At 66.5% G+C, this 57234-nt stretch carries 60 protein-coding genes and 1 pseudogene (2 of these 61 only partly in view); 27 read left to right on the forward strand and 34 right to left on the reverse strand.

The window, feature by feature from the left end; genetic code table 11:
- Positions 1-58, forward strand: partial view of an NmrA family NAD(P)-binding protein gene (locus OG947_RS06870; RefSeq protein WP_222628089.1) — the 3' portion only. Its footprint begins 791 nt before the window's first position; only the last 58 of its 849 coding nucleotides appear in the window; its start codon lies beyond the left edge, outside the window; the stop codon is at positions 56-58.
- 151 nt (positions 59-209) lie between these two features.
- Complete coding sequence (locus tag OG947_RS06875) at positions 210-353, forward strand: hypothetical protein (RefSeq protein ID WP_155956917.1); 144 nt, start codon at positions 210-212, stop codon at positions 351-353.
- Between the two features lie 63 nt (positions 354-416).
- Here the strand turns inward: OG947_RS06875 and OG947_RS06880 are convergent, their stop codons facing one another.
- The gene (locus tag OG947_RS06880) at positions 417-1379 is read right to left on the reverse strand and encodes an AraC family transcriptional regulator (protein ID WP_328813434.1); all 963 of its coding nucleotides are present in this window, start codon (positions 1377-1379) and stop codon (positions 417-419) included.
- A gap of 40 nt (positions 1380-1419) precedes the next feature.
- Between OG947_RS06880 and OG947_RS06885 the strand changes: the two genes are divergently transcribed.
- Positions 1420-2283 (forward strand): NmrA family NAD(P)-binding protein, encoded by an 864-nt coding sequence (locus OG947_RS06885; protein WP_328813435.1) that lies wholly within the window; start codon positions 1420-1422, stop codon positions 2281-2283.
- Between the two features lie 34 nt (positions 2284-2317).
- Here the strand turns inward: OG947_RS06885 and OG947_RS06890 are convergent, their stop codons facing one another.
- Positions 2318-3121: an alpha/beta fold hydrolase gene (locus OG947_RS06890; protein ID WP_328813436.1), complete on the reverse strand. Its 804-nt coding sequence runs from the start codon at positions 3119-3121 to the stop codon at positions 2318-2320.
- 145 nt (positions 3122-3266) lie between these two features.
- On the reverse strand, positions 3267-4208 hold the full coding sequence (locus OG947_RS06895) for an alpha/beta hydrolase (protein WP_328813437.1): 942 nt from the start codon (positions 4206-4208) through the stop codon (positions 3267-3269).
- Positions 4209-4400: 192 nt separating this feature from the next.
- Between OG947_RS06895 and OG947_RS06900 the strand changes: the two genes are divergently transcribed.
- A complete protein-coding gene (locus OG947_RS06900) occupies positions 4401-5426 on the forward strand; it encodes a hypothetical protein (RefSeq protein ID WP_328813438.1) in 1026 nt (341 codons plus the stop codon).
- 18 nt (positions 5427-5444) lie between these two features.
- Here the strand turns inward: OG947_RS06900 and OG947_RS06905 are convergent, their stop codons facing one another.
- The 11 genes from OG947_RS06905 to OG947_RS06955 form a co-directional block, all read right to left on the reverse strand.
- A complete protein-coding gene (locus tag OG947_RS06905; protein WP_328813439.1) occupies positions 5445-5825 on the reverse strand; it encodes a GtrA family protein in 381 nt (126 codons plus the stop codon).
- Between the two features lie 23 nt (positions 5826-5848).
- Entirely contained in the window at positions 5849-6529 is a 681-nt protein-coding gene (locus tag OG947_RS06910) for a TIGR04282 family arsenosugar biosynthesis glycosyltransferase (RefSeq protein WP_328813440.1), read from the reverse strand.
- Positions 6526-7182, reverse strand: coding sequence for a glycosyltransferase family 2 protein (locus OG947_RS06915; protein WP_328813441.1), 657 nt, complete (start codon positions 7180-7182; stop codon positions 6526-6528). Before OG947_RS06915 ends, OG947_RS06910 begins: the two co-directional genes overlap by 4 nt.
- Positions 7183-7184: 2 nt before the next feature.
- Positions 7185-8246 carry an NAD-dependent epimerase/dehydratase family protein gene (locus tag OG947_RS06920; protein WP_285189248.1) on the reverse strand — a complete coding sequence of 354 codons (1062 nt, stop codon included), beginning with the start codon at positions 8244-8246 and terminating at the stop codon, positions 7185-7187.
- Positions 8247-8284: 38 nt separating this feature from the next.
- Positions 8285-9664 carry a hypothetical protein gene (locus tag OG947_RS06925; RefSeq protein ID WP_442973098.1) on the reverse strand — a complete coding sequence of 460 codons (1380 nt, stop codon included), beginning with the start codon at positions 9662-9664 and terminating at the stop codon, positions 8285-8287.
- Positions 9661-10362 (reverse strand): class I SAM-dependent methyltransferase, encoded by a 702-nt coding sequence (locus OG947_RS06930; RefSeq protein ID WP_328813442.1) that lies wholly within the window; start codon positions 10360-10362, stop codon positions 9661-9663. Before OG947_RS06930 ends, OG947_RS06925 begins: the two co-directional genes overlap by 4 nt.
- Before the next feature lie 189 nt (positions 10363-10551).
- Positions 10552-11244: a hypothetical protein gene (locus OG947_RS06935; protein ID WP_222628112.1), complete on the reverse strand. Its 693-nt coding sequence runs from the start codon at positions 11242-11244 to the stop codon at positions 10552-10554.
- 164 nt (positions 11245-11408) lie between these two features.
- On the reverse strand, positions 11409-11921 hold the full coding sequence (locus tag OG947_RS06940) for a hypothetical protein (RefSeq protein ID WP_222628114.1): 513 nt from the start codon (positions 11919-11921) through the stop codon (positions 11409-11411).
- Entirely contained in the window at positions 11918-13189 is a 1272-nt protein-coding gene (locus tag OG947_RS06945; protein ID WP_442973099.1) for a molybdopterin-dependent oxidoreductase, read from the reverse strand. Before OG947_RS06945 ends, OG947_RS06940 begins: the two co-directional genes overlap by 4 nt.
- A complete protein-coding gene (locus tag OG947_RS06950) occupies positions 13180-13323 on the reverse strand; it encodes a hypothetical protein (RefSeq protein ID WP_328813444.1) in 144 nt (47 codons plus the stop codon). The genes OG947_RS06945 and OG947_RS06950 overlap by 10 nt, the downstream gene beginning before the upstream one ends.
- A gap of 77 nt (positions 13324-13400) precedes the next feature.
- Positions 13401-14201, reverse strand: coding sequence for an enoyl-CoA hydratase-related protein (locus OG947_RS06955; RefSeq protein ID WP_328810423.1), 801 nt, complete (start codon positions 14199-14201; stop codon positions 13401-13403).
- Positions 14202-14481: 280 nt separating this feature from the next.
- Here OG947_RS06955 and OG947_RS06960 point away from each other — a divergent pair, with 280 nt between their 5' ends.
- The 5 genes from OG947_RS06960 to OG947_RS06980 all read left to right on the forward strand — a co-directional run bounded on the left by OG947_RS06960 (position 14482) and on the right by OG947_RS06980 (position 17423).
- Positions 14482-15339, forward strand: a complete 858-nt coding sequence (locus tag OG947_RS06960; RefSeq protein WP_328813445.1) for a GAF and ANTAR domain-containing protein — start codon at positions 14482-14484, stop codon at positions 15337-15339.
- Positions 15336-15719 carry an STAS domain-containing protein gene (locus OG947_RS06965; protein WP_328813446.1) on the forward strand — a complete coding sequence of 128 codons (384 nt, stop codon included), beginning with the start codon at positions 15336-15338 and terminating at the stop codon, positions 15717-15719. Before OG947_RS06960 ends, OG947_RS06965 begins: the two co-directional genes overlap by 4 nt.
- Before the next feature lie 17 nt (positions 15720-15736).
- A complete protein-coding gene (locus tag OG947_RS06970; protein ID WP_328813447.1) occupies positions 15737-16114 on the forward strand; it encodes an ATP-binding protein in 378 nt (125 codons plus the stop codon).
- A 195-nt stretch (positions 16115-16309) separates the two neighbouring features.
- Entirely contained in the window at positions 16310-16822 is a 513-nt protein-coding gene (locus OG947_RS06975; RefSeq protein WP_328813448.1) for a DinB family protein, read from the forward strand.
- 241 nt (positions 16823-17063) lie between these two features.
- Positions 17064-17423, forward strand: coding sequence for a hypothetical protein (locus OG947_RS06980; RefSeq protein WP_328813449.1), 360 nt, complete (start codon positions 17064-17066; stop codon positions 17421-17423).
- Positions 17424-17592: 169 nt separating this feature from the next.
- Here OG947_RS06980 and OG947_RS06985 read toward each other — a convergent pair whose 3' ends face one another.
- Positions 17593-18480 (reverse strand): sugar phosphate isomerase/epimerase family protein, encoded by an 888-nt coding sequence (locus OG947_RS06985; RefSeq protein WP_328813450.1) that lies wholly within the window; start codon positions 18478-18480, stop codon positions 17593-17595.
- Positions 18481-18896: 416 nt separating this feature from the next.
- Here OG947_RS06985 and OG947_RS06990 point away from each other — a divergent pair, with 416 nt between their 5' ends.
- The 9 genes and pseudogenes from OG947_RS06990 to OG947_RS07030 all read left to right on the forward strand — a co-directional run bounded on the left by OG947_RS06990 (position 18897) and on the right by OG947_RS07030 (position 29406).
- Positions 18897-19856 (forward strand): siderophore ABC transporter substrate-binding protein, encoded by a 960-nt coding sequence (locus OG947_RS06990; protein ID WP_328813451.1) that lies wholly within the window; start codon positions 18897-18899, stop codon positions 19854-19856.
- The gene (locus tag OG947_RS06995; protein ID WP_328813452.1) at positions 19846-20811 is read left to right on the forward strand and encodes an ABC transporter permease; all 966 of its coding nucleotides are present in this window, start codon (positions 19846-19848) and stop codon (positions 20809-20811) included. The genes OG947_RS06990 and OG947_RS06995 overlap by 11 nt, the downstream gene beginning before the upstream one ends.
- A gap of 10 nt (positions 20812-20821) precedes the next feature.
- Complete coding sequence (locus OG947_RS07000) at positions 20822-21799, forward strand: iron chelate uptake ABC transporter family permease subunit (protein ID WP_328813453.1); 978 nt, start codon at positions 20822-20824, stop codon at positions 21797-21799.
- The gene (locus OG947_RS07005; RefSeq protein WP_056449125.1) at positions 21796-22593 is read left to right on the forward strand and encodes an iron ABC transporter ATP-binding protein; all 798 of its coding nucleotides are present in this window, start codon (positions 21796-21798) and stop codon (positions 22591-22593) included. The genes OG947_RS07000 and OG947_RS07005 overlap by 4 nt, the downstream gene beginning before the upstream one ends.
- Positions 22594-22625: 32 nt before the next feature.
- Positions 22626-23639, forward strand: a complete 1014-nt coding sequence (locus OG947_RS07010; RefSeq protein ID WP_328813454.1) for an ABC transporter substrate-binding protein — start codon at positions 22626-22628, stop codon at positions 23637-23639.
- 42 nt (positions 23640-23681) lie between these two features.
- Positions 23682-25514: a siderophore-interacting protein gene (locus OG947_RS07015; protein ID WP_328813455.1), complete on the forward strand. Its 1833-nt coding sequence runs from the start codon at positions 23682-23684 to the stop codon at positions 25512-25514.
- A gap of 301 nt (positions 25515-25815) precedes the next feature.
- Positions 25816-26604: an alpha/beta fold hydrolase gene (locus OG947_RS07020; RefSeq protein WP_328813456.1), complete on the forward strand. Its 789-nt coding sequence runs from the start codon at positions 25816-25818 to the stop codon at positions 26602-26604.
- A gap of 761 nt (positions 26605-27365) precedes the next feature.
- The gene (locus OG947_RS07025) at positions 27366-28136 is read left to right on the forward strand and encodes an EAL domain-containing protein (RefSeq protein WP_328813457.1); all 771 of its coding nucleotides are present in this window, start codon (positions 27366-27368) and stop codon (positions 28134-28136) included.
- Positions 28137-28322: 186 nt separating this feature from the next.
- Positions 28323-29406, forward strand: a pseudogene (locus OG947_RS07030) (hypothetical protein).
- 368 nt (positions 29407-29774) lie between these two features.
- Here OG947_RS07030 and OG947_RS22630 read toward each other — a convergent pair.
- The 5 genes from OG947_RS22630 to OG947_RS07050 all read right to left on the reverse strand — a co-directional run bounded on the left by OG947_RS22630 (position 29775) and on the right by OG947_RS07050 (position 34053).
- The gene (locus tag OG947_RS22630; protein ID WP_442973120.1) at positions 29775-30227 is read right to left on the reverse strand and encodes a GNAT family N-acetyltransferase; all 453 of its coding nucleotides are present in this window, start codon (positions 30225-30227) and stop codon (positions 29775-29777) included.
- Between the two features lie 453 nt (positions 30228-30680).
- Entirely contained in the window at positions 30681-31589 is a 909-nt protein-coding gene (locus tag OG947_RS07035) for an SDR family oxidoreductase (RefSeq protein WP_328813458.1), read from the reverse strand.
- The gene (locus OG947_RS07040; protein ID WP_328813459.1) at positions 31586-32077 is read right to left on the reverse strand and encodes a MarR family winged helix-turn-helix transcriptional regulator; all 492 of its coding nucleotides are present in this window, start codon (positions 32075-32077) and stop codon (positions 31586-31588) included. The genes OG947_RS07035 and OG947_RS07040 overlap by 4 nt, the downstream gene beginning before the upstream one ends.
- A gap of 42 nt (positions 32078-32119) precedes the next feature.
- Positions 32120-33025 carry an NADP-dependent oxidoreductase gene (locus tag OG947_RS07045; protein ID WP_328813460.1) on the reverse strand — a complete coding sequence of 302 codons (906 nt, stop codon included), beginning with the start codon at positions 33023-33025 and terminating at the stop codon, positions 32120-32122.
- 53 nt (positions 33026-33078) lie between these two features.
- A complete protein-coding gene (locus OG947_RS07050) occupies positions 33079-34053 on the reverse strand; it encodes an alpha/beta hydrolase (protein WP_328813461.1) in 975 nt (324 codons plus the stop codon).
- Positions 34054-34373: 320 nt separating this feature from the next.
- Here OG947_RS07050 and OG947_RS07055 point away from each other — a divergent pair, with 320 nt between their 5' ends.
- Both OG947_RS07055 and OG947_RS07060 read left to right on the forward strand, forming a co-directional pair.
- Positions 34374-34730 carry an MmcQ/YjbR family DNA-binding protein gene (locus tag OG947_RS07055; RefSeq protein WP_328813462.1) on the forward strand — a complete coding sequence of 119 codons (357 nt, stop codon included), beginning with the start codon at positions 34374-34376 and terminating at the stop codon, positions 34728-34730.
- Complete coding sequence (locus OG947_RS07060; RefSeq protein ID WP_328813463.1) at positions 34727-36067, forward strand: replication-associated recombination protein A; 1341 nt, start codon at positions 34727-34729, stop codon at positions 36065-36067. The genes OG947_RS07055 and OG947_RS07060 overlap by 4 nt, the downstream gene beginning before the upstream one ends.
- A 21-nt stretch (positions 36068-36088) precedes the next feature.
- Here the strand turns inward: OG947_RS07060 and OG947_RS07065 are convergent, their stop codons facing one another.
- From OG947_RS07065 to OG947_RS07080, 4 genes are all read right to left on the reverse strand, one after another.
- The gene (locus OG947_RS07065; RefSeq protein WP_328813464.1) at positions 36089-36958 is read right to left on the reverse strand and encodes a sugar phosphate isomerase/epimerase family protein; all 870 of its coding nucleotides are present in this window, start codon (positions 36956-36958) and stop codon (positions 36089-36091) included.
- A 61-nt stretch (positions 36959-37019) separates the two neighbouring features.
- Positions 37020-37295: a GntR family transcriptional regulator gene (locus tag OG947_RS07070; RefSeq protein ID WP_328813465.1), complete on the reverse strand. Its 276-nt coding sequence runs from the start codon at positions 37293-37295 to the stop codon at positions 37020-37022.
- Positions 37296-37364: 69 nt separating this feature from the next.
- The gene (locus OG947_RS07075; protein WP_285189325.1) at positions 37365-38324 is read right to left on the reverse strand and encodes a substrate-binding domain-containing protein; all 960 of its coding nucleotides are present in this window, start codon (positions 38322-38324) and stop codon (positions 37365-37367) included.
- A 130-nt stretch (positions 38325-38454) separates the two neighbouring features.
- The gene (locus OG947_RS07080) at positions 38455-39435 is read right to left on the reverse strand and encodes a LacI family DNA-binding transcriptional regulator (protein WP_285189323.1); all 981 of its coding nucleotides are present in this window, start codon (positions 39433-39435) and stop codon (positions 38455-38457) included.
- Between the two features lie 180 nt (positions 39436-39615).
- Between OG947_RS07080 and OG947_RS07085 the strand changes: the two genes are divergently transcribed.
- Entirely contained in the window at positions 39616-40791 is a 1176-nt protein-coding gene (locus OG947_RS07085) for a Gfo/Idh/MocA family protein (RefSeq protein WP_328813466.1), read from the forward strand.
- Between the two features lie 31 nt (positions 40792-40822).
- Positions 40823-41821: a sugar phosphate isomerase/epimerase family protein gene (locus OG947_RS07090; RefSeq protein WP_328813467.1), complete on the forward strand. Its 999-nt coding sequence runs from the start codon at positions 40823-40825 to the stop codon at positions 41819-41821.
- 492 nt (positions 41822-42313) lie between these two features.
- Here OG947_RS07090 and OG947_RS07100 read toward each other — a convergent pair whose 3' ends face one another.
- Both OG947_RS07100 and OG947_RS07105 read right to left on the reverse strand, forming a co-directional pair.
- Complete coding sequence (locus OG947_RS07100) at positions 42314-43216, reverse strand: oxidoreductase (RefSeq protein ID WP_328813469.1); 903 nt, start codon at positions 43214-43216, stop codon at positions 42314-42316.
- On the reverse strand, positions 43213-43575 hold the full coding sequence (locus tag OG947_RS07105; RefSeq protein WP_328813470.1) for an SDR family NAD(P)-dependent oxidoreductase: 363 nt from the start codon (positions 43573-43575) through the stop codon (positions 43213-43215). The genes OG947_RS07100 and OG947_RS07105 overlap by 4 nt, the downstream gene beginning before the upstream one ends.
- A gap of 102 nt (positions 43576-43677) precedes the next feature.
- On the opposite strand from OG947_RS07105, the gene OG947_RS07110 reads away from it, so the two are divergent.
- Complete coding sequence (locus tag OG947_RS07110; protein WP_328813471.1) at positions 43678-44529, forward strand: helix-turn-helix transcriptional regulator; 852 nt, start codon at positions 43678-43680, stop codon at positions 44527-44529.
- Positions 44530-44864: 335 nt separating this feature from the next.
- Here OG947_RS07110 and istB read toward each other — a convergent pair whose 3' ends face one another.
- From istB to OG947_RS07145, 7 genes are all read right to left on the reverse strand, one after another.
- The gene (gene istB, locus OG947_RS07115; RefSeq protein WP_328813472.1) at positions 44865-45683 is read right to left on the reverse strand and encodes an IS21-like element helper ATPase IstB; all 819 of its coding nucleotides are present in this window, start codon (positions 45681-45683) and stop codon (positions 44865-44867) included.
- Positions 45683-46900, reverse strand: a complete 1218-nt coding sequence (gene istA, locus OG947_RS07120; RefSeq protein WP_328813987.1) for an IS21 family transposase — start codon at positions 46898-46900, stop codon at positions 45683-45685. The genes istB and istA overlap by 1 nt, the downstream gene beginning before the upstream one ends.
- Before the next feature lie 541 nt (positions 46901-47441).
- The gene (locus tag OG947_RS07125) at positions 47442-48491 is read right to left on the reverse strand and encodes a zinc-binding dehydrogenase (RefSeq protein ID WP_328813473.1); all 1050 of its coding nucleotides are present in this window, start codon (positions 48489-48491) and stop codon (positions 47442-47444) included.
- Positions 48467-50050 (reverse strand): phosphonate ABC transporter, permease protein PhnE, encoded by a 1584-nt coding sequence (gene phnE, locus OG947_RS07130; RefSeq protein ID WP_328813474.1) that lies wholly within the window; start codon positions 50048-50050, stop codon positions 48467-48469. Before phnE ends, OG947_RS07125 begins: the two co-directional genes overlap by 25 nt.
- Positions 50047-50841 carry a phosphonate ABC transporter ATP-binding protein gene (phnC, locus tag OG947_RS07135; RefSeq protein ID WP_328810439.1) on the reverse strand — a complete coding sequence of 265 codons (795 nt, stop codon included), beginning with the start codon at positions 50839-50841 and terminating at the stop codon, positions 50047-50049. Before phnC ends, phnE begins: the two co-directional genes overlap by 4 nt.
- Before the next feature lie 11 nt (positions 50842-50852).
- Positions 50853-51821 carry a phosphate/phosphite/phosphonate ABC transporter substrate-binding protein gene (locus OG947_RS07140; protein ID WP_328813475.1) on the reverse strand — a complete coding sequence of 323 codons (969 nt, stop codon included), beginning with the start codon at positions 51819-51821 and terminating at the stop codon, positions 50853-50855.
- Positions 51822-51861: 40 nt separating this feature from the next.
- Positions 51862-52584, reverse strand: coding sequence for a phosphonatase-like hydrolase (locus OG947_RS07145; protein WP_328813476.1), 723 nt, complete (start codon positions 52582-52584; stop codon positions 51862-51864).
- A gap of 108 nt (positions 52585-52692) precedes the next feature.
- Between OG947_RS07145 and OG947_RS07150 the strand changes: the two genes are divergently transcribed.
- The 4 genes from OG947_RS07150 (at position 52693) to OG947_RS07165 (ending at position 56850) form a co-directional block, all read left to right on the forward strand.
- On the forward strand, positions 52693-53406 hold the full coding sequence (locus tag OG947_RS07150) for a GntR family transcriptional regulator (protein ID WP_328813477.1): 714 nt from the start codon (positions 52693-52695) through the stop codon (positions 53404-53406).
- Between the two features lie 77 nt (positions 53407-53483).
- Positions 53484-54638 carry a TIGR03364 family FAD-dependent oxidoreductase gene (locus OG947_RS07155; RefSeq protein ID WP_328813478.1) on the forward strand — a complete coding sequence of 385 codons (1155 nt, stop codon included), beginning with the start codon at positions 53484-53486 and terminating at the stop codon, positions 54636-54638.
- Positions 54635-55333, forward strand: a complete 699-nt coding sequence (locus OG947_RS07160; protein ID WP_328813479.1) for a phosphonatase-like hydrolase — start codon at positions 54635-54637, stop codon at positions 55331-55333. The genes OG947_RS07155 and OG947_RS07160 overlap by 4 nt, the downstream gene beginning before the upstream one ends.
- A 203-nt stretch (positions 55334-55536) precedes the next feature.
- Complete coding sequence (locus tag OG947_RS07165; RefSeq protein WP_442973121.1) at positions 55537-56850, forward strand: MFS transporter; 1314 nt, start codon at positions 55537-55539, stop codon at positions 56848-56850.
- 15 nt (positions 56851-56865) lie between these two features.
- On the opposite strand, the gene OG947_RS07170 is transcribed toward OG947_RS07165, so the two are convergent.
- On the reverse strand, positions 56866-57234 hold the 3' portion of the coding sequence (locus OG947_RS07170) for a GntR family transcriptional regulator (protein WP_328813481.1). The gene runs 381 nt beyond the window's last position; only the last 369 of its 750 coding nucleotides appear in the window; its start codon lies beyond the right edge, outside the window; it ends in the stop codon at positions 56866-56868.

The raw sequence follows: 57234 nt of genomic DNA on the forward strand, positions 1-57234 counted from the left end.
GGGACAGTTGCTCGGCAGGTCGCCTGCGACCGTGCGCGACGCGCTGACTCTCGCGTAGCCTCCACGGCGCCCGTCAAAGGTCGAGGGTGGCACTCCAGGACAGCGAGACTCAGACCGGTCGTTCCGCCCTCACCCGCAGCCGTTGTGCTGATCGGCATGTTCGGAGGACAATCACCGGATCGGTGACGTGTTCGGTGAGAGGGTGTGCGATGTCTGTGTCGTGGGAGTCTCTGTCTCGTCGGCGCGGCGTACGGGTGACCGGCGGGCTCGTCGGCGTGTACGTCGGCCTGGTGGCCTACTGGTTCGTGCAGGATGCCGCCCACCGTGTGGCAGCGCGGAAGGCTGAGGCATAGCCTCCGTTCGTGCCGCTCCGAGTCTTCGTCCGATGTGAGGGGTTGTCGGACAACAGGATGCCCCTACGACGCCGACCCTGAGTGCCGCATCGACGACGGGGACCGACCCATCGTGCGGGTGAACGCTCGCGAGAACGCCGCGTCGGACCCATATCCGAACGAGGCCGCGACCGAGGAGATGGTGGCGTTCGATCTCATGAGCTCCGCCGCCGCGAGCTGCATGCGCCGACGGGTCAGGTGGACCAGCGGGGCCTCACCCACCAGCGCGGTGAAGAGCGCGGCGAAGGCGGATCGAGACATCGCCGCCGTCCGAGCCAGATCCGCCACCGTCCACGGCCGCTCCGGATGCCGATGCATCGCGATGACCGCGGCACCGATCTGTCTGTCGCGCAACGCCCCCAGCCAGCCGCCGATCTCAGCGCCCTCCTCTCGGAGCCACGCTCGGACGAGATCGATGATCAGGATGTCGGCAAGCCGCGTCACCACGGCCTCCCCACCCGGCCGGCGGGCAGCGGCCTCGTTCGCGAGCAGTTCCAGTACCGCGGCCGAGACCGCAGACCCGCGATCACCCACCAGCACATCGGGCAGCACGTCGAGGAGTGAGCGGGCAGTCGGATGATCGAACTTCACGGCGCCACAGATCAACACGGCCCGCTCGCCCCCGCCGCCGTGCTCGAGAACGATGAAGCGGTCCGAGATCCACTCGGGCTCCGGGTCGTACATCGACACCGACAGGGATGACGGATCGTCCACAACTCGGTGGCCTCGACCGTGCGGGACCAGCACGCACTCACCCTCGCCCACCAGCCGAGGTTCCGTCCCCGGCAGGTCGAGCAGGCACGATCCCACCACCGGTGCGTGAAACCACAGGCAGTCCTCCATCGCGGGGATGTCGAGACCCCAGGGAGCCGTCAGTTCCGATCGAACGTAGAACACCCCACGCATCCGCAGCGAGTGCAGGGCGTCGCCGAGCGCATCGTCACCGCGCCACATCCTGGACGATCGATCATCAATGGTGGACTCCACGGTATTCATTGTCCACCACGAACCCGGCACCGCGAACATCGTGACCACACAACGAACCATCACTGTTCTCGGCGCCACCGGCCGAACCGGACGACGCCTCACCGACACGCTCCTCGGCCGCGGATGGAAAGTACGCCGTGTCGCGCGCACCGCACGGCCCCACCCACACCCGGCTGCCACCACGCACACGGGCGACCTGACCGACACCGACTTCCTCACCACCGCGTTCACCGGCGTGGACGCGGCCTACGTCCTCGTCCCGTTCGACCCCACAGCACCCGACGTCCGAGCACACATGGACGACATCGGGTCCTCCATCACCGACGCACTCCGACGAGCACGGGTGCCACGCGCCGTCGCACTCAGTTCCCTGGGCGCCGAACTCGAGCACGGGACCGGATTCCTCACCGCACTGCACGCTCAGGAGCAGCGACTCACCGCCCTCGAGACCGATCTCGTCCTTCTCCGACCCGGCTACTTCTTCGACAATCTCGACCCCGTCCTGCCCCACCTCCGCCACATCGGGGCACTCCAGGACTCCATCGCCCCCGACGTGCCCCTGCCGATGGTGGCGGCCGGCGACGTCGGCGCAGCCGCGGCCGCGGCAGTCGAGGAACTCGAGCACCAGGGCACCACCATCCGCGAGATCAGGACCGCAGTCGATCTCACCCTGACAGACCTCGCCGCTGCGGTCGGCCGAGCACAGGGCATCGGCCATCTCCCCTACCAGCAGCTCCCCGACGAGGAGACGATGACCCAGCTACTCCAGGTCGGATTCTCCGACGATGCAGCGAGATTGCAGGTCGAGATGCACCATGCATTCTCTGCAGGACGCGTCGCCGCGACGGGGGACGACCCCCGCGCCCCGACGACGGTGGACGACTACCTGGCGTCGCGGGCGTGAGCGTCTACCGAAAGCGTGGCGTTCCCACGTCTGCTCACGACGCCGTGGTCGAACCCCGGATCACAGCCGCCACGAGATCAGGATCGTCCCACGTGGGAACGTGCCCCAGATGCTCGTGCACGATGACGGCGGCGAGGGACGGCAGCCCGTCGAGGTCCGTCTCCGCTGCACGGATGAGCGGGTCTCTGCCCCCGTAGACCACGGTGATCGGGACATCGATCTCGGCTCCGCCGCCGAAGCGAGTGCCTTCGAGGGCTGACATCGTGCGGTCGAAGTCGCACGTGGCGAGGTTGCGTGCATCGTCGGCTGCCACCACCGACGGGATGCGCCACGGACGGCCGAACAGCCCGAACAAGGCGACGGTCCGCAGCAGTGGCCGGCGCAGGAGGAACCCCACACCCGGAACGCGAGACCCGTGCACCCACACGGAGAAGAGCACCTGCCGACGCACACGGGCTGTGCCGCCCGTCGAGCGCCACAGCCCGGCGGGCATGAGCGCACACACGGACGTCGCCCGACCACGGCGCGCGATCTCCAACGAGAGCCACCCGCCGAGCGAATTGCCCACGAGGTGCGCACTGTCCCAGCCCAGTTCGTCCATCACCAGCTCCACCCGGTCAGCCAGTCGCGCCGGCGTGGGTGCGTCACCGTCGCCGAGGGGATCACTCTCTTCGAAGCCCGGGAGATCGATCGCGACGGTATCGAAGTGATCAGCCAGTGCCGGAATCACGGGGTCCCACATCTGATGTCGATGCCCGATCCCGTGAATCAGGAGCATGGGGGCTCCCCGGCCGGTCCTGCTGTAGCGAGGCAGTGCGGAGACATCGATGTCGGTCACGGGACAAGTATCGGTCCGAGACGGGCACCACCGATGTGGAGTGTGGCCAGTATCCGTGCGATGGGTCGGGACATTCGACAACCGAGCCGTGCGCGTGCGGTCACGCGGGAGCGACGACCAGCTCGGGTGGAGTCGTCTGAACGGCTCAGAGGTGGCGCGCAGCGAAGTCCACCGCGCACCGCAGCGTCTCGCGGCCTTCCGGAAGTACGCCTGCCAACACGGGAAATGCGTGCACCTGACCCCGCCACACATGGGTCTCGACGATCCGGCCGGCGTCCTCGAGCTTGCGCGTCATCGCCTCCACGTCCGGGCGCATCAACTCGTACTGCGCCGAGGACAGGAAGACCGGCGGAAACACCGACGGATCGGCATTGATCGGAGACGCTGCGCCCGGGATGGCGTCCGGACCGTTCATCCAACGATCCTCCAGCGCGAGAACCTGTTTCATCGGCAGATACGCGTCCCGCTTCATGAACGCACGGGAATGGCTCCTCAGGTCCAGATTGAGCAACGGCGAGAACCCCAGAACGGCCGCGGGTGGTGTCAACCCTTCCAGCGCAGCCAGTTCGGCGACCTTCATCGCGAGGTAACCGCCGGCCGAGTCTCCCGCCACGATGATCTTCGACGGATCGGCCACCGCCGCCGACGCGGCGCGGTAGGCGGCCATGGCATCGAAGATCGACGTGCCGATGCCGCCGTACGGAATTTGCCGGTACTCCACGGAGTACACCGGAACGCCCGCACGGGCGGCGATCATGGCACACGCACCGCGGTGGGTCGCCAGTCCGCAGAAGACGAAGCCGCCGCCGTGGAAGTAGAGAACCGTCGCACCGGCCAGAGTGCCGGTGGCCGTCCGAGGATGTGTCGTCTTCTCGCAGGGCACACCACCGAGAACCACCTGGTCGATCGTGACGCGAGGCGGCTTCGGCAGTCGGTCGACGACGCGATCGAGGTGCCCGATGGCCTTGATGCCGCCGTCGGTGAGCGGCCACATACTCAGGGTCGGCTTGAGGACCGCCTTCATCGCCGCCGACAGAACGCGTGCTTGCGGACTGATGTCGTCGTGCCAGGTGAGTGTGCCCGTCATCGTCTCGTCGTTCCCCTCGTGCGATGAAGCGTGGAGACGATCGACGCTATCAGCCCGGCTCCGTGCACCGATTCCGACAGACTCGAGCTCGGCTGTGCTCGTGGGAGCTCGGCTCGGGTTTCCCGCGTGAACGTGCTGGGTACGCATACGACGAACGCGCCTGGGCGCACTAGAGAAGTTCGGTGGTTCACTGTGAAACGCATCGTCGTCGCCTTGTCGGTACTGGCTCTCGTCGCCGGCTGTTCCACCGACGACACTGCACCTGCGCCGACGCAGACGCCCGCCGCCGAACCGGCTAGGGCGCCCGCAGCGCAGGATCCGATCGGCACCGTCGTTCCGCTTCCGGGCGCACCCGAGGGAATCGTCGTCACGTCGTCCGGCATCGCCGTCGCCGCAGTGCGTGAACCCGATGGCCTGAGGCTGCTCGACGCGGCGACCGGAGTCGAGCGATCGTTCGTGCCGACGGTCGGTGCGCCGCGACACCTCTCCCTCGCCGGCCCGGACGGACCGGTACTCGCGCCCCTCGAGTCCAGTGACGAACTGCTCCTGGTCGATCCGGCGAACGGAGCGACGCTCTCCACCACCCGGGGCGTCGGACGGCAACCGCACGATGCCGTGGTAACCGCCGACGGCGCGACCGTCGTGACCAACGAGATGGGCGGCGGAGTCGTCTTCGTACGCAACGGTGTCGTGACCGCATCTCTCCCCGCCGGTCCCGTGCAACCGGGCGGCGTTGCAGCCGTCGGCAATTACGCAGCTGTCGCAGACGTGCAGGGCAACGGGATCTGGATCTACAGCGGGCCGGACCAGAAGCTCGTCGCGCAGGGACCGTTGGGGACCAAACTGACGCATGCGACATCGCTCAGCCCCGACCTCGCTGCCTTCGCCGACACCGACGGTGGCGCGGTATACCTCGAACGCATCACTCCCGACATCAGCGAGGTCGCTCGCATCGACGCACCCGGCAATCCTTACGGGCTCGCCTACGACGCCGATCGGAAGCTCCTTCTGATCACGCTGACCGAGAGCAACATCCTTCGTGTCGTCGATGTGGCCGAGCCGGCATCGCCGCGGATCGTGGTCGACTCACCGACGGTTCGTCAGGCCAATTCCGTTGCCGTGGATCCACGAACGGGAAACGTGTTGGTGACAGGCAGTGACCCCGGCGCGGACTCGAGCCTGCAGATCATCCCGGCCGACAGTGTCGACGCGTCGTGACACGTGCCTGCGCGACGTTCACGATCGGTGTTCGGTGAACACCCGGCGCAACCCGACGAAGCGCACGACCGTGGCCACGAGGTTCGCGGCCACCAGGACGGACACCTCGACTGCTCGCGATGCATCGGGTACCCACCTGTGGAGGAGTACCAACGAGCCGCTGGTGACCGCCAGCCCGAGGGCGAAGACGACGAGCCCTTGCACGTACTGGCGAACGATCGCATCGGTTCCACGGATTCCGAAGGTGAACCGGCGGTTGATCGCGGTGTTGGCGAGCGCAGAGACCAGGAGCGCGAGCACGTTCGCGGCCTGGGACGACATGACGACTCGGAACACCAGAAACAACAGAACGTACGCGACGGCGCTCGCAGCCCCGACGAGGTAGAAGCGGAACAGCACACTCCGGGTTCCGGAGGTCGCGGTCAGAGTGTCTCTCCCGTCGGCCTCGAAACGGGGAGCGCAGCCACGCATCGGGCGAACTCACTGTTCGGGTGGCACTGTCGTGCGATCGGGTCGAGATCGACGAGTTCGTCCGCGTCACGCAGAGTCGGAGCTGCACCGACGACGAGGCCGCAGCGCTGCAGGGCGTCCCGGGTGTCGTCCCCGGTGCGGTCGGTGGACATCTCCACTGCTCGCAGCGCCTGCGCATCGGATGCGTCGTGCAGTCCGAGCACCCACCACCCTCCGTCCTCGGCACGGCCCAGGATCGCCGACGACGGTGCCAGAGCCTCACCGATGTCGGTGAGCATCGCGGGGTCGACCTGCGGTGTGTCCATGCCTATCTGCACGACGGGACCGGATCCGGCGGCGTCGTGATGCGCGTGGATCAGCCGTTCCGTAAATCCGTCCCCGCGCTGGTCGATGACGTCGAAGTAGGCCAGTGACTTTCGGATCTCGTCGCTGCGCATCGCCTCGGCCAGGTCGCCGGTCATCGCGACCACCCGCCGGGCAAAAGGAGCCTGCCTTGCCGCGGCAAGCGTGTCGAGCAGCGCCGCAGCCGCCACAGACGCGGCGTCCTCGGCGGTCATGGCGGCCATCAATCGAGTCTTGGCGAAGCCGGGTACCGGCGCTTTCGCGATGACGAGCAGCGTCGCATCCATCATGGAATCACCTTCGCGAAATCCCAGACGGCCACCACCGTGCCGCGAACCGACCCCGACACCTTCGACACTCCCCCGGTCCGCGGGCGGTACGAGATGTCGTGCTCGACCACTGTCCACCCTGCCCGAGCGGCGAGAACCAACAGCTGCAGCGGGTAGCCGGAGCGTCGGTCCGGGACGTCGAGCGAGAGCAGATCGTCGCGGCGGGCCACCCGAAGAGCGCCGATGTCGTGGACGTCGATCTTCAGCCGTCTGCGCAGACGCCAGGCAATGGCCTTGTTGCCGAGGCGGGCGTGCCACGGCGAGCCACTGCGGTGCACCGGGCGGCGCCGACCGACGACGAGTTGGGCGGAGTCCAACGCTGCGACGAGACCGGGCAGCTCGCGCGGGTCCATCGACCCGTCCCCGTCCATGACAGCCACGACGGTCGTTCGGGCAGCGGTGATTCCGGCGTGCACGGCGGAGCCGTACCCGGGAACAGCCTCGACGACCACGTGCGCCCCGTGCGCGCGGGCCACGTCCGCAGTGCCGTCGGTGGAGCCGTTGTCGACGACCAGACGGTGATAGCCGTCGGGCACGGCGTCGAGAACATCGGGAAGAGATTGCGCCTCGTTGCGGCACGGGAGTACGACGGTGACATCGGAAGGATCGATCATCGTCACACCACCGGGGCCGAGCCGTCGGATGCCGCCCGTAGCGGTGCCGACGCAAACCGCGTAAGCCCCTCGTCCGGACCGACGGCAGCTCGGAATCCGAGAATCTCGTCGGCCCGATCGGCACCGGCAACGATGTGCCGCACGTCGCCGGGACGGAACTGACCCGTCACCGCCGGTTCGATGCCGCCGCCGTGTGCACGACACAGAATGCGGGCCACGTCACCGATCGAGATCGGGTGTCCCGAACATACGTTGCAGGCCACGAACCCCGCTCCGTCGTGCTCGACGGCGGCAAGGTTCGCGGCGGCGACGTCCCGGACGTCGACGAAGTCTCGCATCTGCCCGCCGTCCTCGTACACCGTCGGCGGCTCACCAGACTCCAGCGATGAGCGGAACATCGCCGCGACACCCGAATACGGTGTGTCACGGGGCATTCGATCGCCGTAGACGTTGTGGTACCGCAGCGCCGTGACCGATCCGCCCGTCGCCAGCGACCACGCAAGTGCATAGTTCTCCTGCGCGAGTTTGCTTGCCGCATAGAGACTCCGAGGCTCGAGCGGAGCGTCCTCGTCCACCGTCTCCCACGTCACCGGCTCGTCACCCTCCGGGCACTTCGCATCGAAGACACCGTTCCGCAGATCCGACGGGTTTCGAGGGCGCGGACGGATGACACCGTGCACTGGGCAGCGGTAGCGACCTTCGCCGTAGACGACCATCGACGACGCGAGAACCAGCTTCCGACACTCGGCTCGGGCCATCGCGGCAAGTACTTCGGCAGTACCCAGATCGTTGTGGCTGGCGTAGGCGGGTGCATCCGCGGTGCTGACGCCGGCTCCGACGACAGCAGCCTGGTGGCACACCACGTCCACCCCCACCATGACGTCGTCCAGAGCGCCGGGGTCGCGAACGTCGACAGCCGTCACGTTCGGCGCGTGCCGCGGCGTCGGGCCGTGCGCGGAAGGCAGGAACGCGTCGACAGCCGTCACGTCGTGGTCGGCCCCCAGTAGTGCTTCGTGAATGTGTTCGCCGATGAAACCGGCCGCGCCGGTGAGTAACACGTGCATCGTTTCTCCTTGTCGTGTCGACCGAGGGGGCGGGTCGCTCACCAGTTCGTGTACGTCAGATGGTTGATCGCGAGTGCCAGCACGACTTGCGCTGCCAGCCAGAAGCGCACCGAGCGATCCCCGATCGCGACAGTGGCAACCGTCATCCACACTTGGAACGGCAGCCAGATGCGCTCCGTCTCCGCCTTGCTCAGCCTGCTCAGGTCCGCGAACGCCACCGCCAGCAGAGCGGCCACCACGAGCAGAGTCACAGGCTCGGCACGTCGCACACGCGGCAGTGACACCACGCGGGACAGGGCAGCGGGCACTGCGAGTCCCACCGCACACACCAGAGCCGCGATGTTGCCCCAACTCCAGTACTGGAACGGGCGCGCTGACGCGATGCCCTGCCAATATCGTTCCTGGACCGCGACGTACCCGTCGAACCACCAGAAGCCCGACGCGGTGAAGAGTCCGGCAACGACGAGGGCGCCACCGATCGCCGGTAGCAATGGCCGCACGCGGCGGGAGGCGATGAGGACCGCCAGAGCAACCAGGCCCATCAGAGCGAGTCCGTAGTTGAGATAGACCGAGAACCCCAGCAGGAGACCCGCCGCGAAGGCCGCGACGTCGTGTCGCGCTCGTCGCCCGGCTGCAGCGACGGCCAGGAGGGCGATGCCCCAGGCAGACACACCGGTGAAGAATCCGTCCGCGGAGACACCGATCCAGATCGCGCTGGGAGCGATCACGGCGAACGGGATCAACCGTCGAGCCGTGTCGCGGTCGACGAGCGCCGCCACAGCGACAACCGTGGCCACGGCGGCAGACGACCCGACGATCACACACAACCATGCGGCCGCCGCGCCTCCACCGAGTCCGATGCGGTCCAACCACACGAACGTCAGGATGGCGCCGGGGGGATGGCCGGAGACGTGCGTGGCCCACGAGTCCGCCTGGCCGTCGACGATCCGGTCGGAAAACCCACGCAGCGTGGCCCCGATGTCGTCGATCCCGCCGACTTCGGACAGATACTCGTCGCGGGACGTCAACTTGTCGACGAACCCTCTCTGCCAGCCGTCGACCGCAGCCAGTCCGACGGTCCAGACAAGGGTCGTCGCCCAGGTCACGAGGAGCAGGAGCCGCCACGACATGCGTGCCGCCACGGACGGGCCGAAAATCACCACCAGGACGCCGACGATCACCGCGACCGGGGTACCCGGGCCCACATGAGCGCCCACCCGCCCGAACAGCGGCGCGAGCGACGCGAAATCGTCGAAGTCGAAGCCCATGCCGTCGATCAGCGGAGTGACGACGGCGTTCTCCCGCCGCGCCACGACCACTGCCGCGACGACCAGTGCGGCCGCGAGGAGTGCGCCGATCAGTTCCGGAACTCGAGGAACCCACCCGCGCCGCCGATCGACCGCAGTCGGGCCGCTCACTCGGAAGTCTCGGGGGCCGAACTGTACGGGGGTTTGACGAAGTGAGCGAAGTGCCGACCGGCGATCGCGGTCACACCGACCGGTACCAGCCCTCGTGCCGCGGCGAGTGGTGCCAGCGTGTCCGCATCGATGCGCGCCCAGTCGTACCACGGCCCCGCAGTCTCGTCACTCTCGATACGCAGGCGTTCTGCGACGAATCCCGTTCCGGGGGCCGCCACTTCGACGTGCACCGTTCCGCTCTCACAGGCGATGTCGTGCGCGCGACCGATGACACGGCCGGGATCCCCGCCGATGCCGATGTTCCCGTCGACGAGAAGCACTGTGTCCCAATGCCCTTCGTGTGGAACGATGTCGAAGATGTCGGCCAGCTCGGCCTTGGCGCCGCGTTCACGGACCAGCGCGACAGCTGCCGGGGACGTGTCCACGCCCATGGCCGACACTCCCCGTCGGCGCAGTTCCTCGACCAGGCGGCCCGGCCCGCACGCGAGATCGATCGTGCGGCCCCGGCAGAGGGCGAGCAACGTCTCGTCCACTGCACGGTCATCGGCGTCTGCGTGCTCGCCGCCGAGCCAACGCCCGACCGGCAACAAGTTCCGTCGGCCGTCCCGGTGCCGCACCCACCACGCGGTACCGGTGGAGGCAGTGTCGAACAGAACATCGAAATTGTCAGGGGCCTCGCCCGCCGAAGTCGCTGTCACGCTTGTCCCTTCTACAGACCCCGACTGGTCCGGCACTTCCTCGATGTGGATGGTTGTCCATTCCCGGTGGACGTCGGCGACAAACGTCGCGTTCAGTCGTTTTCCACGTTCAGGGGCCATCGCCCGACTCGTCGACACGATCCGGCCCACACCGGTGTCGATGTGGGCCGGGTAAAAGGCTGTGCCTCGTTACTGCGTGTTGACGGTGATCGTGGCGACTCCCACCAGCAGTCCCGGGGTGACGGCGTCGGTCTTGAACGTCTCGTTCAGCAGGCCGGCGGCGGTCTCGGAGATATGCACGGTCGTGCCCTGCAGAATCGCGGTGTTGTTCGGGCCGGTGGCCAGCGGCTCGAGGGTGCGGCCGTCGAGATCGAACAGCACGGCGTCGGTGGCGGCGCTCTCTCCGTTGACGGTCACATCACCCATGAGCAGTGAGGTGCCCGGATCGATGACGAAGTTGGTCAGCTCCACCGTGGTGCCGCCGGCGGTCAGGGACAATCCGCTGCCTTCGTGGTCGATGGAGCCCTGCACGTACGGATCGACCGTGCCCGGCGTCCAGTACTTGACGTTGCCGCCGGTGATCGGGAATCGAAGTGATCCGTCCGCCAGGGTCGCCGTGCCCACGGTTCCCGGGGTCAACCCGAGCGTGGTCAGAGCGTCCGTGAAGCCGGTATCGAGCGCAACGGCGGTGTCCACGCCGGTCAGAGCATCGACCTGCGCGGCGGGTTCGGGCTGAGTGGACGTCGATGCGGCAGCGGAGGACGAACTGGACGTCGTTGCCGCTGCCGATCCGCCGTCGTCGCTGGACGAGCAGGCGGCCAGCGGGACGAGGGACATCACGCCGATCGCGGTAGCGGCCACGGACTTACGAATGGTGAACATTGCAGCTCCTTGTCGTCGGTAATGGTTACTCCACATTCGCCGCGACACGGCCCATGGATGGTGTTCGACTGCAATAGTTCCCGCGGCCACCTGCGTGGCAGCGATGGTGGAACGTCACCGAAGCGGGCGTGAAACGTTCTCGTGGAGATCTTTTCGCATGATCCCTAGGCGCCCTGTGTATCCGTCCGATCGTGGCCGCGTGGCATCGCTGGTGACGGCCGCCTCACCGCCGCGAGCACCCGCACCACGAACACCGCGGCGCTGATCGCGATCATGGCCGCCACGACCCACAGCCACCGCTCGAGATACGGGTCACGATTGAGGCCCGTGGCCGCCACGATGGCAGTGTCGTCGGTGTTCAGGATGCCCGGGAAGAACACCAGCAGCGTCAGCGCGGCGCCGAGGGCCGGCACCCGGATGTGCTGCCGCACCGAAACCTGTCGAACCGTCCAGTTGCGAGTCGGGCGCGTCGCCCGATCCGCCAGCGAGTACAGCGGGTACAGAACCAGGTCGTGCAGGATCGCCGCGCCGATGAACCAGACGGCGATCGACTGCCACCACCTGTCCGGGTTCCACAGTGCGTCCACCCCGAGAGTCAGGACGGCGGCACCCGCGAGGACGAAGGACACGACCATGACGGCCGCGTGAGCCGCGCCTGCCCCGTACAGCCGCCTCATCGATCGGCCCCGCCTGCGAAGTCGATACGCGACACCCACTTGGTGTTGTGGACACCGGGAAGGCCCGGAACGATCACACGCGCGGGATAGCCGTGGTCGAGCGACAGCGCCGCACCGTTGACGGTCAACGCGAGAAGCGAATCCGGATGCCACACCTGGTTCTGCGCCAGCGTCGCCTGCGCGAACGCACCTCCCTGTTCCAGCGAGGCCACTGTGGCGGTGCCGTCGGTCACGCCGGCGAGGCCGGCGAGGTCCCGCAAGCGCACCCCGGTCCACTCCTGCGTCGTCGACCACCCCTCGACGCACGCGATCGGCAATACCGCGGTGTGCTGATCCATCGCCTCGAGTGCTGCTCGGTCGAGAACCACGCTCGTCGTTCCCGACAACTCCACACGCCATGAATCCCCGGTGGACGCCGGATCGATTCCCGCTGCGACCGCCGTGCGATTGATCTGGAAGTCGTTCGGCCCGTCGCCGTAGGAGCGGCCGCGGGGCACCAGCAGAGCGGTCGATCGCAATGGCCCGTCGATGGTCTGCCCGATAGTGAGTGCCGCCAGCAGTCCGCTCCCGCCGGCCACGAGTGCAAGGGCCCCGCGCCGAGAGATGCCGTCCGGCGCTTTCTGCTCGTGCTCCGGTTCCACCCAGGCCGCTCGATTGCGCTCCCGGAGCACCTCGGACAGCGACGTCTGCCGCAACGTCCTCCACATGACCGGAACCTTGACGGCCACGTGCGCGAGGAATCCGGCAATGAACACCCATGCCCCAAAGTAGTGGGCCGTGTAGAAGTCGAAACCGAAGACGTAGTCGTACTGGATGTTGAGCACACCGGTGACGATCTCGAACAGCACACCACCGACGAGCATCAACAGGCTGAGCCGCTCCAGCGCCTGCGCCGGGGATCGGACCGGCGGCCACTGCACCAGCTTCGGCATCACCGACCACAGCTTCGCGAGCACCAACGGAATGATGACGATGCCGAGCGTGACGTGCAGGCCCTGGTTCACCCGGTAGATCCATGACGGATCGGTCGGCCAGTCGAACTGGGGCAATCTCAGCCACCCCACGTCGCCCGGGCGGGCCTGCCCGAACTGCGGCCCGTACGCGATGTAGGACAGCAGCCCGGTCACGGTGATCACCGGCAGTGCCACGAGAAGGACAGCACCGAACACCGACGTCAACCACGGACCGCGGATCGCACTCTGGAACTGGGGCAGAGGAGGCAACGGCACGACCCTTCGACTACCCCGACGACTGATGCTCACCACCATGGCACGTCGACGCTCGCCGTGCGAGCGAACTGGGCAACGAGCATCCCGATGGCCGTGCGGTACAACTCCAGTGAACCGGTGGTCGACTCCCCGGCAGCCAGCGCGAACGCGAACACCGAACGCACCTCGAGCACCGCCTCGACCCGATGCGTTCAGTCGGTACGACCGGCCCACATGATTCTCGCAACCCGAACGTGGTTGCAGGACTGCGTCAGGACATGACGCCTGTGAACTTGGGTCGCCGCTTCTCCATGAAGGCGCGCCCACCTTCCACGGCATCGTCCGAGCCCGCGCACATGGCCACGAAAGCCTCGGCCTCGGAGAGCATCTCCGGGTAGAGGTCGCTCGCGAGGGCCACCTTCGCAGCCCGCACCGACATGGGTGAATTGGCCGCGATGGTCGTCGCGAGTGTGCGTACGGCCTCGTGCAACTGGTCTTTCGGAACCACCCGATTCACGAGACCGATGGAGAGCGCGGTCTCTGCCGTGACGCGACCGCCGGTGTACAGCATCTCGGCGGCGTGACCGGAGCCGACCATGCGCTGCAGCACGCGCGTCGGCGGAACCGGGTATGCAATTCCCAGACGTGCGGCGGGAATCGCGAACGCGCACGCCTCATCGGCGATGCGGATGTCCGCGGTGAGCGCGACGGCGACGCCGGCGCCCATACAGAAGCCGTGCACCATCGCGATGGTCGGCGTGTGCATGGCGGCGAGTCCGAAGAACAACGCGGCAATGGCGTCGTCGGCGGCCTGCTTGGCATCGGTGGAACCGTGCTGCGATTCGAACTCCGAGATGTCGGCTCCGGAGACGAATGCCTCCGAACCTTCCCCGCGCAGCACGATGGCGCGGATGTCGGGGCGTTTGTCCAGCTCTTGCAGTCGCGCGTGCAGATCGCGCATCATCGCTGCGCTCAATGCGTTGCGACGGGTCGGATTGCTGATCACGGCCCATGCGACCGCACCGTCGATCTCGACGGAGACAGAGCCTTTCTGCTCCACTGTGGCAGTCATGACAGGCCGTTTCGACGAACTTCTGGGTGCTCCATGCATGAATTTTAGATTCGGGCCTTCCACCGAGAGCGCGGCCGAACCATTGTCTGGCGGTCTCACAACCCGGCCGCACTGTCCCGTGGTCGTGACCGCGCATTCCTGCCCCGTGTCACCTCCCGCGCACCCACACGTCACTAGTCGGTCTGCGTCGGACGAGCATCGACCGGACGTCCAGTGGTCGCGCGTTGCGACATACCGTGTGTGGGGTCGACAGTCATGACTGCACCACAGAGGACTCCGCATGACGGATTCGGTCACGCCCGGCCTGCCCCCGGACGATCACAGCACGGCGGCAGCACTGGCCGCCGCGAACGCCTTCGACGACGAGATCGCGGGAGCGCTGTCGTCCCGCACGGCCAGTGGTGTCCGCACGGCGATCACGATGCAGTACTTCGCCGCGGACACCTTCGACGCATTGGACGCCTTTCGTGGACTCCTGCTGTCGCACAGTCGGTTCGAGATCCTCCTCCAGGGCTTGTGCGAACAGGCGGTCGCCGCGATCCCCGGAGCGGACATGGCCGGGGTGACCCTCCTGCATCACGACGCGGCGAACCCTGAGACCGCGGCGCGGTCGGATTCCCGAGTCAGCGACATCGATGCCGATCAGTACCGCGTGAACGAGGGGCCTTGCCTCGAAGCCGCCCGGACCGGGCGCATCGTGTGCGTGCACGTCGAGGATGCTGCGGCGCGATGGCCGCTCTTCGCCGCTGCAGCCTCCGAGGCCGGTGTGCGCAGCTTCCTGTCGGCACCCCTGGACGTCGATTCCGAACATGCTGGATCGCTGAACATCTACAGCTTCGGCGATCACGGCTTCAGCGACATCGACGAGGTGCTGGTCACGGTGCTCGTGACCGCCGTGGAGGTCGCGGTGTGGGAATCGCGGCACACCGCGGACGCTCGGGAAGAGTCAGGCAACCTCCGCAGAGCGATGGAGACCCGCGCCTGCATCGAACAGGCGAAGGGCATCGTCATGGCAGTTCGGGGTATCACCGCGGACGCGGCCTTCGCCGCTCTGGTAGAGCAATCGCAACGAGAGAACGTGCGTGTGTCGGTGCTTGCGGAACGCACGGTCACCTCGGTCGTGGCGGTACCGCTGTGACCCTTGATCGCGCACGCGAACAGGACGTCGACCGACGGTCCGTCCAGGTCACCGCCGCCCGCAACGGGGCTGTACTCATCGTGTCGGTCCGCGGCGATCTGGACCTCGAGTCCACGCCCATGCTGACGGCAGGTCTCGACCGAGCACTGTCTGACGACGCGCCCTCCGCGGTGATCATCGACCTGACCGACGTCGATTTTCTCTCTTCCACCGGCATGACGGCCCTCATCGACACGCACCGCCGACTCGGCGCACTCGTCGCGCTCGCTGTCGTGTCGAACGGGCCCGCGACCACCCGTCCACTCACGCTGGTCGGAATGGACGAGATGCTCTCGCTCCACGCCGACCTCGACGCGGCACTGGCCGCGGTGTCGTCCTGAACGGTCGCACGGCGGGCGTGCTGGACGCGACCCATGACGGTGTCACAGACAGCACTCTCGGTCCGAGCGTCCAAAACCCGGGCCTCGTCATGTCCGATGTCCCCGCTGACGCCCTGTGCATCGGCGCCGTACGCAGAGCATTGGCCGCCTGGCTCCGTATCCTGCCGTTCGACGATGCCCGCAGAGCCGATGTGGTGCTGGCGGTGTACGAAGCGATGGCCAATGTCGTCGACCACGCGTACCTCGACACGGACGGTGTCGGCACGATGCAGATCAGCGCCACCTATTCGGTCGACCTCGGCGCGCTGGACGTCACCGTCGCTGATCTCGGGCGGTGGAAACTGCCTGTGCACAACGCTCTTGGGGTAACGGCCTGCCGCTCATCACGGCACTGAGCACATCGTCGACAGTGGATCGTTCGGACACGGGGACCACCGTCCGCGCGACATGGTCCTCGACGGCGCGTCAGCACCCGGAGTCCGCTTTCCACTGACTGAACGCTCGGGATGACCCACTCGCGCAGCTCACCTGGATCCGTAGCATCGAGTCGGTCGAACCCACGTGTCGGTGTCCGGACATAGAGTTCGACCATGACCGACCCTGTGAACCGCGTGGAACCGCCGTTCGTCGCGGACGAAGTGACCATGCTCGAATCGTGGTTGGACTACCACCGAGCAACTCTGCTGTGGAAGTGCCACGGTCTCACCGACGCGCAGTTGACAGTGCGGTCGATACCGCCGTCCACTCTGTCCCTTCTCGGCTTGGTGAGACACCTGACAGAAGTCGAACGTAGTTGGTACGCCAGACGGCTCGCGGGCCGTGAACGCCCACCTCTGTACTACTCGGACGCCGAGCCCGACGGAGACTTCGACAGCCTCGACTCGGCACCTGTCGCGGAGGTGTTCGCCGCCTACGACAGGGCCGTCCAGGACAGTCGGGCCCTCGCCGCGAACACCGACCTGGAAGCGTTGTCGATCGGCACGGTCGACGGCCTGCAGGTCTCGCTGCGCTGGATTCACCTGCACCTGATCGAGGAGTACGCCCGACACAACGGACACGCAGATCTCCTCCGCCAGTGCATCGACGGGGACACCGGGGAATGACCGCCGATCGTCGCGCGACAGACCACGCTCGGCGATCGGAACGCGGTGAACGGTCCACTCGCGCAGAAGTCTGATGTGTCCGCGCTGGGTCCTGACAACAGTGCACGGCGCGGTGGCGGCACACCGCCCTCGATCTCCTCGGTGACGATACGCTCGAGCCATGAGTCCCGACCCGACCTCGTCTGTCGGGTCGCCTTCAGGTGACGAACCTTCAGACGTCACGCTCGGAGTCGTTCTGGCGGTGAGTATGTTCCTGCCGGCCTATCTCGGTGCCACTCTGATCACGGATGCACTTCTCGGTCGACCGGGACTACCGACGTCGCCTCTGGTGTGGCTGCTCGTCGCTACACCACTCGGAATCGCGATCGTCCGCTTCGAGGAAGCCGTGCAGGCCAGATCGGACTGGGACAAACGACAAGGCCTCTGGTACGGGACGGGGGTGGGACTGATGACCCTGCCCCCGCTCGGTCTCGCGCTGTTCGCAGCCGCACCGGTTCTGACCTCGCTACCTCGGGGCGGACCGTCTGCGCTCGTCGTCGCGGCACTGGTGATCCTGGTCGGAGTCATCGTCGTACGGGGGAAGCTTCGCGGGCCTGCCTGACGTGGTGGCGCGAACAGTCGTACGGCGGTCGGTCCTGCTGGGCCGATGTTTCGGCGACGACGTTCCTGGCAAGTCCTTGCTCCTCGGCCATCGACGGCTCAGCCGTTCGCGCCGACCGCGGTGTACTCCCCACGATCATCCGACAGTGGATCGTCCCGCCGACCGGACGTCATGGCAGGGGATGCACCAGTGCGACTGCGCTCTCGTGCGCTCGGGTGAGGGCGAGATCGAGTGGCATGCGTCGGAAGTCGTCGGACAAGATCTCGACACCCCAGGTTCCGTCGTATCCGACCTCGCGCAGAACACTGATCAGTCCGTTCAGGTCGAACACTCCCTCACCGCACAGTCGACGGTTGTCCATCGTGTCGTCGAACAACGACCCGACGACGTGCTCGTCGGCGTCATCGAGTTCCACACCGAACACGACGTCGCCGGTCAGGGAAGATCGCAGTTCGTCGAGGGTGGTGCCGGCCCGGAAGAGGTGCCAGGCATCGACGATCACGCCGCACGCGGGATCTCCTGTGGCGCGGGCGAGGTCGGCCCCGTCCGGGATCATGGAGATGATCGAGAACGGCATCGGTTCGATGGCGATGCGGGTGCCGCGCTCCGCGGCCTCGCGGGTCAACACGCGTAACGCGTCGACAAGTGGTTCGAGGTCACGAGGCGGCGCATTCTCCGAGCCGATCTTGATGTGCGTCGGCTGGAGGATCTCAGCGGCCTCCAGCAGCAGGTCGCGAGTGTCGTGGGTGCTTCCGTTCTCTCCTCTGGGGATCCACCACCGTTCCAGCAGTTCGATCTCGACATACCTCAACGGCGAATTGTCGAGCATGCTCCGCAGGGCCGGTAGTCCGATGTCGTCGCGAATTGCCGCGAGGTCCGCGGCGACGATCCCCATGCCGGCGAACCCGGCATCGGATACCGCCGTGATCCGGTCCGCGATCGGAATCGGACTCACAGGGTGTGGCGCGTCGGGGCGGACATCGCCCGCCGACGTCCAACACGCTGCGATCAGTTCCGGCGCCATCGGTGCGATGCGTCGGTCCGCTCCTCGGGTCATGGTCAGGATCCTGTCTGCGTCGGGGTACCTCGCGGCCACCGCGATGAGGACTGGTGCGACGTGGCCCGGATGCAGGAGGTGGCACCGGGGGCGAGGTGGTCACCTGCAGTGTGCCGATTGCGACATCGTCGGATCAAGCAGGTGGAGCCATCAAAAACCCCTCGCCGAGGTGAGCCGGCGCCGCCCCGGTTCCGATCGTCGCCCGATGATCGAGTCACGCCGAGTGGGTACGACCGAACTTCTGCGGCAATGTTGAAAACGGCTGGAGCCACGCAGTGATCGTCGTCAGCGCGATCACGGAGTTGGAAGCAGTGGCCGTCGTCGCCGCGCGGTCAGATATTTTGCATAGCCTTACCTAAGTCGTTACGCTCCAGCGAGTAAAGGTTCGGTCAAGACATCACACCCTCTGGAGCCTCGTGAAGACCCCGAAAACCCCGATCCTCGCCCTCCTCGCCACCGTGATCACGGTGAGCGCGCTCGCGAGTTGCAGCACCGACGACACCACGTCCGCGGACTCCGCCACCACCGTTTCGATCGACACCGCCACCGGACCTGTCGAGGTCCCCCAGAACCCGCAGCGTGTCGTCGCCCTCGACAACACGTCGCTGGAGACCCTGCGCGCGTTCGGCGTCGAACCGGTGGCGCTGCCCAAGCCGATCATGCCGTACGAAGGGTTCGAGGACTGGATCGACGACGACGCCATCCTCGACGTGGGGACGCACAGGGAGCCGAATCTGGAGATCGTGAACGAGGCGGAACCCGATCTCATCATCGGCGGTTACCGCTTCTCGGAGTACACCGACGAACTCGGTCGTATCGCCCCGACGCTGGACATCGCGCCGTCCGACGATGCCGAGGGTGGTTACGTCGAGTCACTGAAGCGCCAGACCGCCTCTCTCGGCGTCGTTTTCGACCGCGAGGAGCAGGCGGCCGAGATCATCGCGGCTCTCGACGCCGCCGAAGACAACGCGGCGGAGCGGACCACCGGCCAGTCGGTGTTCCTGTCCGTCGTCTCGGGCGGAAAGATCGACAACGGCGCCGGACGGATCGGTCGCATCATCGAGCCGCTGAACCTGCGCGACGTCTTCGCCGGTGAGGCCGGCGACGTACACGGCGACTCCGGCCTCGCGCCGGAGGCCGTCGCCGCGGCGAACCCGGACTGGATGATCGTGCTGGACCGCGACGCCGCGGCCGGTGAACCCGGTGCCGCTCCGGCGAAGTCGGTGATCGATGCACAGGAAGCGTTCGCCCGCACGACGTTCGCGTCCGAGGACCAGATCGTCTACCTCGATCCGTACTTCTACACCCGGGAGAGCATCCAGGCGTACGCCGAGACGTACGAGCAGCTCGCGGATGCCTTCTCGAATGCATCGTAGGACAGCACTTCTGGGCTCGGCGGTGGTCACCGCCGCCCTGGTCGCGGCGTCGCTGCTCGTCGGCGAGTTCGACATCTCGCTCGGCACACTGCTCACCGACCCGGTGGCGCGGGAGATGTTCCTCATCTCTCGCGTCCCGCGGACCCTCTCATTGATCTTCGCCGGCGTCGCGATGGCGGTGTCCGGTGTGGTCATGCAGATGATCACTCAGAACAAGTTCGTCGAGCCCACTACCGCCGGCACGAGCCAGTGGGCGGGGCTGGGCATTCTCGCGGCCCTGTTGCTGGCGCCGAATCTGGGGCCGATGCCGAAGATGCTGATCGCCACCGCGTTCGCCTTCGTCGGCACCATGTTGTTCGTCGGCGTCCTGCGTCGAATCTCGTTGGAACAACAACTGGTGGTCCCCCTGGTCGGCATCATGCTGGGCGCCGTCGTCGGCGCGATCACCACCTTCCTCGCCGGCACATTCGACCTGCTGCAGTCCATGTCCGCGTGGCGGTCCGGCGGATTCAGCGGCATCGTGCGCGGTTTCTACGAACCCTTGTGGGCCGTCGTCGTCATCGCCGTGCTCGTCTACCTGCTCGCGCACCGCTTCACCGTCGCCGGCCTCGGGAAGGACCTCGCCACCACGGTCGGACTGAACTACGACGCGACCGTCGTGCTCGGCGTCGCGATGGTGGCGGTGTGCACCGGTGTCACCAGCGTGGTGGTCGGCTTCATCCCGTTCCTGGGCCTCATCGTGCCGAACATCGTGTCCATGGTCCTGGGAGACGACGTACGGAGGAACCTCCCGTGGGTGGCGGTGCTGGGCGTCGGACTGCTGCTGGCGTGCGACCTGATCGGGCGCACGGTGGTCGCGCCCATGGAGATTCCGGCCTCGGTGATTCTCGGCGCGCTCGGCGCCGCGGTCTTCGTCCTTCTCCTGGTGAGGCAGCGACGTCATGTTCTTGCGTGAATCACCCTCGATGTCGACGCTGGTACGCACCGACTCGGGACCACGTCCGCGCCGACGACTTCTCGTGGCCTCCGCGGTGCTGGCGGGGGCGATCGCCTGCTTCCTTCTCCTGTTCGTCCGGGGTTCCTTCGAGTTCGCGGTGGAACGCCGCGCCACGATGCTGGGCGCCATGGCCGTCGCGGCCTTCGCCCACGGGCTCGGCACCGTCGTCTTCCACACCGTCACAGACAACCGATTGCTCACTCCGTCCATCGTCGGTTTCGACTCGCTGTACGTGCTGATGCAGACCGTCATGGTGTTCGTCTTCGGCGGCTCCGTCATCGCGCGGACCGACGGCACCCCGAAAGTGATCGCACAGACCCTCACCATGGTCCTGTTCGCCACGATCCTCTATCGCTGGCTCTTCTCCGGTCGCCTCGGCAGTCTCTTCACGATGCTGCTCGTCGGCGTCGTCCTGGGGCTGGCCTTCGACAGCCTCTCGACGTTCCTGCAGCGTCTGCTCTCCCCCACCGAGTACGACCTCCTGTCCGTTCGCCTGTTCGGTCGCCTCAGCGGGGTGGATCCGGGCATGCTTCCCCTCGCGTTCACGGTGTGCGTCACAGTGGGAGTGGTGTTGTGGCGCAGACGCTTCCGGCTCGATGTGCTGTTGCTCGGCCGTGACTCCGCGACGACCATCGGCGTCGACCACAAGCGTGAACTGACGCTCGTGCTCGTTCTGGTGGCGCTGCTGGTGTCGTTCTCCACCGCGCTGGCAGGGCCGATGACCTTCTTCGGCTTCATCGTCGCGACGATGGCCTATCAGGTGACCGGCAGCTACAAACACCAGTACGTGCTGCCGATGGCATTCCTGCTCGGCATGCTCACGCTCGTCGTCGGACAGTTCGTCATGCAGCACGTGTTCTACGCGGCCGGTTTCCTCACGGTCGTCATCGAATTCGCGGGTGGACTGCTCTTCCTCGTCGTCGTCCTCCGGAAAGGCAGACTGTGATCACGTTCTCGGACGTCTCCAAGACCTACCAGAGCGAGACGGTGCTCGGACCGGTCAGCGGCACCATCGCAGAGGGTGGCATCACCTCGGTCGTCGGGCCCAACGGAGCGGGCAAGTCGACCCTGCTCTCGATCATGGGCAGACTGCTCGAGCCGACCACCGGAACCGTGACCATCGGAGACGCCGTGGTGCAGCACACGGCCACGAGAGACTTGGCCCGCATCGTCTCGGTGCTGCGCCAGGACAACCACCTGACCGCGCGGCTCACCATCCGCGAGCTCGTCTCGTTCGGCCGGTTCCCGCACTGCGGCGGCCGACTCCGCGCACACGACCACGAACACGTCGACCGTGCGCTCGACTTCCTGCACCTCGACACCCTCGCCGGGCGCCACCTCGACCAGGTGTCGGGTGGTCAGCGCCAGCGGGCGTTCGTCGCCATGGTTCTCGCGCAGGACACTCCGTACGTCCTGCTCGACGAGCCGCTGAACAATCTGGACATGAAGCACTCGGTGGCGATGATGGGCCATCTCCGACGCGCGGCCGACGAATTGGGGCGCACGATCGTGCTCGTGGTGCACGACATCAACTTCGCAGCGGCCTGGTCGGACGACATCGTCGCGATGCGGGACGGTCGGATCGTCGTCAGCGGGCCCGCCGGCGCGATCATGCACGACGACATCCTGAGCGACGTGTTCGATACCCGGGTGCGCGTCCACGACATCGACGGCGCGCGGACCGCCGTGTACGCCCGCCCTCGGAACGAGGTGCGTATCGCGGCCTCGACACAACCATGACACGCACGACAGTGCTCTCGAAAGGATTCGCCATGGTGCACTCCCCCCTTCGCCGGCGAGGCGTCCGCCTCGTCGCCGCTGCGTCGATGGCGCTCGTCGTCCTCGGCGCGTCCGCGTGCAGTTCGACCGCCGACGACACCGCTGCAACTGTCGTGCCGACACCGAGCGAGACCCGCGTGATCGCCACCGACAGAGGAGAGGTGACCGTGCCCGCCGACCCCCAGCGCATCGCGGTCCTCTCCGCCGGATTCGCCGGATACCTCTACACACTCGACGCGCCCGTCGCCATCACCGACACCCGACTGCTCGGTGTGACCACCCTCGACGGCGGCTTCCCTCCACAGTGGGCCGACAAGGCTGAGGCCCGGGGCACAGTGGAACTGCCGGCGGGGGAATCGCTGAACATCGAAGCCATTGCGCAGGCCGAACCTGATCTCATCATCGGTGGCGGGCAGGGCTACTCCGCCATCCTGGCCAATGATGCCTACGATCAGCTCGCCGCGATCGCACCCACCGTGCTGATCCCGTCCACGGTCACCACCTGGCAAGGCGAACTCGCGGCAGTCGCCGACGCCGCCGGGGAGAGCGACAAGGTCGACTCTCTCCTGCAGGCATATGAGGACAAGGTCGCCGATGTCAGGGACTCCATCACCGTTCCCGGGTCTCCTGTCGCATATTTCCTGTCGCTGAGCACCAATGAACCCTCCTTCATTCCGCAGACCGCGGCATTGCCGACGTTGTTGTCGGAGGTCGGTTTCGAAGCCGACGACATTCTCACCAAGGCCGGGAATCCGGAGTTGTACGGTTCCGGGGACTCGTTCATCGTCAGCCCCGAATTGCTCGGTTCCGTCGCCACCGCCCCGGTGATGTTCGTCGTCCCGGTTGCCGGGCGCACCCTCGAGCAGCTGAAGCAGGATCCGGCCTACGCGGTGTTGCCGGCCTTCGCCGCGAGCACTGTCCACGAACTCCCGGCGACGAGCTACCGACCCGACTACGACGGGGTCATGGCCACGCTGGACCAGATCCAGCAGACGTTCGCCGCGTAGCAGTGCCACTCGGTGAGAACGGATCAGGAGGTAGGGATTCCTATGGCGGGCACAGTGCGCGACGTTCAGGTCTTTCCGATCTGTATGCGAGAACTCGATGTCCTGCGGGTGGAGGACGTGACCCCCGTGATGCGACGGGTCGTGGTGGGCGGGCCGTCGATGGACCGGCACGTGCGCGACGGTGTCGAGCTGCCTCCGGTGCGGACCACCGGATTCGACGACGACGTCAAGATTCTTCCGGTCGACCCGGTCACCGGGACCCTGCCGTTCCCGGTACCCAGGAATCAGGACGACGGCACCGTCGACTGGCCCGCAGGATCGTTCCCGTACGCACGCACGTACACCGTGCGCCGGTTCGACGAGGCCGAGCGAGAGATGGTGCTGGACTTCGCAGCCCACGAGGGCGGACTCGCAGCGACGTGGTCCCGGACGGTGGAGCCCGGCGACACGGTGCTGATCGCCGGACCGAAACACTCCGCGAGCCTGCCGCGCGAGGTGGACTGGATGCTCGTCGCCGGCGACGAGACCGCCCTGCCCGCCATCGCGCGCTGCCTCGAGATACTGCCCGCTGATCTGCCGGCGACGGTGGTCGTCGAAGTGGCCGAGCGCTCGCACCGACAGGAACTGCGCTCGGCTGCCGACGTCGACATCACCTGGCTGTACCGGTCCGAAGCCGGAGGCGACTCCCGGCTCGTCGACGCGGTCCGAACGGCGCCGTGGCGACCCGGGCAGCCGTACCTGTGGGTCGCCGGCGAAGCACAGACCATCACGCCACTACGTCGATGGGCCAAGCAGGACAAGCAGATCGACAAGAAGTTCGTCGAGATCGCCGGGTACTGGCGTAGACGCGAGGACCGAACCGCGCCGTCCCCGGCCGACAGCGGCCAGGTAAGGAACGCGGTGGCGCGTCTGCACGAGATGACGGACCTGGCGACCCCGCTGGTCATCAAGACCGCGGTGACGCTCGGGGTGTTCGCTGCTGTCGACGGCGGCGCCGACACCGTCGACGCGATCGCCGCAGCATGCAGCACTCACCCCGGCGCCACGGCGAAGCTGGTGCGGCACCTCGTCCTGCTCGACCTTCTCACCACCCACGGTCAGCGTTGCGCCCTCACCGAGATGGGGTCCCTGCTCGCCGACCAGGACGCGTTCCTCAATCAGCAGCTGCACAACGACAGGATCCACACCCGTCTCGAACTGTCGCTCCTCGGCCTCACCGAGACGATCCGGACCGGAACACCGCCTCCGACACACCGTTTCGCCGACCAGATGGCCGAGCCCGGTATCGCGGACGAATTCCACGAGGAAGCGGCGTTCTCCGCTGTCTACCGCGCTCCCGCACTGCCCGACGCGGTCGATCTAGACGGAGTCCGGACGGTCGCACTCCACGGCGACGGGGCAGGCGTCTACGCCGACACCCTCGTACGGGAACGTCCCGACCTCGAGATCACGCTCGTCGGACATCCCGACCGCAACCGCCGGAACCTGGCAGACGTGGCCGACGAGCGGCGCGGTGCGGTGCACTGCATCGACTCCACCGATATCACCCCGTCGGGATCCCCCGTAGACCTCGCGATCGCCGTCGACCTGATCGACGCTCACCCGGACGCTGACGCCCTCCTGCTGCTGTCGATGCTGGCGACCTCCGCGCGCAGGGTCGTCCTCGTCACCGACGTGCTCGACCCGGCGACCACCGACGATCACGACACCGAAGACGACTTGGTCCGACTGTGCCTGTACGGATCCGGGCGACGCACCGAAGCCGAACTCCGTGACCTCATCACCGACGCCGTCGGAGCCGACGCACGTGTCGGAACCCTCGGGTGGGGATCCACGGTGGTCGAATTTGGGGGCCGACAGGGGTCGGCGACGTGATCCGCCGGACGACTCTCGTCTGAACCGCCTCACAGGAAGCCGACCGACTGTCTCGCGCACGCGGCCTCGACGACCCGGACAGGTACCTGCGTTCTCACCGCGGGACGAGCCGGAACGCGAAGACGCGCTGTTGCCTCCGGGGCATCTCGAGATCATCAGCGAACGCGAATCGCCACGCCGGGGACGTGGTCCCGAACAGTCGTACCCGGCGAAGAGTGGCCGACTCGAACGCTGGGTGAGCGGATGCCATCGGTCTTCCGGAACCCGTGCGTCGACCGGGCATTCGCGTACCGTCGAGTATATGACGCTAAATTATGTCAGATTCGGACATGGCAGCCCGCTGTTGCTGGTGCACGGCTTGGGCGTGGGATGGCGATCCTGGTCCCCGATCATCGACGAACTGGCGGAACACCGTGACGTCATCGCGGTCGACCTACCGGGGTTCGGCGACACGCCGCCGTTGACGGGCGAAGTATCGATCGCTGCTCTCGCCGACTCCGTCGCGGACTTCATTCGCGAACACGATCTGGGTGGCATTTCCACCGTCGGTCAATCCATGGGCGGTCGAATCGTCCTCGAACTTGCTCGACGGGGAGTCGGCGGCGACACCGTGGCACTCGACCCCGGCGGTTTCTGGAGCGACCGCGAACGCGCTGTCTTCGGCGCCACACTCCGGCCGTCCATAGCCCTTGTCAACATATTGCGGCGTTTCCTACCTGCACTTCTCGGCAACCCTGCGGGAAGGACCCTGCTGCTCGCTCAATTGTCCGCGCGGCCATGGGCACTCTCGCGCGACACCGTGTTGCCCGACGTACGCGGGCTCGCCGACTCCCCGTCGACCGGGGCCGCTCTGAACGCCCTCATCCACGGGCCGAAGCAGGAAGGCGCACCGTCCGGCACAGTGCCCGGGCGGGTCACGATCGGTTGGGGACGACGAGATCTGGTGACAGTGCCGAGGCAAGCCACACGCGCATCGGAACTGTTCCCCGATGCCGTTCTGCACTGGTTCGAGCGGTGCGGTCACTTTCCGCAGTGGGACGCACCTCGAGAAGCCACTCGATTGATTCTCGACCGCACCGAGAGAGGATGATTCTCAAAGGTCCGACCAGTGCATGTCGATCGCGGGTCACCATTCGCCGGCGACCTCGACCGGCCCCCGGCGAACTCGCTGCGTGGTGACGACTGTCCCGGTGTCGCGGGAGGGTCGCGGCGCGTCCCACTGGGGGATCCGTACGGGCCCGCACATCAGATCGGAGGCGGCGTGCGGGCAGGGCCGGAGGGCCGCCATTCCTCTCGTCCGGTGACTTCACAGGTGGCACACGAGCACGCCTCCGGCATTCCCCCGAACTGAGCGAGTCGACGATCTTCGTGCAATCGGGCATGAGGCTCAGGAGTGGTCGTGACCCGGCGCATTGCCTGGCGCGGGTGCCTGCTTCACTGCTGACATGCTGAACGAGTCGGGGCCGGCCGAATATGTCGCCCCGGTCCTCGGCGGCGAGGTCGCCGCGACGCTGCCCGGGAATGGGCATCGTGAGCAGGGCCGCATCGTCGGTGCTACTCGGAGGGTGTCGGTTCCCGAGCCGTCCTCGGCAATCACCACGCGTGTCCCCACCGTCCCGGTGCGTAGCCGGTTCCGTCGTGCCGCTTCCGGCGTGACGGGACGTCATGCCTACGGCGAGCATGGCCAGCAGAATTTGTGCTTGTCACCCTTTCAGGGGTGGTGCATCCGTTCTGCGAATGGGGGGTACCACGTCCTCATCTCTCAGACCCGACACGATGCGCCACCGGCTGCAGTCCACGTGTGCTCGTTCCGCCCGCCGGTGCGGCGTCGTGTGCGAGCAAGCGTTCCCGGTGACTGATTTCGACGGGGACGGAAGCCGCTCCGGCCGCGCCCAGCAGCGGCCGGTCACCGCTGATGACATCTGCGACCTTGTACGTCGCGGCGGACCCACCATGGTGTTCCAACCCATCGTCGACGCCGCAGACCTGAACGTCGTCGGCTACGAAGCGCTCTCGCGGTTCCCCACGGGAACCGCGTGCCCCGCGGAGTGGTTCGACAGCGCAGCGCAGAGCGGACTGTCCGGGGCACTCGAAGGCGCCGCGGTGCTCTCCGCTCTGAACGAAGCGGCATCGTTCCCGCCGGGAATGTTCCTCGCGGTGAACCTCTCCCCCGCCGCGCTCACCGACGACCCTCTGCTCGCCGAGCCGCTGCGCCACGCCGCCCGACATCGCCGCATCATCCTCGAGGTCTCCGAACGCACCCACATCCACGAGATCGACACCGTCCTCACACGGGTCAACGACCTACGCGGCGCCGGTGTGGTCATCGCCCTCGACGACGTCGGCGCCGGGCAGTCCGGGCTCCGGCAGGTGATCACCGTCCGACCCGAGATGATCAAGATCGACGCGTTCGTCACCCACGACATCGACACCGATCCTTTGCGTGCAGCCATCGCTGCCGGCACCGTGACCCTTGCCGAGCAATTCGGCATGACCGTGGTGTTCGAGGGCGTCGAGTCCGATGCCGAACTGCGCACCGTCCGCCGTCTCGGCGCCCATCTCCTGCAGGGGTATCACCTCGGGCGTCCCGCCCCCGCCGCTCACGGAACCACCCCCCTGTAGTGAACATTCTCGCCGCACCGAAGCCTCTGCGACCCTGGGGTCAGCTGACGATCGGCGTCACTGCAGTCGGGTCGCCCGCGGGTGATCGCACACGTCGTCGGTCAGCTCCCTGGCGGAGGTCGGACAGCTGACAGTCTGCTCGACTTTCGGACGTTTCGACTTGTCTCGACCGGGTAGCACCGGGCGATGACCGACCACGACCCACACCGAAAAGGACCCACCCGCCCAGCGGGAGACGGTGTCTCGGTACTGCTCATCGCCGACCCCGGCAAACCCGCAGACCTCGCCGAGCACCTCTCGGACCACCTACCCCGACGCCTCCCCGAACGAGGATCACCGCCCCGCCGATGGACCACCACCGTGCGCCGACAACCCCTCGTCTCCGACGAACACGCCTCACTCGACGACGTGATCGACACCGTCGACACCGACTCCGACCACGAAGACATCGTCGTCTACCTCACCGACCTCCCCCGCCGCGACAACACCGTCCCCGTCCTCGGCGAGGTCAGCGCCGATCACCCAGTTCGCACTGATCTCCATCGCCGCCGTCGGCGGCATCGACCTCACTCGACGCGTCACCACCGTCGTCGAACTCGCCCTCGCACGCATCCTCGGCGAACCCGAACTCGCACCGACGAGCGCCGCGAAACGATTCCCCTCCGAACAGCACGAAACCGGCACCCGGTACCTCGCACCGAAGGGACTACGCACGCTCCGACTGGTCTCCGGAATGGTGCGAGCCAACCGGCCCTGGCGGCTGGTCACCGGCCTGTCCAAAGTGCTCGTCGGCGCCTTCGCCACCGGCGCATTCGCATTGTCCACCAGCACCATCTGGTCGTTCGCCGACACCATGGGCGGATGGCGCCTCTTTGCGGCGACGATCCTGTCGACCGTGGCGCTCATCCTCTGGCTCGTCATCGACCACGAACTGTGGGAACGGCCCGAATCCGACGAGGAACGCGAACGCTCCAGGCTGTACAACACCGCGACCGTCATCACCCTGACCATCGGCGTCGCCGTCCTCCACATCGCCCTGTTCGGTCTGCTGCTCTTCACCACCTGGCTCTCCCTCCGAGCGCACGTCCTCTCCTCGACCCTCGGGCACAACGCGACCACCGCCGACTACCTCGAACTCAGCTGGCTCCTCGCCTCCATCGCCACCATCGGCGGCGCCCTCGGATCCGGCCTCGAAGACGACGACGCAGTCAAGGAAGCCGCCTACGGAACCAGACAACGACAACGCCACGACAACATGCAGAAAGAGTGAAGAGGTGAGAATCCCGAAGCGAGCGGTGCACTGTGCGGGGCGCAGTCAGCACGCTCCACGCCTCCGACGTCGACGTGAAGCGAGCGGTGTCCGTCCATAGCAGTTCCGGAGGTCCACCGACCGTCGTGGATAATCCTGCGCCCTTGACCACCCACGCCCACCTACAACCAAGCCACCGCAACAATCGGACGGGGGTATCTACAAGGCTCACGACAACGACGTGGTGGTCCACACTCACGACTGGGCCGAGTTCACGCGGATGGCGTATGGCACCACCGGCGCGCCGAAACCCCGGCCAACCGCGGAAAGGCTCGATCTCCAAGTGCTGGCCCCTTCTCGCCATCATCGGTCGCGGCGACTCGCGAATCTCAGGGTCCCGGGTCTTCAGGACTACAGGGCTTCAGGGACACCCAGGTGTCGATCCAGAACCGCGCCTCGCCTTCATGGTTCACCCCGTCGGGTACACCGCCGTTGCGTTCTACGACCTTCAGCGAGGCAACATTGTCGGGAGCCACGGTCAGCAATGCGCGGGTGATGCCCATTCGGGAGCATCGACCCAGTGCGGCTCGCAGCATGCGTGTGGCGTGCCCACGCCGCTGCCACGGATACACGACGTGACAGCCGATGTGGCCGCCACCCTCGTCGTCGGTCAGACGGTGTCGCAGCACGAGCGAGCCGAGGTAGAACTCACCCGATGTGTACCACCACCCCTGGGAAGGGACACCCCATCGATCGCGCACTCCTACCCGCTCGGCCACGTGCGTATCGAAGTCGGGGCTCGCCGCCCGCAACCAGTCCGTGCTCCGCCCACGATGCAGCATGTCAGCCAGCTCGCCCACGAGGTACGACGTCCTCACCTCCGTGCGAGGGTCCGACAACACAGGCGGAGTAGGAAGTTCGATCACCGCTCTGACGGTACCGATACGACAGCGATAGCTCTCTGGAAATGAGAAGCGCCATGACGGAGCACCGAGGCTCCATCTCCTGCGGTGAGAGCTGTCAGGCTGGGAATACCCCGTGTGAACTGCTGTCTCACAAGGGTTCAGGCATCTCGAACGTGCGCAGAATGAACACTGTGGTCACGATCCATGAAACCTCCCCAGCCCGGGTCGAACGGGAGTGTCACGTTCGCCGCCGGATTCCACACGCGCACACGGCCGCTCACCCCTGAAATTTCCTGCCGTTCACCACACGTTTCTCCGGCTGCCGTGGAGAACCACCCGGTGAACGGACAGATCTCGAACCGGATCTGGACGTGCATCGAGTGTGGCCGCTCAGCGCCCCGAGCTCGACGTAAGCCTGTGACCGAGTCGCAGGGTGGCGTCCTCGGCGGTCGGGGCGGGTCCGAACAGTTCGGTCTGGCGGGTGATGTCGGCGACGTAGTTGCCGGCGTCGAACCAGCTGAACATCGCGGCCATGTCCTTGATGATCGGGACGAAGCGGCTGGTGACCGTGCCGGCCGCGCGGACCAGCGGTGCCGGGATCGCTCGTACCGAGATGTCCTGTCCGATGGCGTCACTCAGGAGGCGCGCGGCTTCTCGGGCACCGACGGGCCGGTCCCATCCGACGTCGATGCGTTCGCCGACCTCGGTGTCCGCGTCGACTGCTGCCGCAAGGTAGCGGGCGAGGTCCGCGATCAACACGAATGTCAGTGGAGTGTTTGCGTTGCCGACCCACAGAAAGCGGCCCTTGCTGATCGGGTCACCACCCATGGTGGCGATCTGATCGAGGAATGCACCAGGGCGCAGCGCGACGAACGGCACCCCCAGACTTTCCAGACGGTCCTCCGCCAACTTCTTGTGCCAGAAGTGCGGCACGTCGGGAGTGCGGTCGCTGGTGAGAATGCTGGTCAGGACGAACTTTCGGATGCCGCTGCGGTGCGCGGCCTCGGCCAGATTGGCGTTGCCGATCGTGTCGATGTCGTCAGCGTTCTTACCGCCTCGGGTGTAGCCGGCTGCAGTGGTGATGACGGCGTCGGCGCCGGTCATCGCCGTCACCAGGGAGTCGACGTCGAGCATGTCGCCGCGGGCGATCTCCACGCCGAGACTTTCGAGCGTGCCGGCATCGGTGGTGGGTCGGACCAATGCGCGAACGGGTTTGCCGATGTCGAGCAGCGCATCGACGACCTGTCCGCCGAGGTTTCCGGTCGCGCCGACGACGAGGACAGGTGCGGTGGTGGTCATGGTGTGCCTCTTTCGTCCGGGCCGTCCGGTGTCGTCCGGCCTCGGATGGAGTCGATGATGGTGTGGGCCGCGGTCAGGAGTGACGCAGCCTGCTGGGTGGTGAGGTCGCGTGTGGTGACGGATTCGAGCTCGCGCCACATGGCGGCGATGGGTTCTCGCATCGCCTCACCCTTGGAAGTCAGGTGTGCGACCGAGACTCGCCGGTCGTGTTCGGCCGGTTCTCGAACGATGAGGCCGGTGTCCTGCATGCGCCGCAATGCTTTCGACATCGTGGAGTGGTCGACGCCCACACTGGCGACGAGTTCGGACTGCGTCTGCCCGTCGCGGTGATGCAGGTGCATGAGTATCAATTCCTGGCCCGGGTGGAGCTCGAGGCCGCGCAGCAGAGTCGAGGCGTAACCGCGGTGGGCGCGCGCGAGTTCGAAGATCGTGTAACTCACCTGTCCGCCGTTGAAGGATGCGGGAAACGGTGATGCGGATTCGGGCATGTCACCATTCTGTCGGTGCTGTCGAGCGGGGTCGTCGACGCGTCAATCGACGGACAGGACGATCTTGCCGCGCACATGACCGGAGTCGCTGAGATCCTGGGCTGCGGCCGCGTGTGCAAGAGGAAACGTCGTGACGGTCGTGGCCACTGTTCCGGCGGCCACGGCGTGCGCCAACTCATCGAGCAGGCCGGTCGACCGTTCGGCGGGAGTGGCGGAGAAGGCGACCCCCAGTTGGTGGGCACGGAAGTCCGCAATGGTGGTGATGCGGTCCGTTCCTCCGCGCAGGGTGATCGAGTCCTCGAGCGCGCCTTTCCCGGCGATGTCGAAGATCGCATCGACACCCTCGGGAGCGAGTGCGCGGACTCTCTCGACGAGCCCCTCCCCGTACGTGGTGGGTGTCGCGCCGAGGGAGGACAGGTAGTCATGATTCCCTGGTCCCGCGGTGGCGATGACACGCGCACCGCGCGCAACGGCGAGCTGCACGGCGATGGTTCCCACAGCTCCGGCCGCGCCGTGCAGCAGCACGGTGTCGCCGTCGACGACGGTGAGCTGATCGAGCACTCGCTGTGCGGTAGCGCCGGCTACAGGCAGGGCAACGGCGTCATCCCAGCCGAGCCCAGTCGGTTTGATCGCGACGGTCGTGGCGAGGGCGTACTCGGCGTAGCTCCCGGTGTCGGACCAGCCGAATACCTCGTCGCCCACCGAGACGCCGTGGGTCTCGTCGCCGACGGCGTCGACGACACCCGCCACCTCGGCGCCGGGAACGGCCGGTAGCTGGGTGGGGAAGACCGCGTTCATTGCACCCGAACGAATTTTTCCGTCCAGCGCGTTGACCCCCGCGACGCGGACACGGACGCGGACCTGGCCGGGCCCGGGCTGCGGTGGGTCGACGTCGACGAGGTGCAGTTCCGACGTCGAGCCGAACTGGTCGAAACGAATGGCTTTCATGGTGTCTCCTGATTCTTTTTTTGCGAGAAAGTTGGATCGGTCGTGCTCTGTTGTCAGACAGCGGAACCGGGTTGCGGTGCGCGGTAACGCGCCGTGTACTCGACGAACCGATCCAGGAACCACGCCTTGGCCTCCTTCGCCGGGCGGGTCCACGGTGCGGCCGCGTCGAACCCGTGCCATGCACCGGGGACGACACGGAACTCGGTGGGAACCCCCGCCGCGTTCAGCGCGTCGACGTAGGCGCTCGTCTCGTCGTGGAAGGCCTCGATACTCCCGACGAACGTGATCGTCGGCGGGAGACCCGACAGGTCGGTCGCTCGTGCGGGTGCCGCGTACGCCGGCACGTCGCCCCCCTCGAGTTCACCGAGGTAAAGACGCCACGCGTTGCAGTTGGTCACGCTGTTCCACACCGGGGCGGTGTTGTCGGTCGACGACGGGGTCGGTCGGTCGTCGATCATGGGGTAGATCGGGCACTGGAAGGCGATGTTCACCTCGCCGCGGTCGCGAGCGAGCAGGGACAGCGCAGCGGTGAGGCCGCCACCCGCGCTGACACCACCTACGACGATGCGGTCGTCGGCGGCACCGAGTCGTACGGCGTTGTCGCGCAACCACACCAGCGCGGTGTAGCAGTCGTCGAGCGCGGCCGGATACGGCGCCTGTGAGCTGCGCCGGTAGTCCGGGCTGACCACCACGGCGCCGGTGGCGTCGATCATGGGACGCACCGAGACGGCCTCACCGTCGGGCGAACCGAACGCGTAGCCGCCGCCGTGAATCCAGAGCAGCGCCGGAGCATCGGGGACCGGCGTGAGCGGCGCCATCACGATCAGCCGCAGATCGGTTCCGTCCGGACGAGTCGCGGTGACCTCGTAGCGACGAATCCCCCTGGCAGGAAGGTACTTCAGCAGTTTCAACGCGGTGGGGTCGCCCTTGCGCAGACTAATCACTGTCTGGGTGCCCCCCATGAGTCGGTCGACGATCCGGCCCGGCAGGCGCAACGATGGATCGATCATGTCTTTGGTCACACGCACGGCAGGCTCTTTTCGTCGATGGTGATGACGACCATCGGTTGCCCGTGGCTCGTCAACGATTTACTTGGCTAGCCACGTACTCTACACACGTATGTGTGGCCGGCCAAGTAATGTCGAATATCGAGCCCCTCGGACGCCCCGAACGCGTGGTGCCAGCCCTCCAGACGACGCGACGGGCCTCGGGCGAACACGTGTCGAGGAGTACCGTGCGTACGTCGTGACGCACGACGATCCACACCGTCCGAAGGGAGACAGGACATGACGCGCCGCCACCCACCGACGGAAGTACGCGGTCTGCTCCGTACGGATCCGGCGTACCGGTGACACTGTCAGGTGCGCAGGTGCAGCAGATTGCCCGCGACACCGCGGCGACACTCGACGATGTCAGCCGCGGACATCCGTTCACTCCGCATCTGGATGTCTGGAAGGTGGGCGACAAGGTGTTCCTCATCGTGACCGACGGCGACCCGAATCTGCAGATCATCACCGTGAAGGTGGACCCGCATCACGCTGTCGCACTGCGACATGACCACGACTCGATCACGGCCGGGCGCTATCTCGACAAGCGGCACTGGACCTCGGTCGGTCCAGGCCGGGGCGTGACGAAGCGGCTCGTCGAGGATCTGGTGTACGGCTCTCACGAGCTTGCAGCCGGCCACCGGTCGGGGTCTGCATGACTGATACACCGTCCCTGTTCGCGGTGGACGAGGTGTCCCGGCCGCTGGCGGACCGGCTGCGTCCACCTTCGCTGACCGAGGTCGTCGGGCAGAGCCACGTACTTGCAGACGATGGTCCGATCGGCCGCATGGTCGCGACACGACGACTCGCGTCCATGGTGCTGTGGGGCCCTCCTGGATGCGGGAAGACCACTGTCGCAAGGCTTCTCGCCGAGCAGACCGGTCTCGCGTTCGAACCGCTGTCGGCAACGTTCTCCGGTGTCGCGGACCTCCGCAAGGTGTTCGGAGCGGCGAAGAAACGCCGCGAGGTCGGGCAGGGCACACTCCTGTTCGTCGACGAGATCCACCGGTTCAACCGTGCCCAACAGGACTCGTTCCTTCCCTGCGTGGAAGACGGCACCGTGGTCCTCGTCGGAGCCACCACCGAGAACCCCAGCTTCGAACTGAACGGCGCGCTGCTGTCACGCTGCCAGGTGTTCGTTCTGAAGCGTCTCGACGATCTCGCGCTCGAGCTACTCATCGGCCGGGCAGAAGATCTGCTCGGCCAACCGCTGCCACTCGACGACGATGCCCGCCACGCGCTGATCGCCATGGCGGACGGCGATGGTCGCTACCTGCTGAACATCGTCGAGCAAGTGAATCCGCTCCCCGGCCCCGTCGACACAGCAGGGCTCGCTGCGGCCGTGCAGAAACGGGCTCCGCTCTACGACAAATCGCAGGAGGGGCATTACAACCTCATTTCCGCACTTCACAAAGCGATGCGCGGATCGGATCCGAATGCGGCACTGTATTGGCTGGCAAGGATGTTGGACGGTGGCGAGGACCCGCTCTTCATTGCTCGCAGGATCACCAGGTTCGCGAGTGAGGACGTCGGGCTCGCCGACCCGAGCGCCCTCCAGCACACCCTCGCCGCATGGGACGCGTACGAGCGATTGGGGTCACCAGAAGGAGAACTGGCACTCGCCCAAGCCGTGGTCTATCTCGCCACAGCGCCCAAGTCGATCGCCGTCTACCGTGGCCTGAACCGGGCCACGCGTGAAGCGAGAGCGACGGGGTCGCTGATGCCGCCCGCACACATCCTCAATGCCCCCACCAAGCTCATGAAGGAGCTCGGCTACGGCGACGGCTATCGATACGACCCCGACACCGCGGACGGATTCTCCGGACAGAACTACTTCCCCGACGGCGTCGAACGAACGATCTTCTACGAACCCACAGGCAACGGCTACGAGCACGCCGTCGCTGAACGACTGCAGCACTGGCAGCGCCTTCGGCAAGCGTCCCATCCACGCCCTGATGCCGGGACAGCCCCACCACCGACGACTGCCACCGAGTGATGCTCGCCTCGGTCGCCCTCGTCAGGAGTGCTTCTCGACGTATCGGGTCATCGTCTCGAGCTGGTAGCGGGAGACGTCGTGGGCGTTCTCGTTCTCGGCGAACACACTCGACACCATGACGGTGTCGTTGTCGTAGAACCCGAGTTCACCGAGACCGCCGAAGAACTGGTCCCAGTCGACGTCGCCGTCGCCGATCTTCAGATGCTGGTGCACCCGCACCGCGTTGCCGGGTGGGTTGGTGATGTACCGCAACCCGTGCGAGCGGTGATGATCCATCGTGTCCGCCACGTGCACCAGACGCACCATGTCCCCGGCGGCGGCCATGATCGCCGGCAGGTCACCGCCCATGTGGAACTGGTGGCACGCCACGATCACCATGCCGATGTTCGGGGAGTTGATCCCGCGGATGGTGCGGATCGCGGCGAGCCCGTCCTCGACGAAATCGTCCGGATGCGGATCGATCAGGACGTCGAGACCCTCGCGCTCGATGATGGGGACCAGTTCCTCCATCGACCGGTAGAACGCCCGCTCGGACTCCTCCGGCTTCTCCGGTCGACCGGAGAACTCGGTGTTCATCGTCGACACCCCGAGGTCGACGGTGATCTGGATGGCCCGCTTCCAGTACCGCACGGCCGCCTCGCGGGCGTCCTCGTCGGGACCGGACCAGCGCAGCACCGGCAACACCGACGCGATCCCGACGCCGGCGTCCGAGCACGCCTTGCGGAACTTCGCGACCAACCCGTCATCGGCCTTGGGATGGTTGAAGAACGGGATCATGTCCACGTGCGGCGTCAGCTGCAACCACTCGTACCCCAGATCGGCGACCACGGCGGGCAGCTCGAGCAGCGAATGCGAGTGATGGAACGGCGTCGGATCGAGTGCGATCTTCATGAAGTGTCCTGTACTGATCGGGAGTGAGCGTCTACCTGATCTCGTTGGTGCACAGCAGTAGTCACGAGGCCAGCGACCGGGTGGCGGGCGGAGGGGTTCTGGCGATGAGGCCCCCGGATTCGACTCGCTGTGCGTAACCGTCGCGGACGAGCACGCGCTGAGCGTGGATGACGGTGTCGCGGGAGACTCGCAATCTCCGCGACAAGGAGCGTGCACTCTCCAACGTGTCGCCGTCGCCGAGTGCTCCGGAGTCGATCAACTGCCGAACCTGTTGCACCATCTGGTGATAGATCGGAACAGGGCTCGAGGTGTCGAGTTCGATGCGGTGATGCGGCATGGCTGTGTCGCTCGTACGGTGTCGTCCGCGCCGGGATCGATGCAGGTGTCGGCGCGGACGTCCCGAGTCCTAGCGAGTGCCGCCGGCGGCGAGGTCGGCGATGGCGTCGATGTTGGTGGCGTCGATGAAGGACGGTCCCGTCAGCACGGCCTGCCCGCCGCCGAGGGTGTTCTTGTTGTTCAGGTAGAGCCAGAGCGAGTCGACCGCCAGGTATCCCTGCAGGTAGGGCTGCTGGTCGATGGCCCAAGCCACGTCCCCGGACTTCACGGCGTCGACGAGCGCACCGTTGGTGTCGAACGTCGCGATCTCGGCGTCACTACCTGCGGCGCTGCGTGATTCGACGGCGGCGAGCGCGATGGGCGCGCCCAGCGTCAGGACTGCATCGATGGTCGGATCCTGCTGCAACTTCGCCTGGATGGTGGCCTGTACGGACGGCAGATCCTGGCCGTTGACGTTGAGGTTCTCGATCTTCCCGCCGAAGCCCTCCGCGACACCGGCGCACCGCGCTTCGAGCGACACCGCTCCCTGCTCCTGAATCACGCAAACGGCGCTGGTCGCACCGTCTGCCTTCAAGCGCTCACCGGCGGCGATCCCCGACGTGCGCTCGTCCTGACCGAAGTACCCCTGAACCCCCATGTCCTTCCAGTTGTCGTAACCGGAATTGAAGGCGACGACGGGAACGCCGGCAGCGACGGCGGCTTCGACGTTCGGTTGCATCGCATCGGGTTTGGCCAACGTGACCGCCATGGCGTCGACGCCGGAGTCCAGCGCATTCTGCACGAGGTTCGCCTGATTCGGCGCCTCGACCTCGCCGTTGTACTGCAGGTCGATGTTGTCTTTGGCGGCCGCCGCTTCCGCGCCGCGCCGGATCAGATCCCAGAACGTGTCACCGGGAGGGGCGTGAGTGATCATGGCGATCGTGGCACGCGGAGTGTCGGCAACGCCGGCGTTCGCACCTCCGTCGGCCTGGTCGGGAGCGCCACCGGAGCTACTGCACGCGGTGAGTGTGGTGGCGGCAGCGAGTGCCATGGCGACCGCAGCGCGACGTGTGGAGATCACGAGGAGTCCTACTTTCCCAGGAGGTAGACGGATCTATTTGACCGGTCTAGTAGCAGAACTATGACGTGGCACACAGGGCACTGTCAAGAGGCGGGTCAGGTCAGGACGGGACGGGACCCGACGTCGAACGCACGACCAGACGTGGTCGCAGCACGACGGACCGTGGTTCGGTCCGTCCGTTGTCGAGTCGATCCACCGCGGCGTCGACGGCACTGACGGCCTGCTCGCGTGCCTCCTGGCTCACCGATGTGAGATCCACGTGCGCGAGCTGGGCCAGCACGCTGTCGTCGTATCCGGTGACCGACATCTGTTCGGGCACAGTGACTCCTGACCGTTGCAGTGCATCGAGTAGACCCACTGCACTGCGGTCGTTCGACGCGACGACGGCCGTGGGGCGCGTGGCTCGCCGCATGACGGCCGCGGCAGCAGCCACGCCCGAAGCCTCGGTGAAGTCACCCTCGATGATGTCCACGTGGGCGTCGAGGCCGTGGCGGTGCATCGCTCGCACGTAGCCGGATCGCCGGTCCACCGCGATCGGGTTCGACCCGCCCGTCAGATGAGTGATGCGCTGATGGCCGAGCCCCACGAGATGGTCGACCACCGAGCTCATCCCGCGGAGATCACCGGCGCGGACCACGTCCACGTCGGGCCGTGCCAGGCGCCGACCCACCGACACGATGGGCACGCGGGCGTTCCACAGACTCAACAGCTCGGACTCCACCTCGGGACCGAGAAGTACGACTGCCTCGCAACGGAAGTCGAGCAGGGTGTTCATCACCGCCTCTTCCCCGTGCGTCGGAGTGAGTGCGCCGAGGACCACCTCGTATCCGCGTTCCGACGCGTGCTCGACGAGGTGCTCGACCATCTCCGCGTGAAAGGTGTTGCGAATGTTCGTCATCACGCCGAGTAGGTGCGTGCGACGCAGGGCGAGCAGTGCCGCACTGCGGTTCGGCCGGTAGTCGAGCTCCGCCGCGACCTCCATGACCCGCTCACGCGTCGCCGCGCTGGGCCCCTGAACGCCACGAAAGATCATGCTCACGAGCGCTTTCGACACCCCTGCTCGATCGGCGACGTCCTGCATGGTCGTGGTGCGGGAACGGCCTCCGCCGCGGGACACCGAGCTGTCGGACACGCGGATCCCCTCATCGGTCGGCGGGCAGCACCCTTGACAGGGGCGCGATGCGACTCTCATAGTAGACCTACTAGACCGGTTCAATAGACCGAGTCAGTCCTCCACCACGAATCTCAGAGAGCAGTTCTCATGACCCACGACTCGATCGGCGTCGCCGTCATCGGCGGCGGTATGGCCGGCCGCGCCCATGCTGCCGGATACCGCATGGCCTCCACTCTCTTCGGCACCGACCGGCCCGACGTCCGCCTCGTCGCCGTCGCCGACACGAATGCCGCAGTAGCCGACGACACTGCGAAGCGTTACGGGTACGAGCGCACCGAGTACGACTGGCAGTCGATCGCCGTCGCCGACGACATCGACGTGGTCAGTGTCGTCGTCGCGAACCACCTGCACCGCGAGATCGTCGAAGGTCTGCTCGCCTCCGGCAAGAACGTTCTCTGCGAGAAGCCGCTCGCCGGGTCGATCACCGATGCGGAGGCAATGGTCGCCGCCGCGTCGATGTCGTCCGGTATCGCCACCGTGGGATACACCTACCGCCGCTCCCCTGCCGTCCAAGCCATCGCCGACGAGCTCGCAGCCGGCCGCCTCGGCGACATCGTCCACTTCGACGGCCGGTACCGCGCCGACTACTCCCTCGACCCCACCGGTCCCATGACCTGGCGCTACCGCGGCGGCCCCGGCACCGGTGCGCTCGCCGACGTGGGCAGCCACCTCATCGACCTCGCCGAGTACGTCGCCGGGCCCATCACCGAGGTGCGAGGCGCCCAGTTCGCCACCGTGATCGGCGAGCGGCCCGTTCCCGTCGGCGTCACCTACGGACACACCAAGGCCGAGACCACCGGCGACATGGCCCCCGTCGAGAACGAGGACGTCGCCACCTTCACCGCGGCGTTCGCGGGCGGATTCGTCGGCACGTTCTCCGCCTCGCGTGTCTCCCATGCGAACCCGGACGGACTGTCCTTCGATGTCTTCGGCACGAAGGGATCGGCCTCCTGGGCGCTCGAGCGCGCTGCCGAATTCCACATCTCGACCACCGACATCGACGACGCCGTCAACGGCCGTCGCCAGGTGATCGTCGGACCCCAGCACCCCTACATCCGGGGCGGACTACCGATGGACGCCGGCGGCGTCGGCCACGGCAAGGCCGAGTTCTTCGCCTACCAGGCACGCGCCTTCCTCGACCAGGTCTCGGGAATCGACGGCCTGCCGCCTCTCCCCGACTTCACCCACGGGTTGCGCGGTATGCAACTCGTCGCCGCGATCGCCGAATCCGCAGCGAACAACGGCACCGCCGTCACGATCTGACCACTCGACCACCACACACAGAGGACCAGCCATGAAGCTCGGCGTCTACAACGCGATCCTGCACGACAAGCCACTCCCGGAGGCGCTGGCGACCATCGCCTCCCTCGGGCTCGAGGGCATCGAGATCAACTCCGGCGGGTTTCTCCCGCCGGTCCACATCCCCGTCGACGACCTCCTCGCCGGAACCGTCAGTCCAGCTGACTATCTCGCGACGTTCGAGGGAACGGGCGTCTCGATCCAGGGACTGAACTGCAACGGAAATCCGCTGCACCCCGATCCCGAGGTGGGACCGGAGGACGCCGACGATCTCCGCAAGTCCATCCGCGTCGCCGGGCTGCTCGGCATCGATCGCGTGGTCACCATGTCCGGCCTTCCCGCCGCGCATGCCGGCGGCGCCTGGCCCGCGTGGCACGTCAACACCTGGGACTCCGGGTATCTCGACTCGCAGGACTACCAGTGGGACGAGGTCGCGGTACCGTTCTGGAAGGAGATCGATGCCCTCGCCCGCGAGCACGGTGTCAAGGTCGCCATCGAGATGCACCCGCAGAACCTCGTCTTCAACCCGCCGACCATGAAGCGACTCGTCGACAAGGTCGGCGCCACCCACGTGGGCGCGGAGATGGATCCCTCGCACCTGTTCTGGCAGGGCATCGACCCGGTCAAAGCTGTCGAATGGCTGGGGCCGTTGGTGTTCCACGCCGCTGCGAAGGACACGCGCATCAACCCGAACTGCGAGATCTACGGCGTACTCGACGATCGCTTCACCCGCATCCCCGCAGACCAGAACCCAGTGGGCCTCGGCGGCAAGCACGTGGTCAACAAGTGGCCCGAAGACTCGGCCTGGGACTTCGTCGCCGTCGGCAACGGGCACGACACCGCTTTCTGGGCACGCTTCCTCGAAGCCCTGTACAAGATAGATCCCGACATGGCCGTCAACATCGAGCACGAGGACACCGCCTACGGAGCCCTCGAAGGTCTGGAGATCGCGGCAGAGACCCTCAAAGAAGCGGCCCGGAGGGCAGGCGTCTGAGATCCGCACGTTGCGCGACCCAGCATAGATCCGCTCGGTGGACGGCCGGACTCACAGCGTGAGTCAGCCGAGGCGGCCACCCGACCACGACGACATTGCCGACCTCCTGCGCCTTCGAACGTTGGACGACATGTACAACGGAGCCGAACTGGTGTCGACGCTGGAGGTCTACCTCGACTCCGGAACGCTCCAAAGCAAAGCAGGGCTAGTGAACCTGCACCACAGCAGCGTGGCTCACCGCCTGACCACGTTGTCACGGCACCTCGGTTTCGCGGTGGACCTGCCCGAGAACCGGGCGCGGACAGAGGCTTGGATGATGGTTCACCGAATGCGAACTCGTGAGGAGTATCCGCACACGCGGAGACCCATCTGAGCCGGCACCGATGTGCTGGCTGGTCCCCGGAATCACGCGGTATAGGAGTCCGGTCTCCGCTGTGACGCGACTGCCTGTGAACAGCATGTCGGCAGCGTGCGACCGTGGCGGTGGAACCCTCAGGCAATCGGCGGGTCCCGGCGCAGGCTCGTGTAGCTCACCCCGGTCAGCTGCTCGGACAGATTCCACAGGGCGGTCGCGAGCTTCAGGTCGCGCGAACGGTTACTGGACGAGACGACAGTCGGATGGCCACGCATCTCCCGGAAACCGTCGGGACCGATGTACGAGCCTCCCTCGACGCCTGCGGCCGTGGCCGCGTACAGCTGCGGCAACGCTCCCATGTTCGAGGTCTGACCGATGATGCCCGCTCCGAACGAGAGGATCTTGTCGAGGGCAGACTCGGTGTGGGACGCCAGGTTCGTGGACGAGATGCCGGGATGCGCTGCGACGGAGACGACCGAGGAGCGCGCTTCCGACAGGCGCCGCTGGAGCTTGTACGCGAACAACAGATTCGCCAACTTGGACTGGCCGTAGGCAGCCCAGCGACTGTAGCGGCGGTGCTCGAAGTTGGGGTCGTCGATCGAGATGTCTCCGCTCGTGTGCGCGAGACTGGACAGCGTGACGATCCGGTCGGAGATGCGGTCGACGAGCAGTCCGGTCAACGCGAAATGCCCGAGGTGATTGGTCCCGAACTGCATCTCGAAACCGTCGGCCGTCCTCTTCTGCGGCAGCGCCATCACACCGGCGTTGTTGACCAGGACGTCGAAGGGCTCGGTCGCGTCGGCGAAGCGTCTCACGGAGGCCAGATCGGCGAGATCGAGCTCACGAACGGTCGCAGTCGGCCCGATCTCGCGGGCGACATCCTCTCCCCTGTCGGTATTGCGACACGCGAGTACCACCTCCGCCCCACGAGCACCCAGGGCTCGGGCCGTGGCCGCACCCAAGCCACTGTTGGCGCCGGTCACGACGAAACGCCGCCCCGTCTGATCCGGGATGTCTGCGGTCGTCCACGTCGAGGTCACCGGTCCGACAGTAGCCGTGCGCGGCGGGTCACTCGGCGAACTGCGACGGTGTCGACGGCGGGGCAGAGTGCCGCGTTGTGCACCAGGATGTCGACCCGCCCGTCGAGAGCGGTGGTCCACGCGGCGGCCAGCGCACGCAGATCGGTAGGTGACGCGGCGAGATCGCCGTTCACGAACGCGGCGGATCCGCCGGCGCCGTCGATCTCGGCGACGAGGTGCGCACCACGTTCGGCGTCGCGCCCTGTGATCACGACGCGAGCGCCACGGGCCGCGAGTTCGCGGGCGGTAGCGGCGCCTATTCCGCTCGTCGAGCCGGTGACGACGGCGGTGCGGTCGGACAGATTCGATGGGTTGCTCATGACCACCACTCCACAGTGCGATCACGTAACGCACCAGGGCGAGCACTGCCTGGTCACGCCGTGACCAGGCAGTGTCCGGGATGTCTCCGTAGTCTCGGCAGGGTGCCAGCAGACAGATCCGCACTCGGAGCGTTCCTCCGGTCACGACGTGACGCACTCACGCCAGCAACGGCGGGGATTGCGCCGTTCCCCGGACCGCGGCGCGTTCCGGGCCTGCGCAAGGAGGAACTTGCGGTGCTCGCAGGATTGAGCCCCGATCACTACAGCCGGCTCGAGCAGGGTCGCCAGCACACAGTCACCGACGACATCGTCGACGCCTTGAGCCGGGCCTTGCGCCTCGACGAGATCGAGGACGCACACCTGCGAAATCTCGCCGCTCCGATGCGCCGGAAACGCTCGAGCATGTGGGAGTCTCCACAACGACCCAATCCTGGTCTGCTCCGGGTGCTGACCACGATGGATCACGTTCCCGCGCTCGTCCTCGGGCGCCGCTCCGAAATCCTGGCGTGCAACACGCTGGCGCGGGCAGTCCTCGGCGAGGAGATCGACAGGGGTGCCGTACTGGTGCGCTGGCTCTTCCTGGACTCGCGTGCGAGGGAACGCATCGTCAACTGGTCCGATTACGCGTCAGCCGCGGTGGGGGCGATGCGCTACGAGGTCGGACGCCACGTCGCGGACGCCCGATTGACGGGTCTGATCGACGATTTACGTCTGGCAAGTGAAGACTTCGCCCATTGGTGGAATGATCACGGCGTAGCGGATCGCACGTCCGTCGACAAGAAGATCGCCCACCCCGTGGTAGGTCGCCTCGCGTTCGGCATCGAATCTCTTGTGTCGCACCACGATTCGGAGCAACGCTTGATCGTCTACACCGTCGAGCCCGAGTCGTCCACTGCTCGGGCTCTTCCGATGTTGGCGTCGTGGGGCCCGGCATCTGCCGAGTCGATGGGCTGACGCGCGGACGACGAATCGATCGATCGATCGGTCCGCCCGCGGGTGGTATCTGCAGCACCTTCGACTTTGCCCAGGTCGTCTCGTCGTTCACCGCCGCAACCTCCACGGGTCCCGACACGTATGTCACGCGGGTGCCGAATTCGTTTCGTCCGAAAGCCGAGCCGTACTCCTGCGCATCTCGCTTCGCCCACTGGCTGGACTCGGTGACGTGCAAATCGAGGATGTCGCCGACCACCGGTAACGCCGCGGTGGATGCGGCAGCGCGCGATCGGACGCTCGTATGTCGGCTCCGGTCCAAAAGTGAGCAGTTGGTCCGGTCGAAAAGTGAGCAGGTTCTAGGTGGTCGAGTCTGCCTCACGGTCGGCGGTGACGGAAGGTAGTGACTCGATCGCGGTGTGTTTGATGCGGTAACTGGTGCCTTTGAGAGCGATGACGTCGGCGTGGTGCACGATGCGATCGATCATCGCCGAGGCGATGGTTGCTTCGCCGAAGACGTCGCCCCAGCGGGCGAACGGCAGGTTCGAGGTCAGCACGATGGAAGACTTCTCGTAGCGGCTCGACACCAGCTGGAAGAACAGGTTCGCCGCGTCGGTGTCGAACGGGATGTACCCGACCTCGTCGATCACGATCAGCCCGATGCGAGAGATCTTCTTGAGCTCGGAATCCAAGCGGCCCAACCGATGTGCGTGCGCGAGTCGGGTGATCCACCCTGTCGCCGACGCGAACGCCACTCGGTGACCGGTGTGGGCGGCGGCAATACCGAGCGCCGTCGCGAGGTGCGTTTTGCCGGTCCCCGGTGGGCCGAGGAGCACCACGTTGCGGGCTTCGGCGAGCCACCCGCCACCTTCGAGTCGGGCGATCTGCGCGCGGTCGACACCGGGTTGGGAGGTGAAGTCGAAGTCGGTGACCGTCTTGATGGCAGGGAACCCGGCGCCCTTGATGCGCAGCCGGGCCCCGGATTCGGCGCGGGCATTCGATTCTGCGGCCAGGACGGCGGCGAGGTAGTCCTCGAGGGACCAGCCGGCGTCGCGGCCTTGTTCGGCGAGGCGGTGGAACTCGGAGCTGATGCGGGGCGCTTTCAACGCTCGTGCGTGGTGGGCGATGATCTTGTCCGCCTCCGACGGCGCCGACGCGGTGGGCTGGCGGGCGGCCATCAGGCGACCTCTCCGGTTCCGAACGCGGTGTCGTAGGCACCGAGGTCGGCTACTTCGACCTCGACCGGTACCGACCCGTCACTGTCGCGGCGGATCGTGTTGTAGTGCGCTCGTTGTGCTTTCGCTGCTGCGAGGTGGGCGGGGTCGGTGAGGAGTCCGCCCGTTCCCCAGAGCCTGGGGTGATCGGCCACCACCGTGTTCTCGCACAGCACCCCGATCCGGTGCAGGTCTGCGGTGACGGTGATCAACCTCCCGATCGCGTCCGGGTGCGCCGAATACGACGACCCGCCGAACGCGACGTAGTAGTCGCGGCCCAGCCTCGTCGCGACGCTCGTGCCGACGGTCGGACAGACCGGCGGCAGCGGTCCCATCGCCGCCCGATCCTCGGCCAGGACGTCGACCGGACGGTGCCGGGTCACTCGGTGAGTGCGCGCGTTGGCGGTCGACAACCATTGCGTCAGTTGATCGTTGAAATCTGCGGGTGAGGAGAACGTGCGCCCCGGTAGGAACGAGGACCGCAGGTAGCCGTTGGCGCGTTCGACGACACCTTTCGTTTCCGGATCGTACGGCGGGGCCTGAACCAACTTCGTGGCGAGAGTGCCGCAGAAACCGGGCACACCCGATACCAGCCGTCCTCCTCTTCCGATTCCGGCTTCGTTGTCCCACAACAATGTTCGAGGCACCGCACCGAAGGGGGTGGAGATCAGCTGCCACATCCCGGCGAGCAGGTCACCGGTGATGCGCGAGGGCAGCATCACCGCGGCGATGAACCGTGAGTACGTCGCGACCATCACCAACACCGGAAAACTGCGCAGCACACCGGCATGATCGGGGACGAGATGGCCGGGGAACATGAGATCGCACTGCACCTGCTCACCCGGCAGATGCACCAACCGGTCCGCTGGATCCGCCGGCGCGTACTCCGGTCGCACGCGCGCGACGTTCTCCGACAGCCACGACCGGCCACCACGCCACCCGATGCGTTCGGCGATCACCGTCGTCGGCATCGACGGATACGCCGCCAACAACGCCCGCACCGACGGTTCCACCCGCGACCACGCCGACTCCGTCGGCCGCGCCCGCTCGTACTGCGGCGGCCCCGACGACTTCACCGCCTTCGCCACCGTGTTGCGCGAGAGCCCCAACCGGCGGGCGATCTCCGCCTGCGAGATCCCCTCCGAGCCGTGCAACCGACGAATCAACGCCCAGTCCTCCACAGTGATCACTCCTCAATCGTCGAGATGAGTGCTCACTTTTCGACCGGATTACATGCTCAGTTTTCAACCGGAGCCGACATCGTACAGGTCTCACGGTGTTGTCACTCATTGGTGCTCCCCCTGCGATGAGTCGGTGGGCGGAGTGACAGGCCCGAAGCGGGCAGCGCAATAGGGCTATTTCGTGACGTTTGTCCAGTTCAGAGGCATATCGAGAGCCTCCTGTCAGGATTGAACTGACGACCTTTCGTTTACAAGGCTTCGACGACCCGATCAGGTGGATCCACCTGGACTCACGAAACCCGTCCTGAACTGCTCCCTTGTCCACTGGCGTCCGCCTCGGTCCACCTCCGTCCGTCCCGACTTGTGACACTCTCGTGACACCGAGAGTGCGTATCTCGACCGAGTTGGTCTCGTATCAACGTGCACTCCAGTGGATCTCGTAGATGTGGGTGACGACATCTCGACAACAGCGCTCCCGCGATGGGACCATCGATGACGACGGCCTATGGCCGACAGAGTCGAGACCGCGGTGATGACAACGTCAGCGCACGTGTGGAGTCACCGATGATCGCAGGATGCCGGGGCGCGTCGGCACCAGCACCCGTGCGAGATCTGCCAGCGGCACAGGAGTGTCGATCACCTCGGCCCACGGGTACCTTCCGTCCGTCGCGTCGAGGAATGCCACGGCCTGCGAGAGGTGACGGGGTTCGTAGTTGTGCACTCCGGTGATGGCCCACCAGCTCCGGACGACAGCCTCGGGGTCGACGGAGATCGGCGGGCCAGGGGTCACCGATCCGGCCAGGACGAACCGGCCGCCGATGTCGAGCCGGTCGAGCGCGGACTGCAGGGCCGCCGCTGCCCCGGTGAAGTCGACGATCACGTCCGCATCGCCGCCGTCGTCGTCGATCCCTCCGAAGCGTCGAGAAATGTTCTGTCGCATCGGGTCCCGGTCGATCACGCGGACGGTCTCCGCACCACGCTCGACGGAGGCAGCGGCCGCAGTGACGCCGAGCATCCCGGCACCCATGACGAGGACTCGCTTTCCGCCGAGATTCCCCGCTGCCTCCAGTGCTGCCATGACCGTCGCTGTCGCGCAGGCTGCCGGAGCGGCAACGGCGTCGGGCATCGACTCCGGAACCGGGACCACAGCCGTTCCGCGGGGCAGGACGATGTGCTGGGCGTACGAGCCGCTCAACATCCACTCCCCCGTCGCCGGCTCGTGTCCCACCTTGCGGACGCGCATGCACTTGGCGGTGAAACCCGACGTGCAGCGCGCGCAGTGTCCGCAGGGCACGGTCACCGACCAGACGACACGATCACCCACCGACAGCGCGGCACCGTCGGCGCTGATTGCTCGTGCCCCGTCGCCGAAGGCGACGATCCGACCGATCGCCTCGTGCCCGAGGATGGAGGGGCACGGGGCCGGTCGTCGCCCGGACACCGTGTGCAGGTCGCTCCCACACACGGTGGCGAGGTCGATACTCACCAGGACCTCGCCGGGTGCCAGCTCGGGAATCTCGAGTGTGCGGACGTCGATTCCGTCCGGTGTCCACAGCGCCGCTCGCGTCACGCCAGGAGTGATCTGATCCATCCGGAGATCCTTTCCACGGTGTAGACGACGACGAAGATGACCAAAACGATCGCGCCCGCGACATCGAAGTTGAGAGTGCGGATCGACTCGAAGAGCAGGAAGCCGATACCGCCGGCGCCGACGATGCCGAGGATGGTGGAGGTGCGGATGTTGACGTCGAGGAGATACAGGCTCGAGCCGATCATCGACGGGATCGCCTGCGGGATCACTGCATTCACGACCCGATTCCACCACCCTCCCCCGACGGAGGAGATCGCTTCGAGTGGGCCCGGGTCGATCTCCTCGACGGCGTCCGCCACGAGCTTGCCCAGAAACCCGATCGACCCGATGGCCAGAGCGCAGGTACCGGCGACCGGACCGAGTCCGAGCGCCGCGACGAACACGACGGCGAGAATGAGTTCGGGAACCGCGCGCACCAGCAGGATCCACGACCGCGCCGCCCAGTACACCGCGGGGTGTGGGGTGACGTTGCGGGCGGCGAGGACACCGACGGGAATGGACAGTACGACGCCGATGGCGGTGGCGACGACGCCGATGGCCACGGTCTGCACGGCGGCATCCACGAGATCGATACCGAGCGAGGAGAAGTCGGGCGGGATCATGCGGCCGAACACGTCCATCGACGGTCCGATCCACGTCAGCAGCGATCGGGGGTCGAGCTCGAGGACGACGAACGATGCGATGGTTGCCCCCACCAGTACCGCGCCGGAGCCGATCTTCATCGCTCGGTCGCGACGCGGGCCCGCCTTCGACGGGACGAGCAGCATGCGTCTGATCGCGATGGCCGCCAGCTCCATCGCGGCGATGATCACCAGGATGACGAGAACGATGCCGAGGGCGCGGGGGTAGATCAACCCGCGTAACGCGTCCTGCAGCGCGAAGCCGATTCCGCCGGCGCCGACGAATCCGAGCACCACGGACATGCGCAGGTTGATGTCGATGCGGTAGACGAAAGCTCCGATCCAGGCGGGAACCACCTGCGGCACCACGGCATTGATCATCTCGCGGATGTACCCGACCCCGGTCGCGCGCAGTGCTTCGCGAGGACCGTCGTCGGCTTCCTCGATGGCGTCGGCGAACAGTTTGCCGAGCATGCCGATCGAGTGCAACGCCAGTGCGAGGATGCCCGGCAGCACGCCGATGCCGAGTGCCCGGACGAACAGGACGGCGAACAACAGGTCGGGCATCGCACGGCAGAAGGTGATGATCGCCCGCGCCGCGGTGTACACGATCGGATGGGGGGTGGTGTTCCGGGCTGCGAGAAAGGCAAGGGGGACAGAGACGATGGCGGCCAGGACGGTGCCGAGGACCGCCATCAGGAGCGTGTCGAGAGCGAGAGAGACGATACGTTCGGAGTCGTCGAGGCGCGGGGGCAGCATGCGCGCGATGAGGCGTCGTACGTCGTCGAGTCCGTCGATGAGCGCGGCGGGCGCGAACTCGATGTATTCGGCGGAGAGCACGGTGAGAACGACCGCGATCGCGGCGAGTGACGGCAGGAGCCACCGCCGCCGCGGCCGGGTCGGTGGCGGTTCGGTTCTCGGTGTCGCGGTGACGGTCATGACGGGAACGCCGCCGACCTGACGTCCCCGGGCGGGGCGATGCGCTGGTAGATCGGCATGATGTCCTCGCGCATCAGACCCGCGGCCGGGCGGTCGAGAACGACCTCTCCGTCACGCAGGCCGACCAGGCGGTGAGCCCAGCCGAGTGCGAGGTCGACCTGGTGCAGGGTGCACACCACGGTCAGTTTCTCCTCGGTGCACACGCGTTGCAGGAGGTCCATGACCACGCCTGCGTTCTCCGGGTCGAGTGAGGCGACGGGTTCGTCGGCCAGGACGATGCTCGGTCGCTGCATCAGGGTGCGCGCGATGGCGACGCGCTGCTGCTGCCCGCCGGAGAGGGTGTCCGCTCGGCGCTCGGCGAAGTCGGCGAGACCGACACGGTCGAGGCACCGCAGGGCTTCCGCTCGCATCGCCTTGGGGTACGTCGCCGCGCCGTATCGAGGCACGGTCAGACGTCCCAGGCCTCCGACGAGGACGTTCTCGAGGCAGGACAGGCGGCCGACGAGATTGAAGTGCTGGAAAACGAAACCGACGTCCTTACGGACCTCGCGTGCCGATCGGCGGGACGCCAGGTCCACGCGAGAACCCAGTGTGGTGATGGCGCCGGACGTGATCGGGTGGAGTCCGTTGATGCATCGCAGCAGCGTCGACTTGCCGGATCCCGAGAGCCCGAGAAGCACGAGCATCTCGCCGCGGAGGACGTCGAGGTTGACGTTGTGCAGTGCGGTGGTGGTGCCGAAGGTCTTGGTGACATCGCGTGCACTGACGACGATGTCCTTACGGTCGATCATCGCGTTCATGGTCAGCCCTGGCACTTCTGGGAGCCGGTGACCTCGCACACGTGGCGGACGCCGTCGTAGTCGCTGTCGTCGGCCGGGACGACACCCCATGCGTCCTCGTCGGTGATGCGGCACTCTTCAGCGCAGATACCGTCGGCGACGAAGGCATCGGAATTCATGCCCTCGCTGAACACCTCCTCCAGCTTGGCGATGGCATCGGTACCCAGATCGTTGTTCGCCGCGAAGAGTGATCCGGCGATCGTCTCCGACTTCCACACCGTCTTCAGCTCGCCGGGAGCCAGTTCGCCGTTGTCGATCATCGTGCGGTCGACCATGGTGTCGAAGGCGAAGCCGGCGTCGCAGTCGCCTGCCTTGACGGCCAGCGCGGAGGCGTCGTGTCCGCCCGCGTAGATCGGTGTCACGCCGGCGGAGATGTCGGCCTCGGAGCCTGAGGCGATGACTCCTTCCTCGATCAGTCCCGCCGACGGGTACAGAAAGCCGGAGGTGGAGCTGGGGTCGACGAAACAGACCTTCTTGCCGGCGAAATCGGCGAGCGAGTCGACAGAGGGGTTGTCCGCGCGGGTGATTCCGTAGGACTGGTATCCGGGGGGTGTGCCCTCGTCCTGCACCACGGCACCGAGGGGAGTCATCTCGGCGCCATTGATGCCGGCGACCACGTAGGCGAAGGGTCCGAAGAAGGCGAGGTCGACGTTGCCGGCGATCAGCCCTTCCACGACGCCCGCGTAGTCGGAGGCCTGAACGAACTCGACGGTGGAGCCGGTCTCGCGCTGCAACCGCTCGATGACGGGGTCGTAGCTCGCACGCAGGTCGGTGGAGTTCTCGGCGGGGATCGCCGCGAGCGTGATCGTCTCCGGAAACCCTTGATCGTTGGTTGTGTCGGCGGTGGAGCTCGAACAGCTCGCAGCAACGAGTGCGGTGGCGGCGAGAAGCGCTGCGGAGGTCACAGCACGGCGGGAGGCGAGAGTGGGCATGGTGTGGTGTCCGTTCTGGGAGGGAGGCTGGAGAGGCAGGTCAGGGCAGGAGAAGAGCGGGGAGGTCGGCGACACTGGCGAGCACGTGCGTCGGACCGGCGGTGCGTAGTTGCGCCTCCGAGTGGGCGCCGGTGAGTACACCGACGAGGACGGAAGCCCCTGCGCGCCTACCGGAGTCGATGTCGTTGGAGGTGTCTCCGACGACAGCGACGGCGGCCATGTCGCTGACCCCGGTGCGCAGGGCTGCGGTGAGGACGAGGTCGGGGAACGGTCGTCCGCGGCCGGCGTCGCCGGGTGCGAGGTAGGCGTCGGCGAGGTCGTGCCAGTGCAGGGTGTCGAGGATGCGGTGTTGCGTCGTCGGCGAGAATCCGGTGGTCAGCACGACCTTGATTCCGGCGTCGCGCAGAGCCGTCACGGTCTCCACGGCTCCGGCGATGGCCTGCACCCCGGTGTCGATGCGAGCGTCGTAGGCCGATTCGAAAGCGCTGTTCGCCGCTCGGGCGCGGTCCTCGTCGCCGAAGAGGGCGCGGAAGACCTCGATCTTCGACTGGCCCATGGTGTCGAGGACGTACCGGCGGGCATCGGCGCGTTCTGTGCCCGTGTCCGGGAGGCCGACGGCGGTCGCGGCTGTGTCGAAGGCTGCCAGGACCAGGCCGTCGTCGGAGACGGTGGTGCCGGCCATGTCCAGCACGACGAGTTCGACGACGGGGGTCCGGGCGGGAGAGGTAGCGGTGGTGACGGTGGGGGCGGGCGCGTTCGGCATGGGACAGACCCTGCCGGTTGGTATAGACCAGAAGAGGGTCGGGCCGTGAACAGCTGATGAACGTGCGTCGACCATTTGGTCTAGACCTGTTTTTGCTATGGTGTCGCCATGGCCGTCGACACCGAACCTCGGATGCTCAAGCATCAGGTCGTGCGCAGGAGCCTCGATGCCCTGCTCGACGGGCTCTCACCCGGTGACCCGTTCCCCTCGGAGCGGGATCTCGCCGAAGCGCACGACGTCTCGCGAGAAACACTGCGCCAGGCCATCCGGGAGTTGTTGGTGGCGGGCAGAATCGAGCGTCGAGGTCGTGCGACGGTGGTGGCAGCTCCCAAGATCGTTCTCCCACTCGCCGTGGGCTCCTACACCGAAGCCGCACGCGCGAAGGGCATGACCGCCACACGTCTGCTCGTCGGCTGGAGGACCTATGGAGCAGACGACACCCTCGCCGAAATGCTCCACGTCGATCCCGGTACGCCCGTGGTGGAACTCGAACGCGTCTTCACCACGGACGACACCCGCGTCGGTCTCGAGACGACCCGGATTCCCGCCTCGCGTGTTCCCGAGCTGATGGACAGCTTCGATCACCGCTCCTCCCTCTACTCGGAGCTCGCCGTCCGCGGCATCGTCTTCGGACGGGTCGTCGACACCATCGAGACCGTGCTCCCGGACGCCCGCGAGGCGGCGCTGCTGGCAGTGGACACCCGCACCCCGATGTTCCTGCTCAACCGCACCTCCTACGACGACCTCGGGGTGCCGATCGAACAACGGCGCTCGCTCTACCGCGGCGACCGGATGACGTTCACCGCCGTCATGGACGCCTGACACTCGGGTATATATACAGCAGGTAAATTCGGCGAACCTGTATTGACAAGTTGCGGTCCAGGGTCGACAGTTTGTTCATGCACAAGAACACGAACTACGACGTCGTGATCGTCGGCGCAGGCATCATCGGTCTCGCGCACGCCTATCATGCCCACCAGCGCGGTCTCCGAGTCGCTGTCGTCGACCATGCCACCGCGGTCGTCGGCGCATCGGTCCAGAATTTCGGACATGCCTGCATCACAGCGCAATCGGGCGAGGCGCTGCGCTACGCCGGAGCCGGACGCACGCACTGGTTGGACCTGTCACGCAAGGCCGGCTTCTGGTCGTCCGAGTCGGGCACCCATTGCGTGGCCCGTCATGACGACGAACTGGCGGTCCTCCGACAGTTCGCCGAAGTTCGGGGACCGGAGCAGGCACAGCTGCTCGATCGCGACGAGGTCCTGAACAGACTCCCCATCTCTGCCGATGGTGTCACCGGCGGGTTGTTCATGCCTCTCGATCTCCAGGTGGACCCGCGCCGCGCCGCGCCGTCGATCGCCCATTGGCTCGAGAACTCCGGTGTCGACTTCCATTGGCGCACGGCAGCAACGTCATTCGACCCCGGAGTCGTTCGCACCACTCGCGGCGATCTGTACGCAGACACAGTGTTCGTCACCGTCAATTACGACATCGACCGACTCTTCCCCGAGTACGCCGAACGGGGAGGTCTCCTGCGGTGTCGCCTGCACATGTTGCGAGCCCACATCGAACTGTCGACGCGGCTGCCGACTCCCCTGTTCACCGGCTGGTCCCTCTTGCGGTACTCGGGTTTCGAGGGGCTTCCCGCCGTCGTCGATGTCGCCACTCGGTTGGCAGAGGAGTTTCCCGACTACCTCGACCTCGACCTGCACCAGATGTACACCCCCCAGCCGGACGGCACGATTTTGATCGGTGACACCCACATTCGTGAGACGTCGGCATCTCCGTTTCAGAGCGAAGCAGGGTTCGAGGCCCTCGTCACGGAGGCGAAAGCCATGTTCGGTGTCGACCGGATCGAGGTCACCGAACGCTGGCAGGGTGTCTACAGCTCAGCACCCGACTCGGAGTTCCTTCTGGTCGAACCGATCTCGGGTGTCCACGTCGTCACGGTCACCACCGGAATCGGTATGACCACCAGCTTGGGGCTGGCCGAATCCAGCCTCACTCGCGCGCTCGAACAGAACGCGTCAACCCAGATAGGAGTCGATGCATGACCACGTCCGACACTCACCCGATCAGCCTCGTCGTGTTCGACATGGCCGGAACCACCGTCGAGGACCGAGGACTGGTGCAACAGTCCTTCGCAGCCGCCGACGAACACGCCGGACTCTCCCGCGACGAACAGGACAGAGCTCGTATGCTCACCTACGTCACCGACACCATGGGCCAGTCCAAGATCGACGTGTTCAGACGCCTCAGCGGAGGCAACGAAGAGCAGGCTCAGTCGGCGAACAAGGCGTTCGAGGACCGCTACGGACAGCTCGTTCGGGACGGTCACTGCAGCGCGATCCCGGGTGCAGCGGACCTGCTGCACGATCTTCGATCCGACGGCATCAAGACAGCCTTGACCACCGGGTTCGCGCACGAGACCCAGTACGCCATCCTCGATGCCCTCGGTTGGCGAGACATCGCCGACGTCGTCCTGTGCCCCGGCGACGGCATGCGTGGACGCCCCTTCCCCGACATGCCACTGACCGCGCTGCTCCGCACGAGCGCCCCGTCCGTCCAGGCCATGCTCGTCGTCGGCGACACCACGTCCGACATCACCAGTGGCCTCCGATCAGGAGCACGAGTGGTCGTCGGAGTCCTGACGGGCGCTCACGACGCCGACCAACTCCGCGCGGCGGGTGCGACACACATCCTCGAGAGCGTTGCCGACCTGCCCAGCCTGATCGACGCGGTGAACTGAGCCGGCTCGACACTTCTCGAACCCGCACCACCCTCGCCATACCGCCTCGTCGTCCGAGTGGGCAGCCGCATCGACGCCTCATGCTCGCGGATCTCCCGCTCGTCGCGCAGCCTTACGCGCGGCGAGCGAGGACAACTTTCCTCGATGTTCTTCTTCGCACGACGCTGCGAGTGCTCTCGCGCGTCCGAATCAAGGTGCACAAGATGACGAAAGCCCTGACCTCGACCCCCGAGAAGATCGCCCGTTACGAACGCTGGCGATTCCAGATCTTCGCGATCACCTGGATCGCCTACGCCGGCTTCTACTTCACGCGACAAGCCTTCTCGGTCGCCAAACTCGGAATCCTCGAAGATCCCGTTCTGTCCACGACCCTGACCAAGTCCACGCTCGCCAACCTCGACGCCGTCTACCTCGCCGCCTACGCCCTCGGGCAATTCGTCTGGGGCTCGGTCTCCGATCGATACGGCCCCAGAATCGTCGTCCTCGGCGGCCTGGCCATCTCCGCCATCGCCACCCTGTTCATGGGACTACTGCCCGCGCTGGTCTTCCTGCTTCCCTTGATGATCGTGCAAGGGCTGTCGCAGTCGACCGGGTGGTCCGGCACCTTGAAGAACATGTCGCAGTTCTTCTCCATCAGCGAACGGGGCCGCGTCCTCGGTCTGTGGAGCACCAACTACGCCTTCGGCGGACTGGTCGCTGCACCCGTTCTGGGTTGGTTCGCCTACAGCATCTTCGACAGTTGGCGGGCGGCCTTCACCACCGGTTCCGTCGTGGTGGCGGTCATCTTCGTCCTCGTCCTGATCTTCCAGCGGAACAGCCCGACCGACGTCGGCCTCCCGCCGATCGAAGAGTACCGACCGAACACCGAGATCGCCCCGCTCGCATCCGAATCCGCCGTCGCCGTGCCCACACAGTCGGTGCGCGAGACATTCTCCGTCGTGATCAGAGACAGAATGGTCATGACACTCGGTGCAGCCTATTTTCTCCTGAAACCGGCGCGCTACGCGATTCTCCTGTGGGGCCCGGTCATCGTCGCCGAACGCCTGCAGAACGCCGACAACTTCGTCGCCATCACCGTTCCGATCGCGTTCGGAGTCGCAGGGGTGGCTGCACCGATCCTGATCGGCCGGATCTCCGACAAAGTATTCAAAGCCCGCCGCATTCCCGCGTGCGTGCTGAGCCTCGTCGCCTTGACCGTGATTCTGGCGTTGTTCACTCCTCTCACCGCCGCCGGCAACGTGTGGATCATGGTGGCCGTGCTCGCTGTCATCGGGCTCACGGTCTACGGAGCGGACGCCATGATCTCGTGTGTGTCCGCCGTGGACTTCGGAACGTCCAAACATGCAGGGGCCGCAGCAGGAATCATCAACGGCTGCGGTTCGATCGGAGCGATCTTCGGTGGCCTGCTTCCCGGCTACCTCGACACGACGACGCTGTTCTACGGCTTCGCGGGCGCCGCGTTCCTCGCGATGCTTCTGCTTCTCCCGCACTGGAATCGGATGCCCGCGGCCGACTGACGGCCACCTGCACTGTCAGGAACCAGGGTTGTCCGGCGCGATCATGCGCGGATCGACCGTCCGCGAGTTGACGATGCTGAAGACGACCTGGTCGGAACGGTAGCGATCGTCTGCGAATTCGAACGCGATTCCGTTCTCGTCTCGGGAGGTCCGGCGTTCACGCAGCAACGGACTGCCCACAGCGATGCCGAGGCTGTCGGCGTCCACCGCATCGGCCGACACAGCATCGAGCAGGTGCGACATCGACTCGAACCGCACACCGAGGCCGGTCAGGTAGTCGGTGATCGAGCCCGAGTCGGTGTCGAAATCGAACAACAGCGAACCCACGGAATCGACGAACACGCTTCGTTCGATCATCGTGGGTTCGCTGTCGAGATATCGGAC

The sequence above is a fragment of the Rhodococcus sp. NBC_00297 genome, assembly GCF_036173065.1.
GTDB lineage: Bacteria > Actinomycetota > Actinomycetes > Mycobacteriales > Mycobacteriaceae > Rhodococcoides.

Coding starts and splice junctions, on each gene's coding strand:
- OG947_RS06875 (WP_155956917.1), top strand. CDS start 210: ATGTCTGTGTCGTGGGAGTCTCTGTCTCGTCGGCGCGGCGTACGGGTG.
- OG947_RS06895 (WP_328813437.1), bottom strand. CDS start 4,208: ATGACGGGCACACTCACCTGGCACGACGACATCAGTCCGCAAGCACGC.
- OG947_RS06910 (WP_328813440.1), bottom strand. CDS start 6,529: ATGATGGATGCGACGCTGCTCGTCATCGCGAAAGCGCCGGTACCCGGC.
- OG947_RS06915 (WP_328813441.1), bottom strand. CDS start 7,182: ATGATCGATCCTTCCGATGTCACCGTCGTACTCCCGTGCCGCAACGAG.
- OG947_RS06920 (WP_285189248.1), bottom strand. CDS start 8,246: ATGCACGTGTTACTCACCGGCGCGGCCGGTTTCATCGGCGAACACATT.
- OG947_RS06935 (WP_222628112.1), bottom strand. CDS start 11,244: ATGTTCACCATTCGTAAGTCCGTGGCCGCTACCGCGATCGGCGTGATG.
- OG947_RS06940 (WP_222628114.1), bottom strand. CDS start 11,921: ATGAGGCGGCTGTACGGGGCAGGCGCGGCTCACGCGGCCGTCATGGTC.
- OG947_RS06945 (WP_442973099.1), bottom strand. CDS start 13,189: ATGGTGGTGAGCATCAGTCGTCGGGGTAGTCGAAGGGTCGTGCCGTTG.
- OG947_RS06955 (WP_328810423.1), bottom strand. CDS start 14,201: ATGACTGCCACAGTGGAGCAGAAAGGCTCTGTCTCCGTCGAGATCGAC.
- OG947_RS06960 (WP_328813445.1), top strand. CDS start 14,482: ATGACGGATTCGGTCACGCCCGGCCTGCCCCCGGACGATCACAGCACG.
- OG947_RS06975 (WP_328813448.1), top strand. CDS start 16,310: ATGACCGACCCTGTGAACCGCGTGGAACCGCCGTTCGTCGCGGACGAA.
- OG947_RS06985 (WP_328813450.1), bottom strand. CDS start 18,480: ATGACCCGAGGAGCGGACCGACGCATCGCACCGATGGCGCCGGAACTG.
- OG947_RS06995 (WP_328813452.1), top strand. CDS start 19,846: ATGCATCGTAGGACAGCACTTCTGGGCTCGGCGGTGGTCACCGCCGCC.
- OG947_RS07000 (WP_328813453.1), top strand. CDS start 20,822: ATGTCGACGCTGGTACGCACCGACTCGGGACCACGTCCGCGCCGACGA.
- OG947_RS07010 (WP_328813454.1), top strand. CDS start 22,626: ATGGTGCACTCCCCCCTTCGCCGGCGAGGCGTCCGCCTCGTCGCCGCT.
- OG947_RS07015 (WP_328813455.1), top strand. CDS start 23,682: ATGGCGGGCACAGTGCGCGACGTTCAGGTCTTTCCGATCTGTATGCGA.
- OG947_RS07020 (WP_328813456.1), top strand. CDS start 25,816: ATGACGCTAAATTATGTCAGATTCGGACATGGCAGCCCGCTGTTGCTG.
- OG947_RS22630 (WP_442973120.1), bottom strand. CDS start 30,227: ATGCTGCATCGTGGGCGGAGCACGGACTGGTTGCGGGCGGCGAGCCCC.
- OG947_RS07035 (WP_328813458.1), bottom strand. CDS start 31,589: ATGACCACCACCGCACCTGTCCTCGTCGTCGGCGCGACCGGAAACCTC.
- OG947_RS07040 (WP_328813459.1), bottom strand. CDS start 32,077: ATGCCCGAATCCGCATCACCGTTTCCCGCATCCTTCAACGGCGGACAG.
- OG947_RS07045 (WP_328813460.1), bottom strand. CDS start 33,025: ATGAAAGCCATTCGTTTCGACCAGTTCGGCTCGACGTCGGAACTGCAC.
- OG947_RS07060 (WP_328813463.1), top strand. CDS start 34,727: ATGACTGATACACCGTCCCTGTTCGCGGTGGACGAGGTGTCCCGGCCG.
- OG947_RS07065 (WP_328813464.1), bottom strand. CDS start 36,958: ATGAAGATCGCACTCGATCCGACGCCGTTCCATCACTCGCATTCGCTG.
- OG947_RS07070 (WP_328813465.1), bottom strand. CDS start 37,295: ATGCCGCATCACCGCATCGAACTCGACACCTCGAGCCCTGTTCCGATC.
- OG947_RS07075 (WP_285189325.1), bottom strand. CDS start 38,324: ATGGCACTCGCTGCCGCCACCACACTCACCGCGTGCAGTAGCTCCGGT.
- OG947_RS07080 (WP_285189323.1), bottom strand. CDS start 39,435: ATGCAGGACGTCGCCGATCGAGCAGGGGTGTCGAAAGCGCTCGTGAGC.
- OG947_RS07085 (WP_328813466.1), top strand. CDS start 39,616: ATGACCCACGACTCGATCGGCGTCGCCGTCATCGGCGGCGGTATGGCC.
- OG947_RS07090 (WP_328813467.1), top strand. CDS start 40,823: ATGAAGCTCGGCGTCTACAACGCGATCCTGCACGACAAGCCACTCCCG.
- OG947_RS07105 (WP_328813470.1), bottom strand. CDS start 43,575: ATGAGCAACCCATCGAATCTGTCCGACCGCACCGCCGTCGTCACCGGC.
- istB (WP_328813472.1), bottom strand. CDS start 45,683: ATGGCCGCCCGCCAGCCCACCGCGTCGGCGCCGTCGGAGGCGGACAAG.
- OG947_RS07125 (WP_328813473.1), bottom strand. CDS start 48,491: ATGGATCAGATCACTCCTGGCGTGACGCGAGCGGCGCTGTGGACACCG.
- phnE (WP_328813474.1), bottom strand. CDS start 50,050: ATGACCGTCACCGCGACACCGAGAACCGAACCGCCACCGACCCGGCCG.
- phnC (WP_328810439.1), bottom strand. CDS start 50,841: ATGATCGACCGTAAGGACATCGTCGTCAGTGCACGCGATGTCACCAAG.
- OG947_RS07140 (WP_328813475.1), bottom strand. CDS start 51,821: ATGCCCACTCTCGCCTCCCGCCGTGCTGTGACCTCCGCAGCGCTTCTC.
- OG947_RS07145 (WP_328813476.1), bottom strand. CDS start 52,584: ATGCCGAACGCGCCCGCCCCCACCGTCACCACCGCTACCTCTCCCGCC.
- OG947_RS07150 (WP_328813477.1), top strand. CDS start 52,693: ATGGCCGTCGACACCGAACCTCGGATGCTCAAGCATCAGGTCGTGCGC.
- OG947_RS07155 (WP_328813478.1), top strand. CDS start 53,484: ATGCACAAGAACACGAACTACGACGTCGTGATCGTCGGCGCAGGCATC.
- OG947_RS07160 (WP_328813479.1), top strand. CDS start 54,635: ATGACCACGTCCGACACTCACCCGATCAGCCTCGTCGTGTTCGACATG.
- OG947_RS07165 (WP_442973121.1), top strand. CDS start 55,537: ATGACGAAAGCCCTGACCTCGACCCCCGAGAAGATCGCCCGTTACGAA.